51 protein-coding genes and 1 pseudogene (2 of these 52 only partly in view) are annotated in these 55,142 nt (G+C 71.7%); 28 read left to right on the top strand and 24 right to left on the bottom strand.

The annotated features are described in order from the left end of the window. The 3 genes in view from ACIBCU_RS28390 to ACIBCU_RS28380 are tightly spaced (at most 20 nt apart) and all read right to left on the bottom strand, a layout consistent with a single transcriptional unit that may run on beyond the window. Positions 1–782, bottom strand: the 5' portion of a protein-coding gene (locus tag ACIBCU_RS28390) for a polysaccharide deacetylase family protein (protein ID WP_362941246.1). 7 nt of this gene lie to the left of the window's left edge; 782 of the gene's 789 nt are visible here — the first part of the coding sequence; it begins with the start codon at positions 780–782; the stop codon falls past the left edge of the window. 20 nt (positions 783–802) lie between these two features. Continuing rightward, entirely contained in the window at positions 803–1,807 is a 1,005-nt protein-coding gene (locus ACIBCU_RS28385; protein ID WP_399234876.1) for a glycosyltransferase family 2 protein, read from the bottom strand. Further along, positions 1,804–2,574, bottom strand: a complete 771-nt coding sequence (locus tag ACIBCU_RS28380; RefSeq protein WP_362941249.1) for a glycosyltransferase family 2 protein — start codon at positions 2,572–2,574, stop codon at positions 1,804–1,806. Before ACIBCU_RS28380 ends, ACIBCU_RS28385 begins: the two co-directional genes overlap by 4 nt. A 798-nt stretch (positions 2,575–3,372) precedes the next feature. Here ACIBCU_RS28380 and ACIBCU_RS28375 point away from each other — a divergent pair. Next, a complete protein-coding gene (locus ACIBCU_RS28375; protein WP_399234874.1) occupies positions 3,373–4,191 on the top strand; it encodes an SGNH/GDSL hydrolase family protein in 819 nt (272 codons plus the stop codon). 28 nt (positions 4,192–4,219) lie between these two features. On the opposite strand, the gene ACIBCU_RS28370 is transcribed toward ACIBCU_RS28375, so the two are convergent. Continuing rightward, complete coding sequence (locus tag ACIBCU_RS28370) at positions 4,220–5,404, bottom strand: serine/threonine-protein kinase (RefSeq protein ID WP_399234872.1); 1,185 nt, start codon at positions 5,402–5,404, stop codon at positions 4,220–4,222. A gap of 208 nt (positions 5,405–5,612) precedes the next feature. Between ACIBCU_RS28370 and ACIBCU_RS28365 the strand changes: the two genes are divergently transcribed. Further along, positions 5,613–5,876 carry a hypothetical protein gene (locus tag ACIBCU_RS28365; RefSeq protein ID WP_104790182.1) on the top strand — a complete coding sequence of 88 codons (264 nt, stop codon included), beginning with the start codon at positions 5,613–5,615 and terminating at the stop codon, positions 5,874–5,876. A 235-nt stretch (positions 5,877–6,111) separates the two neighbouring features. Here ACIBCU_RS28365 and ACIBCU_RS28360 read toward each other — a convergent pair whose 3' ends face one another. The 3 genes from ACIBCU_RS28360 to hmgA form a co-directional block, all read right to left on the bottom strand. Then, positions 6,112–7,335, bottom strand: coding sequence for a type ISP restriction/modification enzyme (locus ACIBCU_RS28360; protein ID WP_399234869.1), 1,224 nt, complete (start codon positions 7,333–7,335; stop codon positions 6,112–6,114). Between the two features lie 85 nt (positions 7,336–7,420). Continuing rightward, entirely contained in the window at positions 7,421–8,194 is a 774-nt protein-coding gene (locus tag ACIBCU_RS28355) for a GntR family transcriptional regulator (protein ID WP_362941195.1), read from the bottom strand. A 31-nt stretch (positions 8,195–8,225) separates the two neighbouring features. Then, positions 8,226–9,545: a homogentisate 1,2-dioxygenase gene (gene hmgA / locus ACIBCU_RS28350; protein ID WP_362941198.1), complete on the bottom strand. Its 1,320-nt coding sequence runs from the start codon at positions 9,543–9,545 to the stop codon at positions 8,226–8,228. Positions 9,546–9,656: 111 nt separating this feature from the next. Here hmgA and ACIBCU_RS28345 point away from each other — a divergent pair, with 111 nt between their 5' ends. The 6 genes from ACIBCU_RS28345 to ACIBCU_RS28320 all read left to right on the top strand — a co-directional run bounded on the left by ACIBCU_RS28345 (position 9,657) and on the right by ACIBCU_RS28320 (position 18,187). Further along, a complete protein-coding gene (locus tag ACIBCU_RS28345) occupies positions 9,657–10,286 on the top strand; it encodes a TetR family transcriptional regulator (RefSeq protein WP_399234866.1) in 630 nt (209 codons plus the stop codon). Between the two features lie 205 nt (positions 10,287–10,491). After that, positions 10,492–12,672, top strand: coding sequence for a molybdopterin oxidoreductase family protein (locus tag ACIBCU_RS28340; RefSeq protein ID WP_399234863.1), 2,181 nt, complete (start codon positions 10,492–10,494; stop codon positions 12,670–12,672). Positions 12,673–12,793: 121 nt separating this feature from the next. Beyond that, on the top strand, positions 12,794–14,203 hold the full coding sequence (locus ACIBCU_RS28335) for a citrate:proton symporter (RefSeq protein ID WP_362941207.1): 1,410 nt from the start codon (positions 12,794–12,796) through the stop codon (positions 14,201–14,203). After that, positions 14,203–15,474 (top strand): MFS transporter, encoded by a 1,272-nt coding sequence (locus ACIBCU_RS28330; protein ID WP_399234860.1) that lies wholly within the window; start codon positions 14,203–14,205, stop codon positions 15,472–15,474. The genes ACIBCU_RS28335 and ACIBCU_RS28330 overlap by 1 nt, the downstream gene beginning before the upstream one ends. Positions 15,475–15,681: 207 nt before the next feature. Further along, entirely contained in the window at positions 15,682–17,076 is a 1,395-nt protein-coding gene (locus tag ACIBCU_RS28325; RefSeq protein ID WP_399234858.1) for an aldehyde dehydrogenase family protein, read from the top strand. A 31-nt stretch (positions 17,077–17,107) separates the two neighbouring features. Continuing rightward, positions 17,108–18,187, top strand: coding sequence for a Zn-dependent alcohol dehydrogenase (locus ACIBCU_RS28320; protein WP_399234856.1), 1,080 nt, complete (start codon positions 17,108–17,110; stop codon positions 18,185–18,187). Between the two features lie 286 nt (positions 18,188–18,473). Here ACIBCU_RS28320 and ACIBCU_RS28315 read toward each other — a convergent pair whose 3' ends face one another. From ACIBCU_RS28315 to ACIBCU_RS28305, 3 genes are read right to left on the bottom strand one after another with little or no spacing between them, the layout of a single operon-like run. Next, the gene (locus ACIBCU_RS28315) at positions 18,474–19,427 is read right to left on the bottom strand and encodes a DMT family transporter (protein WP_362941219.1); all 954 of its coding nucleotides are present in this window, start codon (positions 19,425–19,427) and stop codon (positions 18,474–18,476) included. A 44-nt stretch (positions 19,428–19,471) separates the two neighbouring features. Further along, a complete protein-coding gene (locus tag ACIBCU_RS28310) occupies positions 19,472–20,197 on the bottom strand; it encodes a winged helix-turn-helix domain-containing protein (protein ID WP_362941222.1) in 726 nt (241 codons plus the stop codon). 14 nt (positions 20,198–20,211) lie between these two features. Continuing rightward, positions 20,212–20,886: a TetR/AcrR family transcriptional regulator gene (locus ACIBCU_RS28305; protein ID WP_362941225.1), complete on the bottom strand. Its 675-nt coding sequence runs from the start codon at positions 20,884–20,886 to the stop codon at positions 20,212–20,214. A gap of 65 nt (positions 20,887–20,951) precedes the next feature. Between ACIBCU_RS28305 and ACIBCU_RS28300 the strand changes: the two genes are divergently transcribed. The 4 genes and pseudogenes from ACIBCU_RS28300 (at position 20,952) to ACIBCU_RS28285 (ending at position 23,708) form a co-directional block, all read left to right on the top strand. Continuing rightward, the gene (locus ACIBCU_RS28300; protein WP_399234853.1) at positions 20,952–22,109 is read left to right on the top strand and encodes an acyl-CoA dehydrogenase family protein; all 1,158 of its coding nucleotides are present in this window, start codon (positions 20,952–20,954) and stop codon (positions 22,107–22,109) included. A gap of 75 nt (positions 22,110–22,184) precedes the next feature. After that, a pseudogene (locus ACIBCU_RS28295) lies at positions 22,185–22,569 on the top strand (VOC family protein). 139 nt (positions 22,570–22,708) lie between these two features. Next, a complete protein-coding gene (locus ACIBCU_RS28290; RefSeq protein ID WP_031099588.1) occupies positions 22,709–22,999 on the top strand; it encodes a YiaA/YiaB family inner membrane protein in 291 nt (96 codons plus the stop codon). Positions 23,000–23,084: 85 nt separating this feature from the next. Beyond that, on the top strand, positions 23,085–23,708 hold the full coding sequence (locus ACIBCU_RS28285) for a TetR/AcrR family transcriptional regulator (RefSeq protein ID WP_399234851.1): 624 nt from the start codon (positions 23,085–23,087) through the stop codon (positions 23,706–23,708). An 82-nt stretch (positions 23,709–23,790) separates the two neighbouring features. On the opposite strand, the gene ACIBCU_RS28280 is transcribed toward ACIBCU_RS28285, so the two are convergent. Further along, positions 23,791–24,252: a MaoC family dehydratase gene (locus ACIBCU_RS28280; RefSeq protein ID WP_399234849.1), complete on the bottom strand. Its 462-nt coding sequence runs from the start codon at positions 24,250–24,252 to the stop codon at positions 23,791–23,793. 155 nt (positions 24,253–24,407) lie between these two features. Here ACIBCU_RS28280 and soxR point away from each other — a divergent pair, with 155 nt between their 5' ends. After that, complete coding sequence (gene soxR, locus ACIBCU_RS28275; RefSeq protein WP_362941234.1) at positions 24,408–24,881, top strand: redox-sensitive transcriptional activator SoxR; 474 nt, start codon at positions 24,408–24,410, stop codon at positions 24,879–24,881. A 57-nt stretch (positions 24,882–24,938) separates the two neighbouring features. Here soxR and ACIBCU_RS28270 read toward each other — a convergent pair whose 3' ends face one another. Next, a complete protein-coding gene (locus ACIBCU_RS28270) occupies positions 24,939–25,550 on the bottom strand; it encodes a hypothetical protein (RefSeq protein WP_399234846.1) in 612 nt (203 codons plus the stop codon). Between the two features lie 221 nt (positions 25,551–25,771). On the opposite strand from ACIBCU_RS28270, the gene ACIBCU_RS28265 reads away from it, so the two are divergent. Together ACIBCU_RS28265 and ACIBCU_RS28260 are read left to right on the top strand one after the other, a co-directional pair. Continuing rightward, a complete protein-coding gene (locus tag ACIBCU_RS28265; RefSeq protein ID WP_399234843.1) occupies positions 25,772–28,600 on the top strand; it encodes a penicillin acylase family protein in 2,829 nt (942 codons plus the stop codon). A gap of 211 nt (positions 28,601–28,811) precedes the next feature. Then, positions 28,812–31,433 carry a peptidoglycan recognition protein gene (locus ACIBCU_RS28260; protein ID WP_399234841.1) on the top strand — a complete coding sequence of 874 codons (2,622 nt, stop codon included), beginning with the start codon at positions 28,812–28,814 and terminating at the stop codon, positions 31,431–31,433. A 64-nt stretch (positions 31,434–31,497) separates the two neighbouring features. Here the strand turns inward: ACIBCU_RS28260 and ACIBCU_RS28255 are convergent, their stop codons facing one another. Then, positions 31,498–32,766, bottom strand: coding sequence for an exo-beta-N-acetylmuramidase NamZ domain-containing protein (locus ACIBCU_RS28255; RefSeq protein ID WP_399234838.1), 1,269 nt, complete (start codon positions 32,764–32,766; stop codon positions 31,498–31,500). Between the two features lie 171 nt (positions 32,767–32,937). Here ACIBCU_RS28255 and ACIBCU_RS28250 point away from each other — a divergent pair, with 171 nt between their 5' ends. Genes ACIBCU_RS28250 through ACIBCU_RS28240 form a run of 3 tightly spaced genes read left to right on the top strand, consistent with a single transcriptional unit; the run spans position 32,938 to position 35,998 of the window. Continuing rightward, positions 32,938–33,702 (top strand): SDR family oxidoreductase, encoded by a 765-nt coding sequence (locus tag ACIBCU_RS28250; protein ID WP_362937632.1) that lies wholly within the window; start codon positions 32,938–32,940, stop codon positions 33,700–33,702. Continuing rightward, positions 33,699–35,366, top strand: coding sequence for an AMP-binding protein (locus ACIBCU_RS28245; protein ID WP_399234835.1), 1,668 nt, complete (start codon positions 33,699–33,701; stop codon positions 35,364–35,366). The genes ACIBCU_RS28250 and ACIBCU_RS28245 overlap by 4 nt, the downstream gene beginning before the upstream one ends. Before the next feature lie 38 nt (positions 35,367–35,404). Further along, positions 35,405–35,998 carry a TetR/AcrR family transcriptional regulator gene (locus ACIBCU_RS28240; protein ID WP_362937638.1) on the top strand — a complete coding sequence of 198 codons (594 nt, stop codon included), beginning with the start codon at positions 35,405–35,407 and terminating at the stop codon, positions 35,996–35,998. Positions 35,999–36,023: 25 nt separating this feature from the next. Here the strand turns inward: ACIBCU_RS28240 and ACIBCU_RS28235 are convergent, their stop codons facing one another. Then, complete coding sequence (locus ACIBCU_RS28235) at positions 36,024–36,497, bottom strand: hypothetical protein (protein WP_399234832.1); 474 nt, start codon at positions 36,495–36,497, stop codon at positions 36,024–36,026. 217 nt (positions 36,498–36,714) lie between these two features. Between ACIBCU_RS28235 and ACIBCU_RS28230 the strand changes: the two genes are divergently transcribed. Continuing rightward, positions 36,715–38,022, top strand: a complete 1,308-nt coding sequence (locus ACIBCU_RS28230; RefSeq protein WP_362937644.1) for a M28 family metallopeptidase — start codon at positions 36,715–36,717, stop codon at positions 38,020–38,022. Positions 38,023–38,066: 44 nt separating this feature from the next. On the opposite strand, the gene ACIBCU_RS28225 is transcribed toward ACIBCU_RS28230, so the two are convergent. Next, positions 38,067–39,281 (bottom strand): acyl-CoA dehydrogenase family protein, encoded by a 1,215-nt coding sequence (locus ACIBCU_RS28225; protein WP_362937647.1) that lies wholly within the window; start codon positions 39,279–39,281, stop codon positions 38,067–38,069. A 7-nt stretch (positions 39,282–39,288) separates the two neighbouring features. Continuing rightward, positions 39,289–40,311, bottom strand: coding sequence for a phosphotransferase family protein (locus ACIBCU_RS28220; RefSeq protein ID WP_362937650.1), 1,023 nt, complete (start codon positions 40,309–40,311; stop codon positions 39,289–39,291). Positions 40,312–40,741: 430 nt separating this feature from the next. On the opposite strand from ACIBCU_RS28220, the gene ACIBCU_RS28215 reads away from it, so the two are divergent. Next, a complete protein-coding gene (locus tag ACIBCU_RS28215; protein WP_399234829.1) occupies positions 40,742–41,677 on the top strand; it encodes an NADP-dependent oxidoreductase in 936 nt (311 codons plus the stop codon). Positions 41,678–41,690: 13 nt separating this feature from the next. On the opposite strand, the gene ACIBCU_RS28210 is transcribed toward ACIBCU_RS28215, so the two are convergent. Genes ACIBCU_RS28210 through ACIBCU_RS28195 form a run of 4 tightly spaced genes read right to left on the bottom strand, consistent with a single transcriptional unit; the run spans position 41,691 to position 43,831 of the window. After that, positions 41,691–42,005, bottom strand: a complete 315-nt coding sequence (locus tag ACIBCU_RS28210) for a DUF202 domain-containing protein (RefSeq protein WP_362937655.1) — start codon at positions 42,003–42,005, stop codon at positions 41,691–41,693. Further along, the gene (locus ACIBCU_RS28205) at positions 42,002–42,397 is read right to left on the bottom strand and encodes a DUF202 domain-containing protein (RefSeq protein ID WP_362937658.1); all 396 of its coding nucleotides are present in this window, start codon (positions 42,395–42,397) and stop codon (positions 42,002–42,004) included. The genes ACIBCU_RS28210 and ACIBCU_RS28205 overlap by 4 nt, the downstream gene beginning before the upstream one ends. After that, positions 42,394–42,927, bottom strand: coding sequence for an NUDIX domain-containing protein (locus tag ACIBCU_RS28200; RefSeq protein ID WP_362937661.1), 534 nt, complete (start codon positions 42,925–42,927; stop codon positions 42,394–42,396). Before ACIBCU_RS28200 ends, ACIBCU_RS28205 begins: the two co-directional genes overlap by 4 nt. After that, entirely contained in the window at positions 42,914–43,831 is a 918-nt protein-coding gene (locus ACIBCU_RS28195) for a DMT family transporter (RefSeq protein ID WP_399234826.1), read from the bottom strand. The genes ACIBCU_RS28200 and ACIBCU_RS28195 overlap by 14 nt, the downstream gene beginning before the upstream one ends. A gap of 154 nt (positions 43,832–43,985) precedes the next feature. On the opposite strand from ACIBCU_RS28195, the gene ACIBCU_RS28190 reads away from it, so the two are divergent. Continuing rightward, a complete protein-coding gene (locus ACIBCU_RS28190) occupies positions 43,986–45,641 on the top strand; it encodes an FAD-binding dehydrogenase (protein WP_399234824.1) in 1,656 nt (551 codons plus the stop codon). 80 nt (positions 45,642–45,721) lie between these two features. On the opposite strand, the gene ACIBCU_RS28185 is transcribed toward ACIBCU_RS28190, so the two are convergent. After that, the gene (locus ACIBCU_RS28185; RefSeq protein WP_362937671.1) at positions 45,722–46,147 is read right to left on the bottom strand and encodes an ASCH domain-containing protein; all 426 of its coding nucleotides are present in this window, start codon (positions 46,145–46,147) and stop codon (positions 45,722–45,724) included. A 241-nt stretch (positions 46,148–46,388) separates the two neighbouring features. Between ACIBCU_RS28185 and ACIBCU_RS28180 the strand changes: the two genes are divergently transcribed. The 4 genes from ACIBCU_RS28180 to ACIBCU_RS28165 all read left to right on the top strand — a co-directional run bounded on the left by ACIBCU_RS28180 (position 46,389) and on the right by ACIBCU_RS28165 (position 50,366). Beyond that, positions 46,389–47,351, top strand: coding sequence for a hypothetical protein (locus tag ACIBCU_RS28180; RefSeq protein ID WP_362937674.1), 963 nt, complete (start codon positions 46,389–46,391; stop codon positions 47,349–47,351). A gap of 36 nt (positions 47,352–47,387) precedes the next feature. Further along, on the top strand, positions 47,388–48,956 hold the full coding sequence (locus ACIBCU_RS28175) for an APC family permease (protein ID WP_362937677.1): 1,569 nt from the start codon (positions 47,388–47,390) through the stop codon (positions 48,954–48,956). A 137-nt stretch (positions 48,957–49,093) separates the two neighbouring features. Further along, the gene (locus tag ACIBCU_RS28170; protein WP_362937773.1) at positions 49,094–49,759 is read left to right on the top strand and encodes a molybdopterin-dependent oxidoreductase; all 666 of its coding nucleotides are present in this window, start codon (positions 49,094–49,096) and stop codon (positions 49,757–49,759) included. Then, positions 49,701–50,366: a cytochrome b/b6 domain-containing protein gene (locus ACIBCU_RS28165; RefSeq protein ID WP_362937680.1), complete on the top strand. Its 666-nt coding sequence runs from the start codon at positions 49,701–49,703 to the stop codon at positions 50,364–50,366. The genes ACIBCU_RS28170 and ACIBCU_RS28165 overlap by 59 nt, the downstream gene beginning before the upstream one ends. Before the next feature lie 6 nt (positions 50,367–50,372). On the opposite strand, the gene ACIBCU_RS28160 is transcribed toward ACIBCU_RS28165, so the two are convergent. Beyond that, a complete protein-coding gene (locus ACIBCU_RS28160) occupies positions 50,373–51,770 on the bottom strand; it encodes a gluconate:H+ symporter (RefSeq protein ID WP_362937683.1) in 1,398 nt (465 codons plus the stop codon). Between the two features lie 11 nt (positions 51,771–51,781). Further along, a complete protein-coding gene (locus ACIBCU_RS28155) occupies positions 51,782–52,291 on the bottom strand; it encodes a gluconokinase (protein WP_362937686.1) in 510 nt (169 codons plus the stop codon). A 144-nt stretch (positions 52,292–52,435) separates the two neighbouring features. Here ACIBCU_RS28155 and ACIBCU_RS28150 point away from each other — a divergent pair, with 144 nt between their 5' ends. The 3 genes from ACIBCU_RS28150 to ACIBCU_RS28140 all read left to right on the top strand — a co-directional run bounded on the left by ACIBCU_RS28150 (position 52,436) and on the right by ACIBCU_RS28140 (position 54,927). Continuing rightward, positions 52,436–53,137, top strand: coding sequence for an FCD domain-containing protein (locus tag ACIBCU_RS28150; protein WP_362937689.1), 702 nt, complete (start codon positions 52,436–52,438; stop codon positions 53,135–53,137). Between the two features lie 75 nt (positions 53,138–53,212). Then, on the top strand, positions 53,213–54,298 hold the full coding sequence (locus ACIBCU_RS28145) for an S-(hydroxymethyl)mycothiol dehydrogenase (RefSeq protein ID WP_362937692.1): 1,086 nt from the start codon (positions 53,213–53,215) through the stop codon (positions 54,296–54,298). Next, a complete protein-coding gene (locus tag ACIBCU_RS28140) occupies positions 54,298–54,927 on the top strand; it encodes an MBL fold metallo-hydrolase (RefSeq protein WP_399234819.1) in 630 nt (209 codons plus the stop codon). The genes ACIBCU_RS28145 and ACIBCU_RS28140 overlap by 1 nt, the downstream gene beginning before the upstream one ends. Positions 54,928–54,939: 12 nt before the next feature. Here the strand turns inward: ACIBCU_RS28140 and ACIBCU_RS28135 are convergent, their stop codons facing one another. Continuing rightward, a protein-coding gene (locus tag ACIBCU_RS28135; RefSeq protein WP_399234817.1) for an RluA family pseudouridine synthase crosses the window boundary here: on the bottom strand, positions 54,940–55,142 show its 3' portion. It continues 736 nt past the right edge of the window; 203 of the gene's 939 nt are visible here — the last part of the coding sequence; its start codon lies off the right edge, out of view — the gene reads right to left on this strand; the stop codon is at positions 54,940–54,942.

Raw genomic sequence — 55,142 nt, 5'->3', positions numbered from 1 at the left:
GGTGCGCCGGCCGGCCCGGAGGCCCGGAACCCGCGGCCCGCCCGGCGCGCGCCGCGCACCACGGCGAACCCCTTGGTGAGCGCCCGGTCCAGAACGAACGCCCGTGCGACGGCCCGGCCCTCGACCAGCCGGGCGAACCCGGCGGCACCCGTACCGCGGCGGACCGTCACCCGCTCCAGGGCGTACGGCCCCTGGCGGCGGCGCGCCAGGGCGTTGCCCACGGCGAGGGCCTGTGCGAAGCCCGCCGCGCGCACCGACCGCCGCACCCGGCGGGTGGAGTAGCCGTAGGGATAGGCGAAGGAGGCCGGAGGAGCGCCCAGTTCGGTGGCGACGATCTCCCGGCACCGCACGGTCTCCGCCCGCAGGGCCGTCTCGCCGAGCTGGTCCAGCTGCGGATGGGTGTGGCTGTGGCCGCCGATCTCCACACCCGTATCGGCGAGTTCGCGCACCTGGTCCCAGTCGAGCATGGTGTCCAGGGCGCCGCCCTCGTCGTACGCCCCCCGCAGCCAGCCGGTGGTGACGAAGACGGTGGCCGCGAAGCCGTGCTCGGCGAGCACCGGCAGGGCGTGCCGGTGCACCCCTTCGTAACCGTCGTCGAACGTGATCAGCACCGGCCTGGGCGGCAGGGGCCGCCCCGTGCGCCAGTGCTCGCCCAGCGCGGCTGTCGTGAGCGGGGTGAAGTCGCGCCGGGCCAGGATCTCCATCTGCGTACGGAAGGCGCCGGGCGACACAGAGAGGCCGTACACGCCGTCGGCCGGGCGGTCGCCGACGGCGTGGTACATCAGGATCGGCACGGCCCCGCTCACCGCACCTCCTCCACGGGTGCGCCTGCCCTTGCGATCGCCGGTACGTCGAAGGACGCGCCGTCGCGCCGGACGCGCACGCTCCCCACCGCGTAGCCGGCCGCCGCCGTCAGCACTCCCGCGACGACCGCGCCGGCGCGGCCCGCTCCGCCGGGGCGGCCGAGCAGGAAGTCCCGTACGCCCCGCAGCACCCCGGCCGGGAGCACCCGGGTGGTGTAGCGGCGTTCGGACTCCAGCCCCCTGTCCGCACCGACGCTCCTGGCGACGAGCGCCTTGGAGAGCCCCTCGGCGTACGTACGGGTACGGAAGTAGCCGAAGCGCTCCCTCACCCGGGGGACCTTGTGGCGGATCACGGCGCGGTCGTCGATGAGCAGGACGGCGTGGGGGAGCGCGCGGCTCAGCCGGATGCACAGCTCGGTCTCCTCCCCGCCCAGCGGCCGCTTGTCCCCGTCCCGGCCGATGCCGGTGGCGAAACCGCCCGCCGCGTCGAAGGCCGTACGACGGAACGACGCGTTGCCACCGAGGACGTTGCGGACCCGGACCGTGCCGCGCGGCAGACCCAGGTAGGTGCACCCGACGACCCAGTCGAACTCCTCGGGGAACCAGAGCGGCCTGCGGCCCGAGGCCCACGAGGGCAGGGTCCGGCCGCCGACGGCCATCACCTCCGGATCGTCGTAGCCCTTGTCGAAGTGGCGCAGCCAGTCCGGCTCGGCCACCGCGTCGTCGTCGAGGAAGGCGAGGATCGCACCACGGGCCGCGGCGATGCCCGTGTTCCGGCCCGCCGAGAGACCGCGCGGGCCCGCGTTCGCGAGCACCCGCACCTCCGGGCGTTCCCCGTACTCCCCGGCAAGACGGCGCAGCAGCGCCGGGTTGTGGTCCACCACCAGGAGGATCTCCCGCGCGGGCAGTGACTGCGCGCGGACGGATGCGACGGCCTCGAGGATGTCCTCCCAGCGCTCCTCGGTGTAGACGCAGACGACGACGGAGAAGTCGCGCGGGCTCACAGCACCTGTCCCCGGCCGATCACGGCGGGCACGGCCGCCGTCCGGCGCCCGCCGCGGCGCACGCCCTTCTCCCTGAGGATCACCCTGAGCACCCGGAGCCCGTCCCGTACGGCGCTGAGGTTGCTGACGCCGTGGATGCGGTTGTACTCGTGGCTGGGCACCTCCTGGACCCTGAGGCCGGCCTTGACCACCCGGATGTTCATCAGGGTCTCTATCTCGAAGCCGGTGCAGTCCAGGGTGATCCTGTCCAGGCAGTGCTTCCAGAAGGCGTTGTAGCCGTAGCAGAGGTCGGTGTAGCGAGCCCCGAACTTGCGGTTGACCATCGTGCACAGCGCCCGGTTGCCGAGCTTGCGGACGGGCGTCATGTCGTCCGTGCCGCCGCCGTTGGCGAAGCGGGAGCCCTTGGCGAAGTCGGCGCCGCCGACCAGGGCGGAGACGTAGCTGACGATCTCCTCCCCGTCCGCCGAGCCGTCCGCGTCGACCATCACGATGATCTCGCCGGTGCAGGCGGCGAAGCCGCTGATCAGGGCGTCGCCCTTGCCCTTGCCGACCTGCTTGACGACGACGACGTCGGGCCGGAGTTCACGGGCGACCCGGACGGTGTCGTCGGTCGAATTCCCGTCCACGAGCACGACTTCATGAATCCAGGCGGGCAGCGTCTTGAACACATGGGGAAGATTCTCCGCCTCATTCATGGCGGGGATCACGACACTCACCGGCGGCGCTATCGCGAGATGCGAAGAGATCGGACGGTATTCGCTCTTCATTCGAGCGGCTTCGGTCTCTTCGACGGCAGGTCTGATCGAGGAAGGCAGAACTGAACTCATGATTCTTTTCCCTCTCGTCCGGTGGACGGCCCACCCCCGGGCTGTCCGGATAAAGGTCCGGTTCGAAAGGGGGGTTCTCACCCCGGCCATGACGGTATGGCGCTCCGAGCTGGCGTGATGAGGTGGCACAACTGGCCGCGCGGCGACCGACTCGTTCGAGTACGGCCGCTGGCACGGCACCCCCCTACCGTGCCCCGCTCCGGTATCCATCGCGGCTTCCTGAGCCCTCCCCTGGAGCCGCCTGTGTGATGGACCGTTACGGGTTGATCTACGACGGTATTAACGATTGGAACTGTATGGCAAGAGATGCAAGGACGTCTCGCTCTTTTCAGACTTCGACGGAACGGTCACATTCCGCTGCGGAGTTGACGCTTCCTATTTCCCGGCGGCCGGGAGTGAAGTGCGCGGCCGGGGTCGCGAAGAGGTGAAAGGGTGCGCAGGAGGCGCGCAGTGGTGAATTGATGCCGACGAGTGCGTGCGGGGCGCCCGCCCCGGCCACCGCTGCCCCGCCACCCGTCGGAACGGGCGCCCCGACTGCCCCGACTGTCCCCGTCTCATGGCTGATGATCCGCATTGGCGACTTTGCCCCCCAGCGCGCCGGATGCCGGATTTCAATGTGACGTACCGCCAGGGGGGCGTCAAGGAGACCTTGTCGAAGCTTCTTGGCATGGACACTTCCGGAATTCGGGGCGGTACTGCTACCACGGAGTAGGCAGAGATCCTGCCCAAGGAGGTTCCATGAAAATGTCCAGACTCGTGGCGTTCTCGTCCTCTCTCCTGCTCGGCACCGTTCTCGCTCTGACCGGTGCGAGCGTCGCCCAGGCCCAGGAATCCGCCCGGTCCGTCGAGGCCATCGACTACGTAGCCCTGGGTGACTCGTACTCGTCAGGTGTCGGAGCCGGCGCCTACGACAGCGCGAGCGGCGACTGCAAGCGCAGCACCCGCGCGTACCCCGTCCTCTGGAAGGCGGCCAACAACCCCGCCTCGTTCGCCTTCACCGCGTGCTCAGGGGCCAGGACGGGCGACGTGACAGCCGGTCAGCTCGGCCCGCTGACCTCCGCGACCGACCTCGTCTCGATCTCCATCGGCGGCAACGACGCCGGCTTCGCCGACGTCATGACCACCTGCGTCCTGCAGTCCGAGGCCACCTGCCTGAGCAGGATCGCCACCGCCCGCGCCTACGTCGACTCGACCCTCCCCGGCAAACTGGACTCCGTGTACGCGGCGATCAGCGCCAAAGCGCCCGCCGCCCACGTGGTCGTCCTCGGCTACCCCCGCTTCTACCAGCTCGGCGGCAGCTGCATCGCCGGCCTGAGCGAGAAGGAACGCTCCGCCATCAACGGCGCCGCCGACTACCTCAACGCCGCGACCGCCAAGCGCGCGGCGGACCACGGGTTCACCTTCGGCGACGTCACCTCGACCTTCACCGGGCACGAGATCTGCTCGGGCAGCGCCTGGCTGCACAGCGTGAACTGGCTCAACATCGGTGAGTCCTACCACCCCACGGCCGCCGGGCAGTCGGGCGGCTACCTGCCCGTCCTCAACTCGAAGGCCTGACCGCACCTCCGCAGCGCAGCGCGCCGGCTCAGCCGGCCGCCGAGGAGGGGACTCCGCCCCGCGGGGTCTCCTTCCCGCTCGCCACGACGAGCTCCACGGCCTTCATGGGCGTGCGTCCCGAGGACTCCGCCGAAGCCGCCCAGGTACGCGTCGCGGTCTTCCCGCCGCCCCTCTCGTCCGAGTCGTCGTCGCCCGCCAGCGCCCAGACGAGGCCTCCGGCGACGAGCAGCGCCACAACAGCCCCCACGGCCACCAGAACGCCCGTCCGCCTCGTCAGGCCGACGGGCTCCGGGGTGCCCGTGGCGGACCCCGATTCCCCGGCCGCCACGGCCGTTTCACCCGTCGGCGGCGTGAGCGGCGGGCCGGCCGCTCCGCCGCCCGGCGATCCGGTGCCGCCCGCGGCCAGGATCCGCAGCCGGCGCTCCGCGTCCCCGGCCGTGAGCCGCTCGGCCGGATCCTTGCGCAGCAGCCCCTCGATGACAGGTGCGAGCGCGCCCGCCCGCCGGAGCGGCGGCGGCTCCTCCTCGCCGACCGCGCGCAAGGTGTCCCGGGGGGCGTCCCGGCCGAACGGTGACCGCCCCTCGGTGGCGGCGTACAGAAGCACTCCCAGCGACCAGAGGTCGGATTCGGGCCCCGGCGTGCGCCCCTGCGTGCGCTCGGGCGCGAGGTATTCCGGGGAGCCGATGGGCTCACCGGTGAGGCCGGACGAGCCGTCGGCCGGGGTGATGCCGAAGTCCTTCAGCATCACCCGCCCGTCGTTGGCCAGCAGCACGTTGCCCGGCTTCACGTCACGGTGCAGCACGCCGGCCTCATGGGCGCCGCGCAGCGCCGCGAGCACCTCCGCGCCGACCCGGGCGGCCCGCCGGGGGGACAGCGGGCCGTCGGCCTCCAGTACGTCGGAGAGGGCGAGCCCCCGGACCAGCTCCATCACGATCCAGGGCCGGGAGTCCTGGGTGACGACGTCGTGCACGGCGACGGCGTTGCGATGCGTGACACGGGCCGCCTCCCGGGCCTCCCGCTCCAGGCGGGCATGCAGGAGCTCGATGCCGTCGGCGGACAGCTCCGCCGGGGCCCGCACCTCCTTCACGGCCACCTCGCGCCCCAGCAACTCGTCGCGGGCGCGCCACACGATGCCCGCCCCGCCCTCGCCCAGCGGGTCCAGGAGACGGTAACGATCCGCGATCACGCGTCCGGTGCCCGGGACTTCGCTCATCGGTGACCCTCCATCAGCAGCTGTGCGCAGTACGGACGAATCCCCTCCAAGCTAACGCAACCCGTCCCGGAACCGACAGGATCCGGTAACGGGCCGTCAACCCCCGTGTACGGGTGTGCAATCCTGCGGCCGGGATACACGAGTGTCACCGCGGGACGATAGGGTTAACCTGCCCGGGCCGGGTGCCCTCGTACGGGTGGGGAGTGACATGGAACAGATAACGGTGCGCAGCAGGCCGCGTGTGCCTGCCATTACATGTGGGAGCGGTGCGACCAGTTCGCGCCTCGACCGCCATCTCGCAGTGCTGGGCGGCCCCGCCGTTCCGCAGCGGGAGTCGGCGGAGGCGACGCTGCTGATGCTCGAGCTCACCTCGCGCGACGCCGCGCACACCCGCAGGAGCAGGAGCGCGCGTGTCTCGCTCTTCGCCCCGCTGCGGCGGCTGCGGCGCTCGCTCTTCGGCAGCCGCCGCTGACCGACGGCTCCACGACCGGTGCGGCCCTCCGCTCAGGGCCGCGTCCACGATCACTCCGTCCCGGCGCAGTGCTGCTCTCCGCCCGTCCGTCATCCCCAGGGCCGGCAGCGTTGCGTCGGTGTGCTCCATCAGCGCCGGTACGGCACCCCATCGGCGCCGGCGCCCGGCCCGGCAGCGTGGCGCCGGAGCAGCAGCGTTCGCGACCCGCCGACAGCGGTGACCACTTCCCGCTCTCTCACAACAGCGCGAACTGCCCCTCCGGGCCCTCCTCCTGGTGATCCAGCACGGACGCGGGGAGCCGGGCCGGTGCCGGGACGGGAAGCACCCCGGCCGTGTGCAGCCCGTCCCTGGTGAGGAGCTCCGCCTCCTCCAGCCGCTCCCGCAGCGCCTGTTGCCGGGGCCGCAGCCCGGCGAGCAGCGCCAGGACGGTGATCAGCTCCAGCAGCTCCGAGGTCCGCTCCTGCGGCCAGCCGCGCGGCCCCACCGCTGCGAGCCCCTCACCCGCCGCCGTGCGGCGTTCGAACCACAGCTCCAGCATCCGTACCCCGCTGACCCGGAACTCCCAGGCACCGGCGGGAACGGGTGAGACGCGCCCCTCGCCGACGACGAGCGTCTCCTCCTCGGCGTCGTAGTGCAGCCCGTCGGGCCGGGGCGGGATCGCGGCCCGCACGTACGGGCGCCGGCCGCCCGGCAGCCGCGGGCGTTCACCGCCGCGTGCCCCGCGCAGCTGGAGCCGCAGCAGCTCCTGGCCGAGCTCCACGCCCCGCTCCCACAGCGCGCCGTCGGCGGGCAGCGGGACGAGCGGCCCGGCGGGGGAGGGGCGGGCGGCTGCAAGGGCCCAGGCGAGGACGGATCCGGCGGTGACCGGCACCCCGTAGCGTGCGGTCAGCTCGGCGGTCAGGCCCGGTGCGAGATTGGGCTCCAGGCCGCCCGGCCGCCGGTAGAGCGGCCGTATCCGGCCGGGCCGCCCGGCGGGGGAGTGCCCGTCGGGCAGCAGCGTGGTCGCGGAGAGGGCGGGGCCGCCGTCCTGGGGCACGTATCCGTGCTCGACGGCGAAGAGCTGGTGCCCGTCGGCGACCCGCCACAGCTCGGGGCGGGCCGCGTCGAGCAGCCGGTGGTCGGGAATCAGCCACTGTTCGTCGAAGGGTCCGTGCGCGATCCGTACCGGTTCGGGATACGGTCCGGGGTCCCGGGCGAACGCACTCGTGCCGGTGGACCTGCCCGGCAGCGCCGCGGCCGGGGTCAGCGGCGTACGGGAGCGGCTGGGGCGGAACAGCCGCTCCTGTTCGGCGCCCTCCGCCCGTGCCAGCAGGTCCCAGCGGGCCCGGAGCGAGGAGGCGTCGGGGGCCGTCACCCAGGGGCGTCCCGGTCTCAGGGACCGCACCGACCAGGGCATGAGGTCGTCCAGCAGCGGGAGCGCGTCGCTCCCGCCGGCTCCGGCCGCCACCCGTGCTGCCACCGTGTCGTCCTCCCCCTCGCCACGTCCGCCGCCCCCGGCATCGTAACGGCCTCCCTCATGACGACCGCCCGTCGCGGGCCCGCCGTCAGTGCGCCTCGACGGTCACGGAGAAGGAGAAGCGGTCGCCCCGGTAGCGGATGCGCGCCACGTCCACCACCGTGCCGTCCTCGTCGTACGTCACGCCCGTGTAGTGCAGGATCGGGCTGAGCAGCGGGACCCCGAGCAGCTCGGCCGTGACGGGGTCGGCGAGGCGCGCCTCGACGGTGTCCGTGATCCGGGCGATGCGTACGCCGAGGGAGTCACGCAGCACCTTCGTCATCGGCCACCGCTCCAGATCGGCCACGTCGAGCCGGTCGGCGATCTCCGGGCGCACCGCGTTCTCCGCCCAGTTGGTGGGCTCGTCCGTCGCGTCGTCGCAGCGGAGCCGCCGGTAGCTGACCACCTCGGGGCAGTCCGGGAAGAACTCGGCGAGATCGCCGGGAACGGGTGCCCGGCCGTGGCCGAGCACGGTCGTGCGCTCGCCCGACTGCTGGGCGACGATCGCGTCGATCGAACCCAGCAGCCGGACCGGCGACACCCGCCGGGCGCGCGGCTCGATGAAGGTGCCGCGCCGCCGGTGCCTGCTGATCAGACCCTCGGTCTCCAGCTCCTTGAGGGCCTGGCGCATGGTGAGGACGCTGACGCCGTAGTGCAGTGCGAGCTGCTCCTCGGTGGGCAGCCGCGTCGAGGCGTCCTGGGGGCGGCCCAGTATGGAGGCCCGCAGCGACTGCGAGACCTGGTACCAGAGGGGCAGCTTCCGGTTCAGCACCAGGGAGTCGGGGGCGAAGCCGGGCGGGCTCGCCTCGTTCACCTGATCCATCTGGTTCACCCGAACTCTCTGCGGTGCGGTCTCACGGCCGGAAGTTGCGGCTCAGACCCTGCCACACGTCGTCGTACCCGCGCTGGAGACGGTCCGTCCCCGCGGCCTGAGCGGTCGCCGTGACCGGCCAGCGGGTCTCGAACATGAACGCCAGGCCGTCGTCGATCTTCTGCGGCTTCAGCTCCGCCGCGCTCGCCCGGTCGAAGGTCTCACGGTCCGGGCCGTGCGCGGACATCATGTTGTGCAGCGAGCCGCCCCCCGGCACGAAGCCGCCCGCCTTGGCGTCGTACGCGCCCTCGATCAGGCCCATGTACTCGCTCATCACGTTGCGGTGGAAGTACGGCGGGCGGAAGGTGTCCTCGCCGACCAGCCAGCGCGGGGCGAAGACGACGAAGTCGACGCCGGCCAGCCCCGGGGTGTCGGACGGCGAGGTCAGCACGGTGAAGATCGACGGGTCCGGGTGGTCGTAGCTGATCGTGCCCATCACATTGAAGCGGCGCAGGTCGTAGACGTACGGCGTGTGGTTGCCGTGCCAGGCGACGACGTCGAGCGGCGAGTGGGTGTACGTCGCCGACCAGAGGTTTCCGCAGAACTTGTTGATCACCTCGACCGGGCCCTCGCGGTCCTCGAACGCGGCGACGGGCGCGAGGAAGTCCCGGGCGTTCGCCAGGCCGTTGGCGCCGATGGGCCCCAGGTCGGGCAGGACGAAGGGCTGCCCGTAGTTCTCGCAGACGTAGCCGCGGGCGGTCGTGTCCAGCAGCTCGACACGGAAGCGGACACCACGCGGGATCAGCGCCACATGGCCGGGCTCGGCCCGCAGCAGGCCCAGTTCGGTGCGGAGCAGCAGGCCGCCGCGCTCGGGGACGATCAGGAGTTCACCGTCGGAGTCGCTGAACACCCGGTCCGTCATGGAGGAGTCCGCGCTGTAGAGGTGTACGGCCATGCCGGTGCGCTGCGTGGCGTCGCCGTTGCCGCCCAGTGTCCACAGGCCGGTCAGGAAGTCCGTGCCGGGCGAGGGTTCGGGGAGCGGGTCCCAGCGGAGCCGGTTCGGGTCGGGGACCGTCTCGGTGAAGGGAGCGGTGCGCAGGGTGCCGTTGTCGATGCGGACGAAGGCGGGATGGGCGGCCGACGGGCGGATCCGGTAGAGCCAGGAACGGCGGTTACGGGCGCGGGGTTCGGTGAAGGCCGAGCCGCTCAGCTGTTCCGCGTACAGCCCGAGCGGTGCGCGCTGGGGCGAGTTGCGGCCGTGGGGCAGGGCGCCCGGGACGGCCTCCGAACTGTGCTCGTTGCCGAAGCCCGACATGTGGCCGAGATTCTCCGCCGTTTTCCTCGCCTGCTCGATGCCGCTCATCATGCGCTCCCGTTGGATGAGGAATCCCGTGGATCCCCTGACGAAGAATCCTATGGATCACCGTAGGAATCGAAACGTGGCCCGTCAACGGCATACAGGCATCATGGAGCCGTGTCCCACGCTCATACGAACCTCCGACGCGTCCCCGTGCAGCAGCGCAGTGCCGACCGTCTCGCCCGCATCCTCGACGCCGGCGCCGCGCTGCTCGACGAGACCGGCTACGAGCAGCTCTCCACCCGGGCGGTCGCCGACCGGGCCGGCGTGCCCATCGGCTCCGTCTACCGCTTCTTCCCCAACAAGAGGGCGCTGGTCGACGCCCTGGCCGAGCGCAACCTGGAGGTCTACGCCGGCCGGGTCGTCGCCAGGCTGGAGGCGATACCGGAGCGGGAGTGGCGCGCGGCCATCGACGCCGTGCTCGACGAGTACCTGGCGATGAAGCGCTCCGTCGCCGGCTTCGCCCTCGTCGACTTCGGCCCTCCCGTGCCCGTCCCGGGGCCGCTCGACGCGGAGGTGAACCGGCGCGTCGCGGGGCGCCTGACGGAGCTGCTCTCCGGGCATCTCGGCCGGGGGCGTGACGGGGCCGCCTCCGACGCCCGCCTGCTCCGCACCGTCCTGGTCTGCGTGCAGGCCGCCGACGCCCTGCTCCAACTCGCCTTCCGCACCGACCCCGAGGGGGACCCGGACCTGATAGCGGAGACCCGGGTCCTGCTCCGGGCCTATCTCGCGGGCGTCCTCGAATAGCGGAGCGGGGGCGGCGGGACCAGCGGGCCGGGGGCGGGGGGACGGCCGGCTCGGGGGGCGGCGGGACAACGGGTCGCTCCAGAGCCTCGCCAGCATCCGTACCGGTCGGTATGCTCGATTCGCCGGGAGCCCGCGCCCGCCGAGCGCGCCGCGGGACGCCGGATCACGCTCGCGCGCCACCGCTGCCGCCGCCCGGGGAGGGCCCATGTCCCAAGAATCCCGTACCGCTCTGCGTGTCTGCCCGCTCTGCGAGGCCACCTGCGGACTCACCCTCACGATCGAGGGGGCCGAGGTCACCGGTGCCCGCGGTGACCGCGAGGACGTGTTCAGCAAGGGGTTCATCTGCCCCAAGGGCGCCTCCTTCGGGGGGCTCGACGGCGACCCGGACCGGCTGCGCACCCCGCTCGTCCGCACGGACGGCGTTCTGCGCGAGGCGACCTGGAGCGAGGCCTTCGACGCGATCGCCGCGAAGATCCCGGCGCTGATCGGGGAACACGGCAAGCAGGCCGTCGGAGTCTTCCTCGGCAACCCCAATGTGCACACGATGGCGGGCGGGCTCTACCCGCCGCTGCTGCTGTCCACGCTCGGCACCCGCAACGTCTTCACCGCCAGCACCCTGGACCAGATGCCCAAGCACGTCTCCAGCGGACTGCTCTTCGGCGACGCCAACGCCATCCCCGTACCGGACCTGGACCGCACCGCCCATCTGCTGCTGATCGGCGCCAACCCGCTGGAGTCCAACGGCAGTCTGTGCACGGCGCCCGACTTCCCGGGCAAGCTCAAGGCGCTCCGCAAGCGCGGCGGCACCCTCACGGTCATCGATCCGCGCCGCACCCGCACCGCCCGCCTCGCCGACCGGCACGCCGCGATCAGGCCCGGCACCGACGCCCTGCTGCTCGCCGCGCTCACCCAGGTCGTCGTCGAGGAGAAGCTCGCCGACCCCGGAGCGCTCGCCGAGCACCTCGACGGTTACGACGAACTGACCGAAGCCGTCGCCGACTTCACCCCAGAGGCGGTGGCCGGGGCCTGTGACCTGGACGCGGACACCATCCGGGAGATCGCCCGCGAGCTGGCCGCCGCACCCTCCGCGGCCGTCTACGGGCGCATCGGCAGCTGCACCGTCGAGCACGGGACCCTGGCCAGCTGGCTCGTCGACGTACTGAACATCCTCACCGGCAACCTCGACCGCCCCGGCGGCGCCCTCTTCCCGCTCTCCGCCACCGGCCGCGCCCCGCGCGCCGCCGGGCCGGGGAAGGGCTTCTCCCTCGGCCGCTGGAGCAGCCGGGTCTCCGGACACCCCGAGGCCAAGGGGGAACTGCCCGTGGCCGCACTCGCCGAGGAGATCGAGACGCCGGGGGAGGGCCGGATCCGGGCGCTGATCGTCATCGCGGGCAACCCGGTGCTCTCCGCGCCCGACGGGGACCGCCTGGACCGGGCGCTCGCCGACGGCCTCGACTTCATGATCAGCGTCGATCCGTACCTCAACGAGACCGCGCGCCACGCGGACGTCGTGCTGCCCCCGCCGCCGCCCTCGCAGAGCGCCCACTTCGACTTCGCGTTCAACTCCCTGGCCGTCCGCAACCAGGTCCGCTACAGCGGCCCCGTCGTGCCCCTGGAGGAGGGGCGGATGGACGAGAGCGAGATCCTCGCCCGGCTCGTCCTCGCCGTCGGCGGCAACCACGGCGCGCCGCCCGAGGCCGTCGACGACCTGGTGATCACCACCACGATCGCCAAGGCGGGGCTCCCCGAGTCCCTCGCGGCCGACCTGACCGGCAGCACGGGGGCCGAACGGCGCCTCGACCTGATGCTGCGCCTCGGTCCGTACGGGCTCACGCTGGAGCAGCTGCTCGCGCGGCCCCACGGCATCGATCTCGGCCCGCTGGAGCCGCGCGTTCCGCAGGTGCTGAGGACCCGCAGCGGCCGCATCGAGCTGTTCCCGGCGCCGATCGCCGCCGATCTTCCCCGGCTCCGCGCGTCGCTGGGCGCGCGGCCCGCCGGCCTCGTCCTCGTCGGCCGCCGCCATCTGCGGTCCAACAACAGCTGGATGCACAACGTCGCCGCGCTGCGTGGCGGCTCGAACGTCTGCACCCTGCAGATCCACCCCGACGACGCGGCCCGGATCGGTCTCGCGGACGGCGACACCGCCCGGATCACGGCCGCGGGCGGCGAGGTCGAGGCGCCCGCCGAGATCACCGACTCGGTGCGGGCCGGGGTCGTGAGCCTCCCGCACGGCTGGGGCCACAGCCGGCCGGGCACCCGCATGTCGGTCGCCGGGGCGGACCCGGGCGTCAACGTGAACCAGCTCCTGGACGGCAGCCTCCTGGACCCGCTGTCCGGCACCGCGGTGCTCAACGCCGTCCCCGTCTCCGTAACACCAACTCGTTGACCTGGGGTTTTGCTCGTATTGCTCACACGTCAACATCTTGTTAACGCTGCTTCAGGGCCCTTAACGTCATCCGCACCGCCGGCACCGGTGAGAGTTCAAAGGTGAACGTTAGGTATCCCATATGTTGACAATCCTCGGCTTTGCCATGATCGCGACCTTCCTGGTCCTGATCATGATGAAGAAGATGTCGCCGATCGCGGCGCTGGTCCTGATCCCCGCCCTGTTCTGCGTGGCCGTCGGACAGGGCGCGAAGCTCGGCGACTACGTCATCGAAGGGGTCGGCACCCTCGCTCCGACCGCGGCGATGCTGATGTTCGCCATCGTCTACTTCGGCGTGATGATCGACGTCGGTCTCTTCGACCCGATCGTCCGGGCCATCCTGCGCTTCTGCAAGGCCGACCCGATGCGGATCGTCATCGGGACGGCCCTGCTCGCCGCGGTCGTCTCGCTGGACGGCGACGGCTCCACCACCTTCATGATCACGGTCTCGGCGATGTACCCGCTCTACAAGCGGCTGAAGATGAGCCTGGTCGTGATGACCGGTGTCGCCGCCACCGCGAACGGGGTCATGAACACCCTGCCCTGGGGCGGCCCCACCGCCCGCGCGGCCACCGCGCTCAAGGTGGACGCGGCCGACATCTTCGTCCCGATGATCCCGGCTCTCGCGGTCGGCCTGCTCGCCGTCATCCTCCTGGCCTGTGTCCTGGGCCGCCGCGAGCGCAAGCGGCTCGGCATGCTGACCCTCGACGAGGCGCTGGTGACCGAGCCCGAGACCGTCCTCGTCGGCGCGGGCGGAGGCGGCGACCCCCTCACGAAGGCCCCGAAGAGCACCGGCGGTGCGGGCGGCGGCGAAGGGGCCGGGGCCGAAGCGACCGAGGAGGACGAGGAGTTCAAGGGGCTCGACCCGGACCGGTCCACGCTCCGCCCGAAGCTCTACTGGTTCAACGCCGGCCTCACCGTCGCCCTGCTGGCCGCGATGATCCTGGAACTCATGCCGATCCCGGTGCTCTTCCTGCTCGGTGCGGCCCTCGCCCTCACCGTCAACTTCCCCCACATGCCCGACCAGCGGGCCCGGATCGCGGCCCACGCCGACAACGTGCTCAACGTCGCCGGCATGGTCTTCGCCGCGGCCGTCTTCACCGGTGTGCTGACCGGCACCGGTATGGTCGAACACATGGCGGACTGGCTCGTCGGGGCGATCCCCGACGGCATGGGCCCGCACATGGCCATCGTCACCGGTGTCCTGAGCCTCCCCCTCACGTACTTCATGTCCAACGACGGCTTCTACTTCGGAGTTCTGCCCGTGCTTGCCGAGGCCGGCGCCGCCCACGGCGTCTCCCCCCTGGAGGTCGCCCGCGCCTCCATCGTGGGACAGCCGCTGCACATGTCGTCCCCGCTCGTGCCCGCCGTCTACGTCCTGGTCGGCATGGCCAAGGTCGAGTTCGGCGACCACACCCGCTTCACCGTCAAGTGGGCCGTGCTCACCTCGCTGGTGGTCCTCGGAGCCGGAATCCTCTTCGGAATCATCTGATGCCTCCGGAACAACAGCCCGGCAGGGGCTGGCTGCTGCGCCTCGTCATCGCCTTCGCCTTCGCGCAGGGGGCGGTGTCGATGGCGCGGCCCGCCGTCTCCTACCGGGCTCTCTCGCTGGGTGCCGACGAGCGCGCGATCGGCGTGATCGCCGGTGTGTACGCGCTCCTGCCGCTCTTCGCCGCCGTACCGCTCGGCCGGCGGACCGACCACGGCCGCTGCGCTCCGCTGCTGCCCGTCGGGGTCGTCCTGATCGGCGGGGGCTGCGCGCTCAGCGGCACCGCGGGCTCACTCCCGGCGCTCGCCGCCTGGAGCGGGGTCATGGGCCTCGGCCACCTCTGCTTCGTGATCGGCGCCCAGTCGCTCGTCGCCCGGCAGTCCGCTCCCGCCGAACAGGACCGCAATTTCGGCCACTTCACCATCGGCGCCTCGCTCGGCCAGCTCGTCGGACCGATCGCCGCGGGCTACCTCATCTCCGAGCGGGACGGCGCGATGGCCCGTACGAGCGCCCTCGCCCTGCTCGTCTCGGCGGCCGTCGCCGCGGTCTCCTTCACGTCCCTCTGGCGCATCGAGCACCGCAGGTCCGCCGGCCCGCCCCGGCAGGCGGCCCGCAAGGTCCCGGTGGGCAGCATCCTGCGCACCAAGGGGGTCCCGGCCGGCATCTTCATCAGCCTCGCCGTGCTCTGCGCCACCGACATCCTCACGGCGTATCTGCCGGTGGTCGGCGAGCACCGGGGCATCGCGCCCGCCACCGTCGGCCTGCTGCTCAGCCTGCGGGCCGCCGCCACCATCGCCTGCCGGCTCGTCATGGCACCGATGCTGCGCACGCTCGGCAGGGCGGCCCTGCTCTCCACGACCTGCCTGCTCGGCGGTCTCCTCTGCGCCGCCATCGCCCTGCCCGTCCCGGTGTGGGGCCTCGCCGTGATGCTCGCCGTGCTGGGCTTCTGCCTGGGGGCCGGCCAGCCCCTCTCGATGACCACCGTCGTCCAGGCGGCCCCCGCGGCGGCCCGCTCCACCGCGCTCGCCCTCAGGCTCACCGGCAACCGGCTCGGCCAGGTCGCGGCCCCCGCCTCGGCCGGACTGATCGCCGGGGTCGCGGGCACCGCCGCGCCGTTCGTGATGCTGGGCGCCCTGCTCGTCGGGGCGGCCGGCCTCGGGCTGCGGGGCGGCGGGGGAGCCGGGGCGGCGGGCGCGGCTCCGGATCCCGGTCCGGCCCCCGAGGCCCCGGCTCCCCGTACCGAGCGCCCCCGCGCCGAGCGGGATCCGGCCTGACGCGGCCCCGGGCCCAGGCGCTCTCCTCCCACCCCGGGACATCCCCGGGCCCGGCGTGCGAGTGTGACCGTCGGCCGTGCGTGATCTGTGTCTCCGGCGGTTCCCTGGCGCCAAAAAACTAACAGCGCTAGTTTGGGGCCGGGACGGCATCCGTCCGTACGACGCACGGCTTCGGCGGCAGGCACAGCGAGCCCGGGAGGAACAGCCATGAAGGCGCATGACGGGATGTACATCGGCGGGGAGTGGCGGCCCGCCTCGGGCCAGGACACGATCCCGGTCGTGAACCCGGCGGACGAGCAGGTCATCGGACACGTCCCGGCGGGTACCGCCGAGGACGTCGACGCCGCGGTACGCGCCGCGCGCGCCGCGTTCCCCGGCTGGGCGGCCACCCCGCCCGCCGACCGTGCCGCGCGGATCGCCGCGCTGCGCGACGTGCTCGCCGCCCGCAAGGACGAGATCGCCGAGACCGTCACCGCCGAGCTCGGCTCGCCGCTGCCGATGTCCCAGGCCGTGCACGCGGGCGTACCGGTGCTGGTCGCCGGTTCGTACGCCGAACTCGCCGCCTCGTACTCCTTCGAGGAGAAGCTCGGCAACTCCACCGTCCTGCTGGAGCCCGTCGGCGTCGTCGGCGCGATCACGCCCTGGAACTACCCGCTCCACCAGATCGTCGCCAAGGTCGCCCCGGCGCTCGCCGCCGGCTGCACCGTCGTCCTCAAGCCCGCCGAGGACACCCCGCTCACCGCGCAGCTCTTCGCCGAGGCCGTCCAGGAGGCGGGCCTGCCGGCCGGCGTCTTCAACCTGGTCACCGGCATCGGGGCGGTCGCCGGACAGGCCCTGGCCGAGCACGACGACGTCGACCTGGTCTCGTTCACCGGATCCACGGCCGTCGGCAAGCAGATCGGCGCCACCGCGGGCGCGGCCGTCAAGCGTGTCGCGCTGGAGCTCGGCGGCAAGTCCGCCAACGTGATCCTGCCCGGGGCCGACCTCGCGAAGGCCGTCAACGTCGGCGTGGCCAACGTGATGTCCAACTCCGGTCAGACGTGCAGCGCCTGGACCCGGATGCTCGTCGACTCCGAGCGGTACGAGGAGGCCGTGAGCCTGGCCGCCGCGGCCGTCGCCAAGTACGTGCCCGGCGAGCGGGTCGGCCCTGTCGTCAACGCCAGGCAGCAGGCCCGGGTGCGGGGTTACATCGAGAAGGGCATCGAGGAGGGCGCCCGCCTCGTCGCGGGAGGCCCCGAGGCGCCCAAGGACCAGGGCTACTACGTCAGCCCCACGGTGTTCGCCGACGTCACGCCCGGCATGACCATCGCGCAGGAGGAGATCTTCGGCCCGGTCCTCTCGATCCTGCGGTACGAGGACGTGGAGGACGCCCTGCGGATCGCCAACGACACCGTGTACGGGCTGGCCGGCGCCGTCTGGGGCGCGGACGACGAGGAGGCCGTGGCCTTCGCCCGCCGCATGGACACCGGGCAGGTCGACATCAACGGCGGACGCTTCAATCCCCTCGCGCCCTTCGGTGGTTACAAGCAGTCGGGGGTGGGCCGCGAGCTCGGCCCGCACGGCCTCTCCGAGTACCTCCAGACCAAGTCCCTGCAGTTCTGATCCCCACGCCGATCCACCGAGGAGTCTGTTCGTGGTCCGCGCCGCCGTACTGCCCGCCGTCGGAGCTCCCCTGGAGATCACCGACATCGAACTCCCGGAGCCCGGCCCCGGCCAGGTGAGCATCTCTCTCGCCGCCGCCGGTGTCTGCCACTCCGACCTGTCCCTGTCCAACGGCACCATGCGACTGCCCGTCCCCGCCGTCCTCGGCCACGAGGGCGCCGGAACGGTGCTCTCCGTCGGCGAGGGCGTCACCCACGTCGCCGCGGGCGACCCGGTGGTCCTCAACTGGGCGCCGTCCTGCGGGAGGTGCTTCCACTGCGGGATCGGCGAGGTATGGCTCTGCGCCGACGCCCTCAAGGGCGCGGCCAATGTCCACGCCCGTACGGCCGACGGCACCGAACTCCACCCCGGCCTGAACGTCGCGGCCTTCGCCCAGGAGACCGTCGTCGCCGCCAACTGCGTGCTGCCCGCCCCGGCCGGCATCCCGCTCGACGACGCGGCCCTGCTCGGCTGCGCGGTCCTCACCGGCTACGGGGCGGTCCACCACTCCGCCCGGGTGCGCGAGGGCGAGAGCGTCGTCGTCTTCGGGATCGGCGGGGTCGGCCTCGCCGTCCTCCAGGCCGCCCGTATCGCCGGAGCCTCGAAGATCATCGCCGTGGACGTGTCACCGGAGAAGGAGGAACTCGCCCGCCGGGCGGGTGCCACCGACTACGTCGTCGCGTCCGACACCACGCCGCGCGCCGTCCGCAAGCTCACCGGCGGCCAGGGCGCCGACGTCGCCGTGGAGTGCGTGGGCCGGCCCGCCACCATCCGCGGAGCCTGGGAGTCGACCCGGCGCGGCGGCCGCACCACGGTCGTCGGCATCGGCGGCAAGGACCAGCAGGTGACCTTCAACGCCCTGGAGATCTTCCACTGGGGCCGCTCCCTCACCGGCTGCGTCTACGGCAACAGCGACCCGGCGCGCGATCTGCCGGTGCTCGCCGAACACATCCGCGCCGGACGGTTCGACCTCTCCATGCTGGTGACGGAGCGGATCTCGCTGGACGGCATCCCGGCGGCCTTCGACAACATGATCGCCGGCAAGGGCGGCCGCGCGCTGGTCGTCTTCTAGACACCGGCCGCACGGGTGCGGGGCCGTGGAACGCACGGCTCCGCCCTCCGCCCCCACCGCGGTGCCGGGTGTCAGCCCTCCGCGCGGCGGAGCGCCTCGCTCAGCGGCCGGCGGGGAGCGGGGAGCGCGTCCGGGGACAGCGGGAGGTCGAGGGCGGAGCGGAGCAAGGACTGCATGAGGCGTGCCTCCTGCGGTGGTGGCCGGTCATCCAGGTCTCCTCAAGTGTCCGGCCTCACCCCGGCCGGTGTCAGGGACCTGAGCTCCCCCCACGCAGGACTTCCGGCCCCTAGGAATCCGCAGGCGCCACAGGGTCCGCCGCTCCCGCGCGGGCGGCCCGCCCACGGGTCCGCGAGACCGCGACCCCGGCCAGGCAGAGCAGCCCGCCCGCGACGGTGAGCAGCGCGGGTACCTCGTCGAGCAGCAGCCAGGACATCAGCACCACCAGTGCGGGCACCGCGTACGTCGTCGCGCCCATTCGGCCCGCGGTGGTCCGGGCCAGTGCGTAGGCCCAGGTCGTGAAGGCCAGCGCCGTCGGGAACACCCCGAGATAGACCATGTTCAGCGTGGCGGACAGGGGAGCGTCGGCCGCCTCGGAGACCAGCACGCCGGTGAACGGCAGGCAGGCGACCGTCCCGATGAGGCAGCCGAACGTGGTGATCTGCAGCGGGGATCCGTGGCGCAGCGCGGGCTTCTGGATGACCACCCCTCCCGCGTACGACAGCGCGGCCAGCAGGCACAGGAGCACGCCGAGCACGGAGGAACTCCCGTGGCCGGACATGGAGAGGCCGACGACGACGGCCCCCGCGAACGAGACCGCCATGCCCGTCAGGAGCCGGCGCGGCAGCTCCTCCCCGAGCAGCCTGGCGCCGAGGAGGGCCATCAGGATCGGCCCGACGTTCACGATCATGGCGGCCGTGCCCGCGTCGACCTGCTGCTCACCCCAGTTGAGCACCACCATGTACAGGCCGAACCAGAGCAGCCCGGACCCGATGACGCCCGGCCACGCGGCCCGGGACGGCAGCCCCTCGCGGCGTACCAGCAGGATCGCGCCGAGCGTCAGCGTGCCCGCGAGGAGCCGGCCCAGTGCCAGCGCCCCCGGCGAGTACGCCTCGCCCGCGCTGCGGATGGAGACGAACGCGGAGGCCCAGAGGATGACCGTGGTGCACGCGGCGGCCGGTGCGCGCCAGTCGCGTCCGGAGGCGGCGGGTGCGGCGGGGCGCGCTGTCGGTGTCGTCGTCATGGCCACGACGGTAAGCCGGGAACGCTTCGGGGCCCACCGAATTGTCAGCTCACGTCAATCGTCGTCGGCTCGACGGACAGGTGTGCCGCCAGGGCGCGGAGCCCCGCCGGGGTGGCCCGGACAGCGCGTCCCGTCCCGACCCGCTCACACCATCCGGCGTCCAGCACATGGCGGCACAGTGCGGCACCCGCGGCCCCCGCCAGGTGCTGCCGACGCTCGGTCCAGTCCAGACAGCCCCGTGCCAGGGGCCTCCGCGAAGCGGTGGCCAGGGGGATGCCGAGCGCGCCGAACCATTCCAGGCCGTCCTCGGTCAGCGCGAAACCGGTGTCCTGCCTCAGGAGTCCGCGCGCGGTCATCGCGTCGGTGATGCGGATGCCGAGCCGGCCGGCGAGATGGTCGTAACACGTGCGCCCCCGGGCCAGCGCGTGCTGGAGGCTCGCCTCGCGCAAGGTGCGCGGGGGAGTCGCGGGACCGGGAGCGGCATGAGCGGCCAGCTCCTCGACCAGCTGCGCGATCCGCCCGTCGGCGAGCCGCAGATAGCGGTGGCGGCCTTGACGCTCCTCGGCCAGCAGCCCGCCCGCGACCAGCTTGGACAGATGTTCACTCGCCGTCGAGGCGGCCACGCCCGCGCCACGGGCCAGCTCGCCCGCGGTCCAGGCCCGGCCGTCCAGCAGCGCCAGGCAGAAGGCGGCGCGGGTCTCGTCGGCGAGCAGGGCCGCCAGCGCGGCGAGCCGTGGCGCGGCCGGATCGTGCGGTGTCGTACGGGCCATGGGTCCAGGATGCGTCAGGCACCGTTCGGCGCGGGCCGAACCGTGCGGCCGGGGGCCGTCTGCTCGTACTGCAGCGCGAGGCCGTCCAGCAGGGCGCGCAGCCCGGTCTCGAACGCGCCCTCGTCGACCTGCTGCCGGCGGTCGGCCAGCAGATGGGCCTGGCCGAGGTGCGGATAGTCGGCGGGGTCGTACGCCGTCTCGTCGTCGACGAAACCGCGGGCGAAGGAGCCGAGCGCCGACCCGGTGATGAAGTAGCGCATCAGCGCGCCGATGTAGGTGGCCTGGGCGGGCGGCCAGCCGGCCCGCACCATGGCTCCGAAGACCGCGTCCGCGACCCGCAGACCGGCCGGGCGGCGGCCGGGCCCCTGGGCGAGCACCGGGACGATGTGCGGGTGCGCGGCGAGCGCCGCGCGGTAGGAGACGGCCCAGTCGTGCAGGGCCGCGGGCCAGTCGCGCGGGTCGTCCTCCTCGAACATCGACAGGTCCACCTGCGCGGACACGGCGTCGGCGACCGCGTCGAGGATCTCGTCCTTGTTCCGGAAGTGGTTGTAGAGGGAGGGCCCGCTCACGCCCAGCTCCGCGGCGAGCCGGCGGGTCGAGACGGCGTCCAGCCCTTCCGCGTCGACGAGCGCGCTCGCCGCCTCGACGATGCGGTCTCTGCTGAGGAGGGGCTTGCGCGGTCGGGCCATGCGGCACATAGTAGGGCCTGCAAGCAGAAAACTAGCAGTGCTAATTAAAAGTGGGGTGTCGCAGGATGAACCTGGAGCTGAGCGAGGAGCAGGATGCCGTCCGGCAGCTCGCCGAGGACTTCGTCGCGCGGGAGATCACCCCGCATGTCGTCGAGTGGGACCGCGCCGAGAGTGTCGACAAGTCGATCGTGAAGAAGCTGGGTGCCCTCGGCTTCCTCGGGCTGACGATCCCGGAGGAGCACGGCGGCTCGGGAGGCGACCACCTGGCGTACTGCCTGGTGACCGAGGAGCTCGGCCGAGGTGACTCCTCGGTGCGCGGCATCGTCTCCGTATCGCTCGGCCTGGTCGCCAAGACGATCGCGTCGTGGGGCAGCGAGGAGCAGAAGCAGCGGTGGCTGCCGGAACTCACCGCGGGCGAGGCCGTCGGCTGCTTCGGCCTCACCGAGCCGGGCACCGGTTCGGACGCCGGGAACCTGACGACCAGGGCCGTGCGGGACGGCGACGACTACGTCATCAACGGCTCCAAGATGTTCATCACCAACGGCACCTGGGCCGACGTCGTCCTGCTGTTCGCCCGCACCGACGACACCCCCGGCCACCGGGGCGTCTCCGCCTTCCTGGTGCCGGCGGACGCCCCCGGCCTGACCCGGCGCACCGTCCACGGCAAGCTCGGCCTGCGCGGCCAGGCCACGGCCGAACTGGTGCTGGAGGACGTCCGCGTCCCCGCCTCCACGCTCCTGGGCCCCGAAGGCAAGGGCTTCTCCATCGCCATGTCCGCCCTGACCAAGGGCCGGATGTCGGTCGCGGCCGGCTGTGTCGGCATCGCGCAGGCCGCCCTGGACGCCGCCGTGCGCTACGCGGGCGAGCGTGAGCAGTTCGGCAAGTCCATCGCGAGCTACCAGCTCGTCCAGGAGCTCATCAGCGACATCTCCGTGGACGTCGACGCCGCCCGCATGCTGACCTGGCGGGTCGCCGATCTCGTCGACCGCGGCCAGGAGTTTGCCACCGCCGCGTCCACGGCGAAGCTCTTCGCCTCCGAGGCCGCGGTCCGTGCGGCGAACAACGCCCTGCAGGTGTTCGGCGGGTACGGCTACATCGACGAGTACCCCGTCGGCAAGCTGGTCAGGGACGCCCGCGTGATGACGCTGTACGAGGGCACCAGCCAGATCCAGAAGCTGATCATCGGCCGGGCGCTGACCGGGGTGTCGGCCTTCCAGGGGTGATCCGGAAGCCGGAGTGCCGGGGGTCCGCGAGCAAGTGGCCGGCGGACCGGGTGGCGCTCAGGCAGGCCTCCGCGCATGGTCTCAGTACTGCAGAACGTGGCGATCGACTGTGCGGATGCCTATGGACTGGCCCGGTTCTGGAGCGAGGTGACCGGGTGCCCGCCGCACCCGGAGGACGGGCCGGGTGATCACGAGACCCAGGTGACGCTGCCGGAGGGTCCCGGTGCTGTACTTCAATCAGGTGCCGGAACCGAAGACGGTCAAGAACCGGATCCATCTGTGCCTGCGCCCCGAGAGCTCGCGCGAGGAAGAGGTCGAGCGCCTGCTGGGCCTCGGTGCCACCCTGGTCGCCGATCGCCGGGAGCCCGGCGGTGCGGGCTGGGCCGTCCTCGCGGACCCCGAGGGCAACGAATTCTGTGTACTGCGCAGCGAGTCCGACCGGGTCGCGACGCCTTCCTGAGGTCCGGAACCACCTGGGCCCGGCCCGGGCGGTTCCGTCGCCCGGCCGGACCGCCCGCGGCCGCGAGACGCCGTCCATGAGTACCGGCTGAGTACACCGACGGATACCGGAGCACACCCCGGCACCGGATGCTGTGCACATGAGTGAGACAACATCGGTCAAGCAGCAGAGCACCGCCGCCTTCTACGGACAGGCCGTCCTCTCCTTCGGCGTGGCCATGGGAGCCGTGGCCCTCGGCATCTTCTTCCTCGACGCCGACGCCTGGGTACGGGCCTTCCTCGCCATCGGCGTCCTCTATCTGGTCACCTCGTGCTTCACCCTCGCCAAGGTCATCAGGGACCGGCAGGAGGCGGGGCAGATCGTCAGCCGGGTCGACCAGGCCAGGCTGGAGAAGATCCTCGCCGAGCACGACCCCTTCCAGAAGCTCTGACCGGTCTCACCCCATGAGCGCTCTAAGCGCTTGCTCAGGTTCGCGGTATGGTGTTCGTCCTGCCAGCGGAAAGGGGCATGTGGCGATGAGCACGGCGGACGAGACCGACGGCGAGGACACGCCGTGGAGCGAGGTGACGCCCGAAGCGGCCCGGCGACTGCTCGTCGCCGCCGTCGAGGCCTTCGCGGAGCGTGGCTACCACGCCACCACGACCCGTGACATCGCCGGCCGGGCCGGTATGAGCCCGGCCGCGCTCTACATCCACTACAAGACCAAGGAAGAGCTGCTCCACCGGATCAGCAGGATCGGCCACGACCGGGCCCTGCTCCTCCTGGAGACGGCGGCCGGCAAGGACGGCACGGCGGCCGAGCGGCTCGCCGAGGCGGTCCGGTCCTTCGTCAGCTGGCACGCGGAGCGGCACACCACGGCCCGGGTCGTGCAGTACGAGCTGGAGGCCCTCGGCGAGGAACACCGCACCGAGATCGTGGCCCTGCGCAGGCAGACCGACGCCGTGGTGCGCCGGATCATCGGCGACGGTGTCCGGGCGGGCGAGTTCGATGTACCGGACGTCCCCGGCACCACGCTCGCCGTGCTGTCCCTCTGCATCGACGTCGCGCGCTGGTTCAACGCGCAGGGCAGCCGGACGCCCGAGGAGGTCGGCACCCTCTACGCGGACCTCGTCCTGCGCATGGTGGGCGCCCAGAAGTGACGCCGGGCTCCCCCGCGGGCCCGGCGCACTCCGTACGGATCAGCAACCGCGGCGCGCTCCGGAGGGCGGCCGCGCCCCGGGATCAGAAGTAGTAGCGCGAGACCGATTCCGCGACGCAGGCCGGCTTGTCGCCGCCCTCGCGCTCGACGGTGACGAGGGCGGTCACCTGCACGCCGCCGCCCGCCTCCTCGATGTTCTTGAGCACGGCCGTGGCACGCAGCCGCGAGCCCACCGGGACGGTCGAGGGGAAGCGGACCTTGTTGGTCCCGTAGTTGATGCCCATCTTCGCGCCCTCGACCCGCAGGATCTGCGGGACGAGCACCGGCAGCAGCGACAGCGTCAGATAGCCGTGCGCGATCGTCGTGCCGAAGGGCCCGGCCGCGGCGCGTTCCGGGTCCACGTGGATCCACTGGTGGTCGCCCGTGGCCTCGGCGAACTGATCGATCCTCTTCTGCTCGATCTCCAGCCAATCGCTGTGACCGAGCTCCTGGCCCACCCCGTCCCGCAGCTCCTGTGCGGACGTGAAGATCTTCGGCTCTGCCATGTTCCTGGTCCCTGCCTTCCGGCTGTCGGTCGCCCTCCAGGGCGGTGTCTAAGCGCTTGCTCAGCATGGTTGGGCCGCGCGGTCCTGTCAACGACGGACCGGCGGGTTTTCCGAGCGGCCGCACAGGCCGGAGGGCGGCCATTAGGGTGGGGGGAGTGCCACAGATCCCGCAGTCATTCCATGAGCTCACCGTCGGCCAGCTCTCCGCACGCAGCGGCGCCGCGGTGTCCGCCCTGCACTTCTACGAGTCCAAGGGCCTGATCAGCAGCAGCCGCACCAGCGGTAACCAGCGCCGCTACACCAGGGACGCGCTGCGCCGGGTGGCGTTCGTCCGGGCGGCGCAGCGGGTGGGCATCCCGCTCGCCACCATCAGGGAGGCGCTGGCCGAGCTGCCGGAGGAGCGCACACCGAACCATGACGACTGGGCCCGGCTCTCCCGTGCCTGGCGCTCGGAGCTGGACGAGCGCATCAAGCAGCTGGGCCGGCTGCGCGACCACCTCACCGACTGCATCGGCTGCGGCTGCCTCTCGCTGGAGAGCTGTGTGCTGTCCAACCCGGACGACGTCTTCGGTGACCGGATGGCCGGGTCGCGTCTGATGCCCGAGCGGGGCGCGGCCGACCGCTCCTGAGCGCGCCCCGGTCGCTCCGTGACCGCGGTGCTCAGGCGTGCTCCGTGACCGCGGTGCTCAGGCCGCCGATGCCAGGGCCCTGGTCCGTGCCCTTCTGGCCTCGGCCAGTGCCTTCGCCGTCAGGACGGGCCGGGGGACGACGATGCCGCAGCCGGTGCAGACCGGCCCGGCCCACGGTTCGCGGTCCAGGTCCTGCCGCCAGATGATGCCGGTTCCCGTGCAGACCGGGCACGCGGCGCCGGGCTTCGCGCCCAGGGCGGCGATCAGCCGTCCCAGGACCTCGGCCAGGGGCGCGCCGGGGTGGATGCCCGGATCCTCGCAGTGCGCGATCCCGTTACCGCCCCAGGTCCGCCGGTGCCAGTCGTCGAATGTGCCGGGCCGCCGCAGCCCGTCGTGCTTCTCACGGCGCCGCCGCTCGGCGAAGCCCGCCTCGTACGCGAGCCAGACGGCCCGCGCCTCCTCCAGTTCCTCCAGTGCGCGGATCAGGCGCACCGGGTCGGGGGCCCGGTCCTCGGGCTCGATCCCGTGCCGGGCGCACAGATGATCCCAGGTCGCCCGATGACCGTACGGGGCGAATCGCTCCAGGCATTTGCGCAGCGAGTACCGCCGCAAAGCCAGATCGCCCCGCGGATCGCGGACCTGTCTCGCAAGACTCCGGAAACCGGCCATGGCACTGCCACCTCCGTCGCTCGTACTTCGGCGTCAAGGGATGGACGTACGACTGCCCGATTCGGCTCCATCCAAAGGTGAAACGTGTCCACGGGCTGAGACGGCCCATCTGAGGCCGGGCGCGGGCGTGTGGTGATTCAGAAAAAGTGACTGATGTTCATCTTACCGGCGGGGCGTACCGCCAGTAACCTCCGGCGCATCGGCCACCCGGAGGAGCACGCATGCCCCCACGCACCCGCACGCTCAGAGCCGCCACAGTCGCGGCCGTCCTCGCTCTCGGTACGTCCCTGCTCGCCTCGGCGCCCAGCGCCGGAGCGGCGGAGCCGGAGCCCCTCGCCGTCACCGACCACTGCGGCAGCCGGTGCGCCGACATCCTGCCGCCCGGCGAGAACGGCAACGCCACGCTCGTCGAGATCCTCGGCAACAAGGCGTTCGGCACCCACCCCGCGCACAGCGACGACCAACTCGACCGCTACAACGGCCTGGTCGAGGGGCATACGGGCCTCACCGACCAGAGGCTGACCGACTTCTTCAACGACGCCTCCTTCGGGGTCGCCGCCGACCAGGTCGAGTCCGTGACCAGGCCGCGCGAGGACGTCACGATCACGCGCGACAAGAAGAGCGGCGTGCCCCACATCAAGGGCACCACCCGCTACGGCACCGAGTTCGGCGCCGGGTTCGCCGCCGGACAGGACCGGCTGTGGCTGATGGACCTGTTCCGGCACATCGGGCGCGGCCAGCTGACCTCCTTCGCCGGCGGAGCACTGGCCAACCAGGGGCTTGAGCAGCAGTTCTGGCCACAGGCTCCGTACACCGAGACGGACCTCGAAGCGCAGGTCGAACGGATCCGGACCACCGAGGGCGCGCGCGGCGAGCAGGCGATGGCCGACGCGCAGGCCTACGTCGACGGGATCAACTCCTACCGCGAGAAGTCCAAGAAGGGCCGCTACTTCCCGGGCGAGTACGTCCTCACCGGGAAGATCGACTCCATCACGAACATCGGCGAGATCCAGCCGTTCAAGCTGACCGACCTGATCTCGATCGCCTCGGTCGTCGGCGGACAGTTCGGCGGCGGAGGCGGCGGTGAGGTCCAGGCCGCGCTCTCGCTGCTCGCCGCCCAGCAGAAGTACGGCGTCGAGGAGGGCACCCGCGTCTGGGAGTCCTTCCGCCAGCGCAACGACCCCGAGGCCGTCCTCACCGTCCACGACGGCACCTCGTTCCCGTACGCCGGCAAGCCCGACAAGGCCCGGGGCACGGCTCTTCCCGACGCGGGCTCCGTCATCCCGGAACCGCTGATACACGACCGGACCGGCTCGGCGGGCACCGACAGGAAGGACCCCGTCGACGCGCCCGCCCGCCTCGCACCGGCCCAGGGGATGTACGACGACGGCGTCATCCCGGAGGGTTCGCTGCCCGGATCCGGCGACGCCGCCCAGAAGCGGGGCATGTCCAACGCCCTCCTGGTGTCCGGCAGGCACACCGCGAGCGGCAACCCGATCGCCGTCATGGGTCCCCAGACCGGCTACTTCGCCCCGCAGCTGATGATGCTCCAGGAGCTCCAGGGTCCCGGTATCAGCGCCCGCGGCGTCTCCTTCGCCGGAGTCGGCATGTACATCCAGATGGGCCGCGGCCAGGACTACGCCTGGAGCGCCACCTCGGCGGCGCAGGACATCACCGACACGTACGCCGTCGAGCTCTGCGAACCCGACGGCTCCGCTCCCACGAAGGACTCCACGCACTACCGGAACGACGGCGCCTGCACGGCCATGGAGAAGCTGGAGCGCACCAACTCCTGGAAGCCCACCGTCGCCGACTCCACCGCCAAGGGCTCCTACCGCATGCAGGTGTGGCGCACGGACTACGGCATCGTCACCCACCGTGCCACGGTGGAGGGCAAGCCCGTCGCGTACACCTCGCTGCGCACCACCTACCGCCACGAGGCCGACTCGATCGTCGGCTTCCAGCTGCTCAACGACCCGGCGTACGTGACGGACGCCGCCTCCTTCCAGCAGGCGGCGAGCCATATCGACTACGCCTTCAACTGGTTCTACGCGGACTCCCGCACCACGGCCTACTACAACAGCGGCATGAACCCCGTGCGCGCGGCAGGTGTGGACGCCGCGCTGCCGGTCAAGGCCGAGAAGGCGTACGAGTGGCAGGGCTACGACCCGGCGGCCAACACCACCGACTACACGCCGTTCGCCGAGCACCCGCACTCCAGCGGCCAGGACTACTACATCTCCTGGAACAACCGTCAGGCCGAGGACTACTCCACCGCCGCGTTCGGCTTCGGCGCCGTGCACCGCGGTGACCTGCTCGACGACCGGGTGTCCGCACTGGTCGAGGAGGGCGGGGTGACCCGTGCCGCCCTCACCCGCGCCATGGAGGAAGCGGCGCTCACCGATCTGCGCGGCGAGCAGCTGCTGCCCGAGCTCCTGAAGGTGCTCCGCTCCCGGCCGGTCACCGACCCGGAACTCAACGCGGTGGTCCAGCAGCTGGATTCGTGGCGGGCGGCCGGGTCGCAGCGCAAGGAGACCAGCCCGGGCTCCCACACGTACACGCACGCGGACGCGGTACGGATCATGGACGCGTGGTGGCCGAAACTGGTCGAGGCGGAGTTCCGCTCCGGGCTGGGCGACGGCCTCTACACCGCCCTGACCGCGAACCTGGCCACGGACGAGTCCCCGGCTGCCAGCCACGGGCCGAGCGGGGCGCACAGCGGCTCCGCCTTCCAGTACGGCTGGTGGGGCTTCGCCGACAAGGACCTGCGTCAGGTCCTCGGACAGCCCGTCAAGGGGCCGTTGGCCAAGACGTACTGCGGCAACGGCGACCTGAGCGCCTGCCGGTCCGCCCTCCTCAGCACCCTGAAGGAGGCGGCCGCCGTACCCGCGACCACGGTCTACCCGGGTGACGACAGCTGCGAGGCCGGTGAGCAGTGGTGCACCGACGCGATCGTCCACCGCCCGCTGGGCGGGATCTCGCAGAAGTCGATCCACTGGCAGAACCGGCCGACCTACCAGCAGGTCGTGGAGTTCCCCTCGCACCGCTGAGCCGGCGCCCGGCGTGAACCGTCCGTATCTGACGAAGCGACAGAAAGCGGCCCCCGTAACGCTGTTCCTGGCGGTGCGGGGGCCCTCGTCGTTCGCGGGCGGGATTCGTTTCGGCGGTACAGGCAGCCGGTTGTCAGCGGCACCCAGTAGCATTTCGCCGTTCAACATTGACATGTTCACAAGGGGTGGGGACAACTTGAGAGTGAATCGTGTGCGCGGTACGGCTGTGGCCGCCGCCCTCGGGGTCGTCGCCGTTCTGGGGTTCCAGAACGTCGCGAGCGGCGCCGGTGCGGGAGACGCGCGGAACGAGGGCCGGACGGCCGCGGGGGCGGGCGTCTACAGCGCCGCGGCGGACCAGGACGGTCCGGTCAGGAGCGAGGTGCACAAGCTCGCCCTGAAGCAGGAGGGACGGGGTGAGGCCACCCTCTCCCGGCGTACCACCGAGCCGTTCGGCATGCTGGGCGTGTCCTGGCCCGACGCCGACGCCGAGATCAAGGGCACGATCGAGGTCCGGACCCGCGGCGCCGAGACCGGCGAGTGGACCGGCTGGGTCGCTCTGGAGCCGTATCTGCCCGGCCTCGACGGCGCACGCCCCACGGAACGCGGCTCCACGGAGCCCGTCTGGGTCGGACGTTCGGACGGCGCCGAGGTGCGGGTGAGCGACGGAGCGGCCTCCGGCACCCTGCCGGCCGGCCTCCGCCTCGACATGGTCGACCCGGTCGCCGGGGCCGGCACGGCACAGAGCGGCGGCACGGACGCCGAGCCCGCCGCCTTCGCGTCCGCCGAGGTCGAACCGGGCCCGCCGTCGACGGCCCCGCAGCCCCCGGTCGTCACCCGCGCCGAGTGGGGTGCCGACGAATCCATCAACGACGAGGGCCCGATCTACCTGGAAGGCGGCGTCATCAAGGCCGTCTTCGTGCACCACACCACCAACGGCACCTACGACTGCGCCGAGGCCGCGGCGCTCGTGCGGGCCCTGCACGTCTACCACGTGAAGACGAACGGCTGGCGCGACCTCGGCTACAACTTCCTCGTGGACAAGTGCGGGACCATCTTCGAGGGCCGTCAGGGCGGCATCGACCAGCCCGTCATGGGCGCGCACACGTACGGCTTCAACGCCGAGTCGACCAGTGTCGCGATCATCGGCGACTACACGGACGCCGGCGCGCCGAACGTCGCTCTCGAGGCGACCGCCCGGGTGGCCGCGTACAAGCTCGGGCAGTACGGCGGTGACCCGGCCGGCAGCACCACGCTGGTCGCCGGCGCCACGCAGAAGAACTATTCCGGCAGGGAGTTCGTCGCCGGCCAGTCCTACTCGTTCGACCAGATCTCGGGTCACCGGGACGGCTTCAACACCGAGTGCCCCGGCATGAAGCTCTACCCGCAGCTTCCCACCATCCGCACACTGGCCGCGGGCCCCGTGCAGGGCCTCAAGGTCACCTCGGTCGCCGGCGGGGCGTTCGCCGTGGACTCCGGCTACGAGACGCCGGGCCCGGTCTCGGTGAACTGGTCGACGACCACCCCGTCCTCGCTGATCAGCGGGTTCGAGCTCCTCGTCGACGGCGCGAGCGTGACCACGGTCGCGGGCAAGGCTCGCACCGCCTCCACGACGCTCGTCCCGGGCAGCCACAAGGTCGCGGTGAAGGCCGTCCACCAGTCGGGCAAGGCCACGACCACCGCCGCGGTGAACGTGAGCGTGCCGAGCCCGAAGAAGTTCGTGCCCGTCACCCCGCAGCGTCTGATGGACACGCGTACGGGACTGGGAGCGCCGAAGGCGCCCGTCGGTGCGGACAGTGTGGTCACCCTCCAGGTGACCGGCACGAACGGAGTCCCGGCCACCGGTGTGGGTGCCGTCGTGCTGAACGTGACGGCGACGAACGTGACGGGGGAGACGAGCTATGTGTCCGTCTATCCGAACGGGACGACGCGGACGGCCGCGACGAACCTGAACCTGGTGAAGGGGCAGACGGCTCCGAACCTGGTGATCGTGCCCGTGGTGAACGGCAAGGTGGATTTCTACAACCGTGCCGGGACCCTGGACCTGATCGCGGACATCACCGGCTACTTCACCTCCACCGGCGAGGGGTCCACGCACGTCAACCTCGGGCCGAAGCGTGTGATGGACACGCGTGAGGGTCTGGGTGTGGCGAAGGCGCCGGTCGGCGCGGACAGTGTCGTGACGCTGCAGGTGGCGGGCGTCAACGGTGTGCCGGCCGAGGGTGTCACGGCGGTCGTGCTGAACGTGACGGCGACGAACGTGACCGCGCCGACGAGCTATGTGTCGGTCTATCCGGACGGGACGACGCGGACGGCCGCGTCGAACCTGAACCTGGTGAAGGGGCAGACGGCTCCGAACCTGGTGATCGTGCCCGTGGTGAACGGCAAGGTGAACTTCTACAACCGCGCGGGCACGCTCGACCTGATCGCGGACATCACCGGCTACTTCACCTCCGGCGAAGAAGGCGCGTCCCACATCAACCTCGGGCCGAAGCGTGTGATGGACACGCGTGAGGGTCTGGGTGTGGCGAAGGCGCCGGTCGGCGCGGACAGTGTCGTGACGCTGCAGGTGGCGGGCGTCAACGGTGTGCCGGCCGAGGGCGTCACGGCGGTCGTGCTGAACGTGACGGCGACGAACGTGACCGCGCCGACGAGCTATGTGTCGGTCTATCCGGACGGGACGACACGGACGGCCGCGTCGAACCTGAACCTGGTGCAGGGCCAGACGGCTCCGAACCTGGTGGTCGTGCCCGTGGTGAACGGCAAGGTGAACTTCTACAACCGCGCGGGCAGCCTCGACCTGATCGCGGACATCACCGGCTACTTCCGCAAGTAAGGTGAGACGGAGGCGGGGGGGGGGGGGGGGGGGCCCCCCCCCCCCCCCCCCCCCGCCTCCGTGTTCACCGGTACAGCAGGTGTTCCCGCCGCACCCTCCGGAACGCGGCCAGGTCCGCCGCCCAGGCGCCCACCACCTCGTCGGTGTCCGCCCCCGCGTCGATCATCGTGCGGACCCGGGTGTTGCCCGTGAGCTTGTCGATCCAGTTGTCCGCCCGCCACGCGAACCCGCTCCAGGTCCGCTTCGCCGTGACCAGCAGGGCGATTCCCGTGCGTACGGGGTCGAAGGCGTCCCGGTCCTGGACGTGCACCTGGACCCCGCCCACCGTCTTCCCCTGGAACTTGGAGAACGTCGGCGCGAAGTACGCCTCACGGAAGGCGACCCCGGGCAGCTCCAGGCCGTTCGCGGCAGCCGCCCACCGGTGGTCGATGCCCTCGGCGCCGAGCAGCTCGAACGGCCGCGTCGTTCCCCGGCCCTCGGAGAGGTTCGTCCCCTCGAACAGGCACGTCCCGGAGTAGACCACCGCGGTCTCCGGCGTCGGCATGTTGGGGCTCGGAGGCACCCACGGCAGGCCCGTCACGTCGAAGAAGTCCTTGCGGCGCCATCCGGACATCTTCACCACGTCCAGTTCCACCGGACGGTCCGCCAGGAACTCCGCGTTGAAGAGCAGCGCGAGCTCCGCCACCGTCATCCCGTGCGCCTGGGAGATCTCCCGGCGCCCCACGAAGGTGGCGAAGGCCGGGTCGAGCACGGGCCCCAGAGCCGACCGGCCGGTCACCGGATTCGGCCGGTCCAGGACGACGAACCGCTTGCCCGCGAGCGCCGCCGCCTCCATGCAGTCGTACAGGGTCCAGATGTACGTGTAGAAGCGGGCGCCCGCGTCCTGGATGTCGAAGACCACCGTGTCGACACCCGACGCGGTGAAGATGTCGGCCAGCGCCTGCCCGCTCTTCAGATACGTGTCGTAGACCGGCAGCCCGGTCGCCGGGTCGTCGTACCGCCCCTCCGAGCCGCCCGCCTGCGCCGTCCCCCGGAAGCCGTGCTCGGGGCCGAAGACCGCGGTCAGGTTCACCCGGTCGTCGGGGTGCATCACGTCGACGATGTGGTGTACGTCTGCGGTGATCCCGGTCGGATTGGTGACGACACCCACCTTCTGCCCGGCCAGCAGCCGGTAACCGTCGCCGGCCAGCCGCTCGAAGCCGGTACGGACCCCGCCACCCCCGGCGCCGCGCTCCCGGCCTGCCGCGACGGCCGTCCCCGGCCCCGCGGCGGTCGTCGCGACGGCTCCCATCGCACCGCCGACAGCCAGCAAACCACGTCTGGACAGGGTCATTCCGCTACCTCCATGATCGCGTCGACTGTCATGGTCACGCACGCTAGCGCGGGTGCGGGCCGCACGGAACGCCCGTGACCGGGCAGATTCCCAGTCCTGCCCCGAACCCCTTCCCCGATCACATACCGACTGGTTAGTCTGCCGGGAAGACGGCTGAGAGAGGCGGGACCGATGAGTACGGTGCAGGGCGCTGGCGTAGTGGTGACGGGAGCCGGAGGCGGCATCGGGGCCGCCCTCGCCCGCAGATTCGCCGCGGAGGGGGCGCGGGTCGTCGTCAACGACCTCGACGGCGACCGGGTCAAGGCGCTCGCCGAGGAGATCGGCGGCACGGTCGTGGCCGGCGACGCCTCCGGCATCGTGGACGCCGCGCGCGAGGCGCTCGGCGGCACCGTGGACGTCTACTGCGCCAACGCCGGCCTCGCCTCGGGCGGCGACGCCTTCGCCGAGGAGGACGTCTGGGCCCGGGCCTGGGACGTCAACGTGATGGCGCACGTCCGCGCGGCCAAGGCACTGCTGCCGGAGTGGCTGGAGCGTGGCAGTGGCCGCTTCGTCTCCACCGCGTCGGCGGCCGGCCTGCTGACCATGATCGGCGCCGCCCCGTACAGCGTGACGAAGCACGGCGCCGTCGCCTTCGCCGAGTGGCTCTCACTGACCTACCGGCACCGCGGGATCAAGGTCCACACGATCTGCCCCCAGGGTGTGCGTACGGACATGCTCACGGCCGCCGGCTCCGCGGGCGACCTCGTGCTCGCGCCCACCGCGATCGAGCCGGAGGCCGTCGCCGACGCCCTGTTCGACGCCATGGAACAGGACCGCTTCCTCGTCCTGCCGCACCCCGAGGTGGCCGGTTACTACCGCGCCCGCGCCAAGGACCCCGACCACTGGATCGGCAACATGAACCACCTGCAGCAGAAGTGGGAGGAGGCCGGCGCATGACCGAGTCGATCTACGCGGCGAAGCCCTGGACGGCCCTGCTCAGCGAGGCCCAGCTCGCCCCCGTCCACCCCGCCGAGACCATGGTGCACGCCTTCCGCGCGGCCGTCGGGCGGGCCCCGGACCACACCGCGCTCGCCTACTTCGACGGGCGGCTCAGCTACCGCGAGACGGACGAGCTGTCCGACTCCGTGGCGGGACACCTCGCGGCCGAGGGGCTGCGGCGGGGCGACCGGGTCGCGATCATGCTCCAGAACACCCCGCACTTCGTGCTCGCGCTGCTCGGGGCCTGGAAGGCCGGCGCGACCGTCGTCCCGCTCAACCCGATGTACAAGTCCGGCGAGGTCGGGCATGTGCTGAAGGACGCGGAGGTGACCGCGCTCATCTGCTCCGACCGGGCCTGGGCGTCCTATCTGCGGGCCACCGCGGAGGCCGCACCGAACGTGACGATCGCCCTCACGGCCTGCGAGCTCGACCTCCAGTCGGCCGACGACCCGCGCGTGCTCGGCTTCGAGCGGCTCCCCGCCCCCGGCCCCGAGGACCGTGCCTCCGATCTGGTGGAGGTGGCCCGCCGCGGTCTCGCGGCCCCCGAGGGCCGGGATCTCACCGCTTCGGACACCGCCCTGATCAGCTACACGTCCGGGACGAGCGGCACCCCCAAGGGGGCCATGAACTCCCAGGGCAACATCATGATCAACGCGGAGCGTCAGAGGGCCGGCCACCCCATCGAGGAGGGCTCGTCCTACTTCGCGCTCGCCCCGCTCTTCCACATCACCGGCATGGTCTGCCAGCTCGCCGCCTGTATCGCCAACGCGGGCACCCTGGTCCTCGCGTACCGCTTCGAGGCGAGCGTCGTCCTGGAGGCCTTCGCCGAGCACCGGCCCGCCTACACGGTGGGCCCGTCGACCGCCTTCATGGCGCTCGCCGCGCACCCGGACGTCACCCGGGAGCACTTCGCCTCCTTCAAGGTGATCTCCTCGGGCGGCGCGCCGCTGCCTCCCGCCCTGGTCGAGAAGTTCCGCGAGGGGTTCGGCCCGTACATCCGCAACGGCTACGGACTCACCGAGTGCACCGCGCCCTGCGCCTCCGTACCGCCGGAGCACGAGGCGCCCGTCGACCCCGTCTCCGGGGCCCTGTCCGTCGGTGTCCCCGGGCCCGACACCGTGGTCAGGATCATCGACGAGAAGGGCGACGACGTCCCCTTCGGCGAACAGGGCGAGATCGCCGTCCGCGGACCGCAGGTCGTCTCCGGCTACTGGAACCTGCCTGAGGCCACCGAGGCCGCCTTCCCGGACGGGGAGCTGCGCACCGGGGACATCGGCTTCATGGACACGGCGGGCTGGCTCTACGTCGTGGACCGCAAGAAGGACATGATCAACGCCTCCGGCTTCAAGGTCTGGCCCCGGGAGGTGGAGGACGTCCTCTACACCCACCCGGCGGTCCGCGAGGCGGCCGTCGTGGGAGTCCCCGACGCCTACCGCGGGGAGACCGTCCGGGCCTACGTCAGCCTGCGGCCGGGCGCCGCGACGGAGCCCGGCGAGCTGAGCGCGTACTGCAAGGAACGCCTGGCCGCCTACAAGTACCCGCGCGAAGTGGAGATCCTGACCGAGCTCCCGAAGACGGCGAGTGGGAAGATCCTCAGGCGGGAACTGCGTTCCCCCCGTTAGAACAGTTCACGCACGGTACGAGAGGACAGGTGGCGGTAATGGCCAAGGCGACGGACGGGAACGGTACGCCCGTCCCCCAGAGGCTGCTGGCCGCCGCCACCCGGCTCTTCGCGGAACAGGGGTACGACCGCACCTCCGTCCAGGAGATCGTCGAGGCGGCGGGCGTCACCAAAGGGGCGCTCTACCACTACTTCGGCTCCAAGGAGGACCTCCTCCAGGAGGTCTACGCCCGGGTGCTGCGGCTCCAGCAGGAGCGGCTCGACGCCTACGCGAACGCCGAGGCGCCGATCGAGCAGCGGCTGCGTGACGCGGCGGCGGACGTGGTGGTCACCACCATCGACAACCTCGACGACGCCTCGATCTTCTTCCGCTCGATGCACCATCTGAGCCCGGAGAAGAACAAGCAGGTCCGGATGGAGCGGCGGCGCTACCACGAGCGCTTCCGCGCCCTGATCGAAGAGGGCCAGAAGGCCGGAGTGTTCTCCGCCGCGACCCCGGCCGACCTGGTCGTCGACTACCACTTCGGCTCGGTCCACCACCTGTCCACGTGGTACAGCCCGGACGGCCCGCTCAGCCAGCAGGAGGTCGCGGACCACCTGGCCGACCTGCTGCTGAGGGCGCTCCGCCCCTGACGGCGTCGCGGCCCGCCCGGTGGGTTCAGCTCGGGTCCGGCAGGCCCAGGGCGACGAGCAGCAGCGACGAGAGCTCCTCCGCGAAGGCCGCCGATCCGGTGAGCGCCTGACGGAGGAGATCCTCGTCGGGCGTCAGGCCGGCGGCGGCCGCCCAGGCCAGGGCCTCTTTCACGGCGGGCTCCACCGGGAACCGGTCCAGCGGTATGCCGTAGTCGTCCGCGACGGCGCGGTTGAGCAGGGCTTCCCACGTCCCGCCCCCGGGTGTGACCGCTTCGACGAAGCCGACGTCGCTGTCCAGGAAGGACACCAGAACCGCCGGGGCGCCGGTTCCGCGTACGAGGTCCACCATGCTGCGCGGCCCGGATTCCGCGAAGTCCGACACCTGCCGGCCCTCCGCCGGTGACTCCGCGTCCTCGACCTCGGTGAAGCCCGCCGCTTCCACGAGGCCGCGGAGGCCGGCCGTGGACCGGACCGTCAGTGATCCACCAGAATTTCCCATGGTCCAGAAGCTGATGGACGCCACTGACAACGACCTTGGCGCGCCGATGTGCCCGATATGCGGACGCGGCTGTCCGAATTCCACTCTTGACGGTGCTCGGTCATCTGTCCGAGCATCGGGGGCGCGCTTCCAGCCCCACCGCTCCAGGCCCCGGTCGTGCACGCCCGGGGACCCCCGCACGTTCCGTCAGTCCCCGAACGGAATCCGGAGCCCCCCGATGAGACCTGCCCGACGCAGATCCCTCTCCGCCGCCGCGCTCGCGGTCGCCGCCCTGCTGGCGACCGCCTCCCCGGCCGCCCAGGCCGCGCCCCGAGCCGTCGCCGCGGCCCCCGACATCCCGCTCGCCAACGTCAAGGCGCACCTCACCCAGCTCCAGTCCATCGCCACCGCCAACGGCGGCAACCGGGCCCACGGGAGGGCCGGTTACAAGGCGTCCGTCGACTACGTGAAGGCCAAGCTGGACGCCGCCGGATACACCACGGCGCTCCAGCAGTTCACCTCCGGCGGGGCCACCGGGTACAACCTGATCGCCGACTGGCCGGGCGGCGACCCGAACCAGGTCCTCATGGCCGGCTCCCACCTCGACTCGGTGACCTCCGGCGCCGGCATCAACGACAACGGATCGGGCTCGGCCGCCGTGCTGGAGACCGCCCTCGCGGTCTCCCGGGCTCAGCTCGCGCCGGACAAGCACCTGCGCTTCGCCTGGTGGGGCGCCGAGGAGCTGGGACTCGTCGGCTCGAAGTACTACGTCAACAACCTGGCCACGGCCGAGCGTTCCAAGCTCGCCGGGTACCTCAACTTCGACATGATCGGCTCGCCCAACCCCGGCTACTTCGTCTACGACGACGACCCGGTCATCGAGCAGACCTTCAAGGACTACTACGCGGGTCTGTCGATACCCACCGAGATAGAGACCGAGGGCGACGGCCGCTCCGACCACGCCCCGTTCAAGAACGCGGGCGTCCCCGTGGGCGGGCTCTTCTCCGGCGCGGACTACACGAAGACGAGCGCCCAGGCCCAGAAGTGGGGCGGCACGGCGGGCCAGTCCTTCGACCGCTGCTACCACTCCTCGTGCGACACGACGGCCAACATCGACGACACGGCCCTGGACCGCAACAGCGACGCGGTCGCCCACGCCGTCTGGACCCTGTCGGCGGGCACGGTCACCCCGCCGACCGGCACGGTGTTCAGCAACGCCGCCGATGTCGCCGTCCCCGACAACGGGGCCGCCGTGACCTCGCCGGTCTCCGTCACCGGCCGTACGGGCAACGCCCCTTCGGCCCTCAAGGTGGCCGTCGACATCAAGCACACCTACCGCGGTGACCTCGTCGTCGACCTGCTCGCGCCCGACGGGACCGCCTACCGGCTGAAGAACTCCAGCGGCAGCGACTCGGCCGACAACGTGATCGCGACGTACACGGTGAACGCGTCCGCCGAGGCGGCCAACGGGGCCTGGAAGCTCCAGGTCCGGGACGTCGCCGCTCAGGACACCGGCTACATCGACAGCTGGGGTCTCACCTTCTGACCGGCCGGGGAGGCGGTCACTCGGGCGCCTCCCCGTGTCAGGGATCAGAGGTACTTCTTGATCTCCCGCCGCGCCAGCGACCGCTGGTGCACCTCGTCCGGCCCGTCCGCCAGCCGCAGCGTCCGTGCCGACGACCAGAGTTCGGCCAGCGGGAAGTCCTGGCTGACGCCGCCGGCGCCGTACAGCTGCACCGCCTGGTCGAGGATGTCGCAGACGGCGCGCGGGGTGGCGATCTTGATCGCCTGGATCTCGGTGTGGGCGCCGCGGTTGCCCACCGTGTCCATCAGCCAGGCCGTCTTCAGCACCAGCAGCCGCAGCTGCTCCACCGTCACCCGGGCGTCCGCGATCCAGTTCTGGACGACGCCCTGCTGTGCCAGCGGCTTGCCGAAGGCCGTACGGGCCACGGACCGCCGGCACATCAGCTCGATCGCGCGCTCGGCCATCCCGATCAGCCGCATGCAGTGGTGGATCCGGCCCGGGCCCAGCCGCGCCTGGGCGATGGCGAAGCCGCCGCCCTCCTCGCCGATCAGATTGGCGGCGGGTACGCGTACGTCGGTGAAGACGACCTCGGCGTGGCCGCCGTGGGAGTGGTCCTCGTAGCCGTACACCTGCATCGCGCGGCGCACCTCCAGGCCCGGGGTGTCACGCGGGACCAGGATCATCGACTGCTGGCGGCGGATGTCCTCGTTGTCCGGGTCGGTCTTCCCCATCACGATGAAGACCGCGCAGTCGGGGTTCATCGCCCCGGAGATGTACCACTTGCGCCCGTTGATGACGTAGGAGTCGCCGTCCTTCGCGATCCGGGTCTCGATGTTCGTCGCGTCCGACGACGCCACCTCGGGCTCCGTCATCGCGAACGCCGAACGGATCTCCCCGGCGAGCAGTGGCTCCAGCCACTGCTTCTTCTGCGCCTCCGAGCCGAACTGGAAGAGCACCTCCATGTTCCCGGTGTCCGGCGCCGCGCAGTTCAGCGCGGTCGGTGCCAGGTGCGGGCTTCGGCCGGTGATCTCGGCCAGCGGGGCGTACTGGAGGTTCGTCAGCCCGGCGCCGTACTCCGCGTCGGGGAGGAAGAGGTTCCACAGGCCCTGCCTGCGCGCCTCCGCCTTCAGGTCCTCCACGACCTGCGGGGTGTCCCAGGGCGACGCCAGCCGCGCGCGCTGCTCCTCGGCGACCTCCTCGGCGGGGTGGACGTGCTCGTCCATGAACGTGAGCAGCTTGGTGCGCAGCTCTTCGGTACGGGCGTCGAATGCGAAGTCCACGGGATGATCAGCCTTCCTGGAGGGTGGTGAGGCCGTGCGAGATGAAGACCGGGACCAGGTCGCCGATGCGGTCGAAGCCGGCGCCGACGGTCTGGCCCAGGGTGTAGCGGTAGTGGATGCCCTCGAGGATCACGGCGAGCTTGAACCACGCGAAGGCCGTGTACCAGGAGATGGCCGAGGTGTCACGGCCGGACCGGGCGGCGTAGCGCTCGATCAGCTCGGCGGGGCCGGGATGGCCGGGGGCGCCGCTGGTGGTGGAGACGGGCGACTCGGGCAGGCCCAGGTCGGAGCTGTACATCACGAGCAGGCCGAGGTCCGTGAGCGGGTCGCCGAGCGTGGACATCTCCCAGTCCAGGACCGCCTTGATCCGGTCGTCCTGACCGATGAGGACGTTGTCCAGGCGGTAGTCACCGTGCACGACGGTGGGCGCGGGGGAGACGGGCAGCTCCCGGCCGAGTGCGGCGTGCAGCTCGTCGATGCCGGCGAGCTCACGGTTGCGGGACGCGTCCAGCTGCTTGCCCCAGCGCCGCAGCTGCCGGTCCAGGAAGCCGTCCGGGCGCCCGAAGTCACTGAGGCCGACGGCTGCCGGATCCACGGCGTGCAGATCCACCAGGGTGTCCACGAGCCCCAGGACGACGGCCCTGGTGCGCTCGGCGCCCAGCGGGGACAGCTGCTCGGCGGTGCGGTAGGGGGTCCCCTCGACGTACTCCATGACGTAGAACGGCGAGCCGATCACCGCGTCGTCCTCGCAGAGCAGGAGAGTTTCCGGCACCGGGACCGCCGTGGAGTGCAGGGCGCTGATCACCCGGTGCTCGCGCTTCATGTCGTGCGCGGTGGCCAGCACATGGCCCAGGGGAGGTCTGCGCACGACCCACTGCCCGGTGCCGTCAGTGACGATGTAGGTGAGGTTCGAGCGGCCGCCCTCGACGACCCGGGCGTCGAGCGGTCCGTTCACCAGCCCCGGCCGCTCACGGTCGAGATGGCCGCGCAGCAGGTCGAGATCGAGACCTGGCGGGTGGACTGGGCTCATGGGGCGCACCTCCGGGACGTTGAACGGTCGGAACCATGATGCCGACCAGTCGGTATGTCGTCCAGTGTCCTCCCGGAATCCGAGAAGTGATCTCCGGCTCCCGGTCCGGGTCAGTCGTCCCAGCCCTGCGCCTCCACGAAGGCGTCCCCGTACGTCGCGGACCAGCGGCCCAGCGCCTCGATCGGCTCCAGCGTCTCCGTACGGAGCTCACGGGGACGGCGCGCTGGAGACGGCCGGGACCCTGGTCCGGGACCTCGGCTGCGTCCCCCTGCCGGTGGGCGGGCTCGACCGGGCCGCGTATCTGGAGACGACCACGGTGTTCCTCATCGGGCTCCGGCACTCGGGACACGGCCCCCGGACGCCGCTGCCGCCCTTCGAGGCGGTCACGGCCTGAGTTGCGGGGACCCCGGGGCGCGCCGATCGTCGGAGCATGAAGGCGATCAGCTACAGCAGGTACGGCTCGGCCGACGTACTGGAGTACGGCGAGCGGCCCGACCCGAAGGTCGGGCCCGACTCGGTCCTGGTGAAGGTGCGGGCCGCGGCCGTCAACCCCGTCGACTGGAAGGCCCGCGAGGGCTACCTCCAGGCGGGGCTGGAGGCCGTGTTCCCCGTCATCCCCGGCTGGGACGTCTCCGGTGTCGTGGTCCAGCCCGGCGCCGCCGTGGACGAGTTCGCGGTGGGGGACGAGGTCATCGGCTACGTGCGCGAGGACTTCCTCTCGCGCGGCACCTTCGCCGAGTACGTCGCCGCACCCGTGCGCACCCTCGCCCGCAAGCCCCTGAGTGTCGGCTTCGAGGAGGCGGCGGGCCTGCCGCTGTGCGGCCTCACCGCACACCAGGTGCTGCACCGCACCCTCAAGGTCCGGGAGGGCGAGACCGTCCTCGTCCACGCGGCCGCCGGAGGGGTCGGTTCGCTCGCCGTCCAGCTCGCCCGGCACGCGGGCTGCCGGGTCGTCGGCACGGCCGGGCCCCACAACCACGACTACGTACGGAGGCTGGGCGGCGAACCCGTGGAACACGGCGACGGGCTGGCCGCCCGCCTCCGCGACCTGGTCCCCGACGGCTTCGACGCGGCGTTCGACACGGTCGGCGGGGAAGCCCTGCGGATCTCCGCCGAGAGCCTCGCGCCCGAGGGCCGGCTCGCGTCCATCGCCGACGGCGAGGTCTTCTCCTACGGCGGGCGCTACGCCTTCGTACGGCCCGACGCCGCCGACCTCGCCCACCTCGCCGGGCTCGCCGAGCAGGGCATCGTCTCCGTCCACGTCGACCGGGTCTTCCCCCTGGAGCAGGCCGCCGAGGCCTACCGGCTCAACCAGGAGGGGCGCACCCGGGGCAAGATCGTCGTCGCCGTGGCCTGGGAGGACTGAGGCCGCACGGCCCTCAGAACAGCGTCGCGGCGGCGAACACCGCGAGGGCGACCGTGCAGGCCGCCGCCGTCAGCACCTGGCGCGGCGACAGCGCGGCGGGCGGCCCGGCGGACCCCATGCCCGTCACCCGGCGGTGCGCCACCACGAGGAACCCCAGCCAGGCCAGCAGGCTCAGGGCCACCGCGAGCACCCCGGCCCCGGTCGCCCCGTGGTGCAGCGCCTGCCGGAACGCGAGCAGGGCCACCACCGTGCACGCCAGGGTGGTGCGGCGCCAGGCCAGCCGCGTCCGCTCGGGCTGGAGGCCGGGATCGCGCCCGGCAGTGGTCACCGGCCCTCCCAGCCGAAGAGGACCACCACCACCATCGCGACCGCCACCACGGCGACCACGAGGCTGAGCATCGCGGGGAAGCGCGACACCGGCAGATCCTCCCCGCGCCGCATCGCACGCTCGCACCGCACCCAGTGGTTGACGGCGCGCAGCGCGCAGAGCACCCCGGCCGCCAGCAGCCCGAGGGCCAGGCCGGCACGGACACCCCACGCCAGTTCCGGGAGGAACTGGTCGACCGCGAAACCGCCGCCGATGAGTGCGAGAGCGGTCCGGATCCAGGCGAGAAAGGTGCGCTCGTTGGCGAGCGAGAAGCGGTAGTCCGGTGTGTCGCCCTCCTCGCGGATGCGCTCGGGGGCGAACCACAGCCGCAGTCCCCGCACGAAATCGCTCACGCGGAGGCCCCGGCCCGGCCGCCCGCCGCCCGGAAATCCCGCAGCCGGTGGTAGGTCTCCAGCCCGTCCGGCACCCATGTCCAGTCGCCGAGACGCCCCTCCAGCTCCGCGTCGGTCAGGAAGGTGTGCCAGTCGACCTCCTCCGCCTGGGGCCGGACGGGCAGCTCGCAGCGCACCTCGTACACGTACGACCACCAGCTGTGCCGAGGACTCTCGTAGAGGTACGTGAAGAGCGGGGTGGGCCGGGCGAGACCCGAGACCCCCAGCTCCTCCTCGGCCTCCCGGAGCGCCGCCTCGTCGTACGACTCGCCCGCGCCCACGACCCCGCCGACGAACATGTCGTAGTGCGAGGGGAAGACCAGCTTCGTGGCCGTCCTGCGGTGCACGAACAGCCGGCCCGCCGGATCCCGTGCCTCGATGAAGACGCAGCGGTGGCGCAGGCCGCGCGCGGTGGCCTCGCCGCGTGGCGCCTGTCCGACGACCTCGTCGTTCTCGTCGACGATGTCCAGGATTTCGTCAGCCGGTGTCATGGGGTCCATCCAACATCAACCGGTCGGCGGCCGTGGCACCGTGTTTCTCCTTGCCCTCCGGCATCGCCGGGTGCAGCCCCAGCAGCACGATCCCGGCCACGATCGCGGCAAGCCCCGAGGCCTGCCAGGCCAGGGCGCCGGTGTCCGTGCGCACCTGGTCGCCGAGGAAGCCGATCCCGCAGACGATCCCCGCCAGCGGCTGCGCGGCGGTCAGCCCCGGCAGGGACATCCGCAGCGGCCCCGCCTCGAACGCGCTCTGGACGATGATCAGGCTGGTCACGCCCATGACGACGAGCGCGTACGGCTGCCAGCCCGTGAACAGCGCCCCCCACCCGCCCTCGGCCAGCCGCAGTCCGCTGACCCGGGTGAGGGCGTCCTGCAGTCCGTTCAGCAGGCCCCCCGCCACCCCCAGCAGCGTGGGGGTCCACGGGGCACGCGGATGTCTGGCGAAGGCGGTCAGGGCCAGTGCGAGTCCCGCCACCAGGCCGATCACCAGCCAGTGACGCAACGGCTCCGTCACCGCCTCGCCGCCGCGCGGTTGGCCGCCCAGCAGGAACGCGGTGACGCCTCCGGCCAGCAGACAGAGGCCACCCCACCCCTGGCGGCCGAGACGCTGCCCGGTGAAGTAGCGCGACAGGGCCAGCGCGAAGAGCAGGTTGGTGGCGAGCAGCGGTTCGACGACCGACACCTCACCCTGCCCGAGCGCCAGCGCCCCGAGGGCCATGCCGCAGATCATCAGGCCGATGCCGGCCAGCCAGCTCGGCACCCTCATCAGGTCGAGCAGGAGCCGGGGCGACAGGAAGTCCCTCGGCGGTGCGCGGCGAGCCGCGTCCTGCTGCAGGACGAAACCGAAGCCCGTACAGCACGCGGCGCCCACGGAGAGCAGGAGTACCAGCAAGGACACGGTCCGACGATAGCCCCGCGGATGTTCCGGAGACGTGAGGCGGCCGCCGCCGGACGGTTGACGTGGGAGCGGCCCGTACCGAAGATCTGACCCACAAGTAACTTCGCCCGCCCCCGCCCGCCCCCGCCCCGCACCGCCCCGAAGGATGGAACCCATGGCGTACGACGCTGATGTGATCGTGATCGGGGCAGGACTCGCGGGGCTGGCGGCCACCGCCGAGCTCGTCGACGCGGGCCGCACCGTGATCCTGCTCGACCAGGAACCCGAGCAGTCCGTCGGCGGCCAGGCGCACTGGTCCTTCGGCGGGCTCTTCCTCGTCGACTCGCCCGAGCAGCGCCGGATGCGGATCAAGGACAGCCACGACCTGGCCCTCCAGGACTGGTACGGCACCGCCGGCTTCGACCGCGACGAGGACCACTGGCCGCAGAAGTGGGCGGAGGCGTACGTCGACTTCGCGGCCGGGGAGAAGCGGTCCTGGCTGCACGCCCAGGGGGTGCGGTTCTTCCCCGTCGTCGGCTGGGCCGAACGCGGCGGCTACGACGCGAACGGCCACGGCAACTCCGTCCCCCGCTTCCACATCACCTGGGGCACCGGCCCCGGCGTCGTCGCCCCCTTCGAGCGCCGCGTCCGCGAGGGCGTCGCGAAGGGCCTCGTCCAGATGCGCTTCCGCCACCGGGTGACCGGCCTCGGGCGCTCGGCCGGAGCCGTCGACACGGTCACCGGCGAGATCCTGGAGGAGAGCGCCGCCGAGCGCGGCACCGCGAGCAGCCGCGAGGCCACGGGCGCCTTCGAGCTCAGGGCCCAAGCCGTGATCGTCACCTCCGGCGGCATCGGGGGCAACCACGACCTGGTGCGCGCCCAGTGGCCCGAGCGGCTGGGCACCCCGCCGGAGAAGATGCTCTCCGGCGTCCCCGCCCATGTCGACGGACTGATGCTCGGCATCGCCGAGAAGGCGGGCGCCCACCACATCAACCGCGACCGGATGTGGCACTACACCGAGGGCATCGAGAACTGGAACCCGATCTGGGACAAGCACGGCATCCGGATCCTGCCCGGCCCGTCCTCCCTCTGGCTGGACGCCCGCGGCAAGCGGCTGCCGGTGCCGCTCTTCCCCGGCTTCGACACCCTGGGCACCCTCGAACACATCATGCGGTCCGGCTACGGCTACACCTGGTTCGTCCTCGACCAGAAGATCATCGGCAAGGAGTTCGCGCTCTCCGGCTCCGAGCAGAACCCGGACCTGACCGGGAAGTCCGTGCGCGACGTGATCGGCAGGGCGCGCGCCGACGTCCCCGGGCCCGTGAAGGCGTTCATGGACAAGGGCGTGGACTTCGTCGTCGAGAAGGACCTCGGCGCGCTCGTACGCGGGATGAACGCGCTCACCGGCGAAGCCCTCATCGACGAGGACGCCCTGCGCCGCGAGATCACCGCCCGGGACCGTGAGATCGCCAACCCCTTCACCAAGGACCTCCAGATCACGGCGATCAACGGCGCCCGCTCCTACCTGGGCGACAAACTGATCCGCACGGCGAAGCCGCACCGCATCCTCGACCCCGCGGCGGGCCCGCTCATCGCCGTACGGCTGAACATCCTGACCCGCAAGTCCCTCGGGGGGCTGGAGACGGACCTGTCGTCCCGCGTCCTGACCGAGGACGGCACCCCGCTGCCCGGGGTGTACGCGGCAGGGGAGGCGGCGGGCTTCGGCGGCGGCGGGGTCCACGGCTACCGCTCCCTGGAGGGCACCTTCCTCGGCGGCTGCATCTTCTCGGGCCGGACGGCGGGCCGTGCGGCGGCGGAGGCGACCGGCTGAGGCCCCCTGCCCGCCCCTCCGGAGGAGCCCGGGGGCGGCCGGCCGGTCACTCCAGCCGGAGCCCCAGGGGTGCCGGCCGGTCACTCCAGCAGCTCCACCACCCGGAAGCGCTCCGCCACGATCATCGTGTCGTCGTCCACGGTGAACTCCGGGTCCCCGAGCGCCTCCCGCATCTCCTCGCTGTGCCAGAACGCCTCGTGCCCCGCCCGCCACCCGGCGACCGAGGTGTACCCCTCGCCCTCGTCCAGCGCGTGCCGCAGCCCGACCGATCCCAGCGGCAGCACCTCCACCGCCGTCAGCTCGACCACGGCGACCTCCCGCCCCGCGGAGTCGATGAGCGCGGACCGCTCGCCCACCGGCGGCAGCTCCTCCCGCTCCGCCTGGTACTCCGCGAGCAGCCCGGAGGTGGAGACCTTCCCGCCCGAGAGCACGGCCGCGACCAGCTGGTCGCGCAGAGGCCCGGGGAATGCGAGAAGGAAGGGCTTGAGCGGTTCACGGTTCTCCATGGCGGCAGTGTGGCACGCGTCACCTCTGTCCCACCCGTCAGCGCCGTACGTGCTCGCGAACTGCGTGAATGGTTCAGTCCACCACTGCTGCACGGTCAACTGTGTGCGAAATGCGCACAGTTGGGGCAGGGCTGGCCTTGACTCGGAGCATTGCCTACCGCTTTGCTGTCCGCGATCGTTTGCTCGCACACAGCATCGATATGTGCTCGTGTCATGTCGAAGTGGAAAAGGAAGCCTGCGGATGTCTCCGCCTCCGCCGCCCCTGGGCCGCTCCCGCCGCAAGGGCGGACGCCCGGACCACGCCTTCGACCTGGCGCTCGACGACGGCGAACTCATCGACGTAAGAGTGCAGTTCGCCCAGGGCCGCTGGACCCGGGCCCGCTCGCTGCTCGTCGCGACCGGCACCGACTGGGACCGCCGCGGCCACCGGCTCCTCGCCCTCGCCGCCGTCCCGTCCGCCGCCGGATGGGCGCGCGACTGGCTGCTCGCCGAGCCGGACAGCCGCGACGCCACGACTCTCCTCGCCTGTGCCACCGTCGCCCGTGCCCGGCGTCCCAAGGCCGGCGCCGGTGAGGGGGCCCGGGCGCGCGAGGCGTGCCTGGCCGCGGCCGCGCTGGACCCCGCCGACCCCACCCCCTGGCTCGGCCTGATGACGCTGGAGCGCACACACGGCACCCACGAGGCGGCCGCCAGGCACTTCGAGGAGATCCGCGCCCGGCATCCCGAACACCACCACGCCCACCACCTCATGACGGCAGGCCTCGCCGAGGCGCACCCGGAGAGCGACCCGCTCCACGAGGTGTACGACTTCGCCGCCTGGGCCGCCGAACAGGCCCCTGCCGACTCGCCGCTCGCCGTACTCCCCGTCGTCGCACACGCCGAGCGCTACCGCGTCCTGGCCGCGGCCGGCGCCGTGTCCGACGACCCGGCGGCCTCGGGCCACTGGTCGGGGCGCCGGGCCAGACAGGTGATGAAGGCCGCCTTCGACTGGTGGCTCGAGTGGGAACGCGAGGACCACCCCCGACACACCGCCGACCTCAACTTCCTCGCCCACGCGAAGATCTGCGAGGGCCGCCCCGCCGAGGCCGCCGCGATCTTCCACCGCATCGGCCTCCATGCGACCGAGGGCCCGTGGTCGTACGCGGGCCGCGATCCGTACCCCGAATTCATCGCCGCGCGCACCCTCGCGCTCGGTGCCCCCTGACGCACGTACGTCATCGAGGAAGGGACCACCCCCGCCATGTCGACGGGCAGAACAGATACGAGCGAGACCGGCACGACCGGGAGCGCCGGAACCGGCGGGATCAACACCTACAAGGGTGAGGAACGCGCCCTGCGCGCCGACCGGCTCGGCACCCCCGGGCTGCTCCTCTCCGTCCTCGCCGCCAGCGCTCCCCTGATGGTCGTCGCCGGGGTGATGCCCACCGTCTTCGGGGTGATGGGCATCGTCGGACAGCCCCTGCTCTACGTCATCCTCGGCATCGTCCTGATGCTGTTCGGCGTGGGTTACGCGGAGATGAGCCGGCACGTCCACAACGCCGGCGCCTTCTACGCGTACATCGCCCGCGGCCTGGGCCCCACGGCAGGCGCGGGCGCCTCGCTCGTCGCGCTGGTCGCCTACAGCGCCATGCAGGTCGGCATCTACGGCATCCTCGGCTTCGAGGTCTCGGGCCTCTTCGCCACGTACCTCGAGATCGACCTCCGGTGGTGGATCCCCGCCCTGGTCGCCGTGGTCGTCGTCGGCGTACTGGGCTGGCTGAAGATCGACCTCAACGCCAAGGTGCTCGGAGTGCTGCTCGTCATCGAGTGCGCCCTCGTCGTGATCTTCGACATCGCCGCCGTCGCCGAGCCCGGCCCCGAGGGCCTGTCGCTGCACGCGTTCAACCCCGAGACGCTGACCGGAGCCGGCCTGGGCACCGCGCTCTGCTTCTGCATCGCCGCGTTCGTCGGCTTCGAGCAGGCGCCGGTGTACGCCGAGGAGACCAGCCGCCCGCAGATCGTCGTGTCCCGCGTGATGTTCCTGGCCGTGGGCTACGCCGCCCTGTTCCTCGCCGTCAGCTCCTGGGCCCTGACCGTCGCCGCAGGCCCCTCGTCCATCGCGGGCATGTCCGTCGAGCAGGGTCCGGGGATGCTCTTCGGCCTCACCGAGGAGCGGCTCGGCGCCACCTTCACCGACGTCCTGCACGTCCTGTTCGTCACCGGCATGTTCGCCGCGCTGCTCAGCTTCCACAACGTGGTGGCCCGCTACGCGTTCGCCATGGGCCGTGAGGGGCTGCTGCCGGCGGGCTTCGGCCGCACCAACAAGGCGAGCGGAGCGCCCGCCACCGGCTCCATGCTCCAGTCCGCGCTCTCCGTCGTGATCGTGCTCGCCTTCGCCCTCACCGACGACAACCCGGTCGGCGACCCGACCGCGCCCGTCCTGCACCTGTTCACCTGGATGGGGAATGTCGGGGCGCTCGGCGTCATCGTGCTGATGGCCGCGGCCTCCTTCGCCGTCATCGCGTTCTTCGTACGGCGCGGCGCCGGCCGGGCCCAGGCGCCCCGGCTCGTCGCCTCCGGGCTCGCGGGCCTCGCCCTGCTGGCCATCGCCGTCTTCACCGTCCGGGACTTCGACGTCCTGGTCGGCTCCGGCCCCGGCTCGGTGCTGAACTGGCTGCTGCCCGGCGTCATCGTCCTGGCCCTCGCCGGAGGCCTGGCCTACGGGGCGGTGCTGCGCCGCACCAGGCCCGAGGTGCACGCCAGGATCGGTCTCGGCAACGAGGCGTTCCAGCTGGAGAAGGCGGCGGAGGTCGGCACGGGCCCGCGCTGATCCCGCACTGCTTACGGAAGAGTGACGCACACCCGCGGCCCCTGGTGACAGGCGGCCGCGGGTGTTCGAATGGGCGGGTGAACAGTCCCCCTCCCGACGACGGCGGCACGCCCGTCGGCCGCCGTCTCGTCCTGACGATGCTCGGCCTAGGCGCCGCCGGCGTGGCGGCCGCCCCCGTTCTGCAGCGCGCGCTGGAGAACGGGCTGGGCGCCGTCGCCGACAAGGACCCCACGGGCCTCACCGGCCTGCTGCCCAACGGCGGCGGCTTCCGCTACTACTCGGTCGCCACCTCCGTGCCCGAGAAGACCGCCGCCGACTACCGCCTCACCGTGGACGGCATGGTCGACCGCCCGGCGACGTACACGCTCGACACCCTGAAGGAGCTGCCGCAGACCCGCATGGTGCGCGACGTCCAGTGCGTCACCGGCTGGCGCGTGCCCGAGACCCCGTTCGAGGGCGTCAGGCTCTCGGCGCTGCTGGATGCGGCAGGGGTACGGCCCGGTGCGAAGGCGATCCGCTTCACCTGCTTCGACGGCGCCTACAGCGAGAGCCTCACGCTCGAACAGGCCCGTCGCCCGGACGTCCTGGTCGCCACGCGCATGCAGGACAAGCCGCTGGCCCACTCCCACGGCGGCCCGGTCCGGCTCTACGTGGCCCCGATGTACTTCTACAAGTCGGCGAAATGGCTCTCCGGGATCACCGTCACCGACTCCGTGCGCCCCGGATACTGGGAGGAGCTGGGTTATGACGTCGACGCCTGGGTGGGCCGTTCCAACGGACGGGACGACGCCCCTACTGTCTGAACACGGGCCGAAGGTGCGTCGTTTCACCAGCGCCGAGCGCTGGGTGCACCGCACCACGGCCTGGCTGACACTGCTCTGCGTCGCCACGGCCGCCTGTCTGTACGTCCCCCAGCTCGCCGAACTCGTCGGCCGCCGGCACCTCGTGGTCACCGTGCACGAGTGGTCCGGGCTGCTCGTCCCCGCACCGCTGCTGGCCGGGCTCGTCTCCCGGGCCCTGCGAGCCGACCTCTCCCGGCTCAACCGGTTCGGTCCGCACGACCGGCGGTGGCTGCGGGCCGCCCTGCGCCGCGACCGTACGCCCGGTTCCCGGCCTGCGGGGAAGTTCAACGCGGGCCAGAAGCTCTACGCCTCCTGGATCGCGGGCGCCGTGCTCGTCATGCTCGGCACGGGACTGCTGATGTGGTTCACCGGCCTCGCCCCGCTGGTGTGGCGCACGGGAGCGACCTTCGTCCACGACTGGCTGGCCCTCGCGATCGGCATCGTCCTCGCCGGACACATGGCGAAGGCGCTCGCCGACCCGGAGGCACGCCGTGGCATGCGCACCGGGTCGGTCGAGCGCCTCTGGGCCCGTTCCGAGCACCCGCTGTGGCGGGAGCCGGAGGAGTAGCGCCGGCTACAACACCAGCGACAGCAGCATGATGAAGCCCAGTGCGACGACGGAGATGATCGTCTCCATCACCGACCAGGTCTTGATCGTCTGCGGGACGTCCATGCCGAAGTACTCCTTCACCAGCCAGAACCCCGCGTCGTTGACGTGGCTGAAGAAGAGCGAACCCGCACCGACCGCGAGGACGAGCAGCGCGACGTGCGAGGTGGACAGGTCGGCGGCGAGGGGGGCGACCAGACCGGCGGCCGAAATGGTGGCCACGGTCGCCGAACCCGTCGCCAGCCGGATCGCCACGGCGATCAGCCAGCCGAGGAGCAGGGCGGGGATCGACCAGTTCTCGGAGAACTCCAGGATCATCTGGCCCACACCGGCGTCGATGAGGGTCTGCTTGAACCCACCGCCGGCACCCACGATCAGCAGGATGCCCGCGATCGGGGCGAGCGACTTCTCGACGGTGCTGGAGAGGCGGCCCTTGGTGAATCCGGCCGCACGGCCCAGGGTGAACATGCCGACGATCACGGCGGCGAGCAGCGCGATCAGCGGCGAGCCGATCACATCGGTGACCCGCTGGACGTGGTTCTCCGGGTCGTCCACCACGATGTCGACGAGTGCCTTGACCAGCATCAGCACGACGGGCAGCAGGATCGTCGCCAGGGTCGCGCCGAAGCTGGGGCGGCGCTCCAGGTCCTCGGACGGACGCTGCGGGATCATCTTCTCCGGCGGGTGGATGTCCACCCACCGGGCGGCGTAGCGGGAGAAGACCGGGCCGGCGATGATCACGGTGGGGATGGCCACCAGCACACCGAGGGCCAGCGTGACACCCAGGTTGGCGCCCAGCGCGTCGATCGCGACCAGCGGGCCGGGGTGCGGGGGGATCAACCCGTGCATCACGGAGAGACCGGCGAGCGCGGGGATGCCGATCCGCATCAGCGAGTAGTTGCCGCGCTTGGCGACCAGCAGCACCACCGGAATCATCAGCACGATTCCGACCTCGAAGAAGAGCGGAAGCCCGATGATCGAGGCGATCAGCACCATCGCCCACGGCATCGCACGCCCGCTCGCCTTCGCGAGGATCGTGTCGACGATCTGGTCGGCGCCGCCGGAATCGGCGAGCAGCTTGCCGAGGATGGCGCCCAGGGCGATCAGGACACCGACACCCGCGACGGTCGAACCGAGGCCCGCGGTGAAGCTGGCGATGGTCTTCGCCGGGTTGGCCCCCGCGAAGGATCCGAGCGCGAGTGAGCCGATGGTCAACGCGAGGAACGCGTGCATCTTGAACTTGGTGATGAGCAGGACGATGACGGCGATGCCCGCCAGTACGGCGATGCCCAGCTGTGCGTTACCGGCCGAAGTTATCGGTTCGACGGCATCCGCTGCCAGCATCTCGACACTGAGACTGGTCACGGTGGTGATCCTTAGTTCGCGAGCCGGCGCAGCGCGGCGACGGCCCGGTCGGTGATTTCCTGGGGGGTGCCGGACACGTCGACAGCGACGCCCGCCTCGTCCTCCTGCAGCGGCTGCAGGGTGGCGAACTGGGAGTCGAGCAGCGCGGTCGGCATGAAGTGGCCCTTGCGGTCCGCCATGCGGTGTTCGATGAGAGACCGGTCGCCGGTCAGATGCAGGAAGACGGCACCGGGAGCCTCGGCCCGCAGCCGGTCGCGGTAGGAGCGCTTGAGCGCGGAGCTGCTGACGACGCCACCGAGCTCCGCCCGGCCGTGCGCCCACTGCCCGATCGCGTCCAGCCAGGGCCAGCGGTCGTTGTCGTCCAGGGGCGTACCGGCGGACATCTTGGCGATGTTGGCCGGCGGGTGGAAATCGTCGCCCTCGGCATAGGGGACGCCCAGTGCGTCGGCGAGCAGGGGGCCGATCGTGGTCTTGCCGGTCCCTGCTACGCCCATCACCACGACGACGTGGGGGGTGCTCATTGGTGCCTCGCTGTCTTCTTCGACATCGGTCCGCGACATCGGTCCGTCGCGCTACTGAAACCCATTACATACGACTTATTCAAGTGGCTGTGACATAAACGTCGTACTTTTTGTTCCCTCGGGCCGCCCCGTAGGGTTGTGGGCATGACCACACCTGCTCAGGGGCTCCATACGCATGTGCTGGACACCCTGGGCCTGGAGATCGCGGCGGGGGACTGTCCGCCCGGCCAGGTACTGCGCACCGACGAGCTCGCCCAGCGCTTCGACGTGTCACGCACCGTCGTACGCGAAGTGGTCCGCGTCCTGGAATCCATGCACCTGGTCGAGTCCCGGCGCCGGGTCGGGGTGACCGTGCGGCCCACCGAGGAGTGGAACGTCTACGACCCCCAGGTCATCCGCTGGCGGCTCGCCGGCTCCGACCGGCCCCGGCAGCTGCGCTCCCTCACCGTGCTGCGGTCCGCCGTCGAACCCGTCGCCGCGGGCCTGGCGGCCCGTAACGCCACCGCCGAGCAGTGCGCCGCGCTCACGGAGTGCGCCCTCGGCATGGTCGCGACCTCGCGGGGCCATCAGCTGGAGGGCTACCTCCGGCACGACACGGCCTTCCACCGCATCGTCCTCGACGCCTCCGGCAACGAGATGTTCGCGCGGCTCGGCGACGTCGTCGCCGAGGTCCTGGCCGGCCGGACCCACCACCAGGTCATGTTCGAGGACCCGGATCCGGCCGCCGTCACGCTCCACGTCCGGCTCGCCGAAGCCGTACGCGAGGGCGACGCCGAGGGGGCCGAACGGCTGACCAAGGAGATCGCGGTCGGCGCGCTCCACGAACTGGACGTACTGGCCCCATGAGCGGCCCCCCGCCCGGGTACGGTGGGCGGGTTCGATCTTCGGAATGACGGGGCAGTCGGGATGGGAGACCACGGCATGGCGCAGCAGGTACAAGGGGTCATCGCACCGGGGAAGAACGAGCCGGTGCGCGTCGAGACGATCCTGGTGCCGGACCCCGGCCCCGGCGAGGCCGTGGTCAAGATCCAGGCGTGCGGCGTCTGCCACACCGACCTGCACTACAAGCAGGGCGGTATCAACGACGACTTCCCCTTCCTGCTCGGCCACGAGGCCGCGGGTGTCGTGGAGTCCGTCGGTGACGGCGTCACCGACGTCGAGCCGGGCGACTTCGTCGTCCTCAACTGGCGTGCGGTGTGCGGCCAGTGCCGCGCCTGTCTGCGCGGCCGCCCCTGGTACTGCTTCGACACCCACAACGCCAAGCAGAAGATGACCCTCCTGGACGGCACCGAGCTCTCCCCGGCGCTCGGCATCGGCGCATTCGCGGAGAAGACCCTCGTCGCCGCCGGCCAGTGCACCAAGGTCGACCCCGAGGTCTCCCCGGCGGTCGCCGGACTGCTGGGCTGCGGAGTCATGGCGGGCATCGGCGCCGCCATCAACACCGGCCAGGTCGGCCGCGGCGACTCCGTCGCCGTCATCGGCTGCGGCGGCGTCGGCGACGCCGCGATCGCCGGTGCCCGCCTCGCGGGAGCGGCCAGGATCATCGCGGTCGACATCGACGACCGCAAGCTGGAGACGGCGAAGAAGATGGGCGCCACCCATACCGTCAACTCCCGCTCCGACGACCCCGTCGAGGCCATCCGCGCACTGACCGGCGGCAACGGCGCCGACGTCGTCATCGAGGCGGTCGGCCGCCCGGAGACGTACAAGCAGGCCTTCTACGCCCGCGACCTCGCCGGCACCGTCGTCCTCGTCGGAGTGCCCACGCCCGAGATGCAGCTCGAACTCCCGCTCCTCGACGTGTTCGGGCGCGGCGGTTCGCTCAAGTCCTCCTGGTACGGCGACTGCCTGCCCTCGCGTGACTTCCCGATGCTCATCGACCTGCACCAGCAGGGACGCCTGGACCTGGGCGCCTTCGTGACCGAGACCATCCAGCTCGGCGAGATCGAGCAGGCCTTCGCCCGGATGCACGACGGTGACGTCCTGCGCTCGGTGGTGGTGTTCTGATGGCCGCCCGCATCGACCACCTGGTCACCTCCGGCACCTTCGCCCTCGACGGCGGCGAGTGGGACGTCGACAACAACGTCTGGATCGTCGGCGACGACACCGAGGCCGTCGTCATCGACGCGGCGCACGACGCCGCGGCGATCGAGGCGGCACTCGGCGGCCGCACGCTGCGCGCGATCATCTGCACCCACGCGCACAACGACCACATCGACGCGGCCCCCGCCCTCGCCGACGCGACCGGCGCGCCGGTCCTGCTGCACCCCGACGACCTGCCGCTCTGGAAGCAGACCCACCCCCACCGGGCCCCCGACGCCGAACTGGCCGACGGTCAGGAGCTGGAGATCGCCGGAACGCGGCTGACGGTCCTGCACACCCCGGGCCACGCCCCGGGAGCGGTCTGCCTGTACGCCCCGGAGCTGGGCACCGTCTTCACCGGCGACACCCTCTTCCAGGGCGGGCCCGGCGCCACGGGACGGTCCTTCTCGCACTTCCCGACGATCATCGACTCGATCAGGGACCGGCTTCTCGCCCTCCCCCCGGAGACCGAGGTCCGCACCGGACACGGGGACTCCACGACCATCGGCGCGGAGGCCCCGCAGCTGGAGGACTGGATCAACCGCGGCCACTGAGCGTGGCGGGGCTCACCGGTCCGGCCACGCGGAGAGCCGCAGCCCGCTCTCGAAGCGGTGCGGCTCACCCGTGACCGGGTCGGTGAACTCCAGGACCTTCGCGAGCAGTTGCAACGGCCGCCCGTAGTCCACGTGCTCCGGCTCGGGCTCCACCACCGGATAGACCGGATCGTTCACCAACGGCAGCCCCAGCGCGTTCATATGGACCCGCAGCT

This window comes from Streptomyces sp. NPDC051064 (assembly GCF_044455985.1).
GTDB lineage: Bacteria > Actinomycetota > Actinomycetes > Streptomycetales > Streptomycetaceae > Streptomyces.
This window is presented reverse-complemented; position numbering and strand designations above follow the sequence as displayed.

Excerpts from the sequence above, each read along its gene's own strand:
- ACIBCU_RS28380 (WP_362941249.1), bottom strand. The coding sequence starts at position 2,574 with ATGAAGAGCGAATACCGTCCGATCTCTTCGCATCTCGCGATAGCGCCG.
- ACIBCU_RS28375 (WP_399234874.1), top strand. The coding sequence starts at position 3,373 with ATGAAAATGTCCAGACTCGTGGCGTTCTCGTCCTCTCTCCTGCTCGGC.
- ACIBCU_RS28370 (WP_399234872.1), bottom strand. The coding sequence starts at position 5,404 with ATGAGCGAAGTCCCGGGCACCGGACGCGTGATCGCGGATCGTTACCGT.
- ACIBCU_RS28365 (WP_104790182.1), top strand. The coding sequence starts at position 5,613 with ATGGAACAGATAACGGTGCGCAGCAGGCCGCGTGTGCCTGCCATTACA.
- ACIBCU_RS28355 (WP_362941195.1), bottom strand. The coding sequence starts at position 8,194 with ATGGATCAGGTGAACGAGGCGAGCCCGCCCGGCTTCGCCCCCGACTCC.
- hmgA (WP_362941198.1), bottom strand. The coding sequence starts at position 9,545 with ATGAGCGGCATCGAGCAGGCGAGGAAAACGGCGGAGAATCTCGGCCAC.
- ACIBCU_RS28340 (WP_399234863.1), top strand. The coding sequence starts at position 10,492 with ATGTCCCAAGAATCCCGTACCGCTCTGCGTGTCTGCCCGCTCTGCGAG.
- ACIBCU_RS28335 (WP_362941207.1), top strand. The coding sequence starts at position 12,794 with ATGTTGACAATCCTCGGCTTTGCCATGATCGCGACCTTCCTGGTCCTG.
- ACIBCU_RS28330 (WP_399234860.1), top strand. The coding sequence starts at position 14,203 with ATGCCTCCGGAACAACAGCCCGGCAGGGGCTGGCTGCTGCGCCTCGTC.
- ACIBCU_RS28325 (WP_399234858.1), top strand. The coding sequence starts at position 15,682 with ATGAAGGCGCATGACGGGATGTACATCGGCGGGGAGTGGCGGCCCGCC.
- ACIBCU_RS28315 (WP_362941219.1), bottom strand. The coding sequence starts at position 19,427 with ATGACGACGACACCGACAGCGCGCCCCGCCGCACCCGCCGCCTCCGGA.
- ACIBCU_RS28310 (WP_362941222.1), bottom strand. The coding sequence starts at position 20,197 with ATGGCCCGTACGACACCGCACGATCCGGCCGCGCCACGGCTCGCCGCG.
- ACIBCU_RS28305 (WP_362941225.1), bottom strand. The coding sequence starts at position 20,886 with ATGGCCCGACCGCGCAAGCCCCTCCTCAGCAGAGACCGCATCGTCGAG.
- ACIBCU_RS28300 (WP_399234853.1), top strand. The coding sequence starts at position 20,952 with ATGAACCTGGAGCTGAGCGAGGAGCAGGATGCCGTCCGGCAGCTCGCC.
- ACIBCU_RS28290 (WP_031099588.1), top strand. The coding sequence starts at position 22,709 with ATGAGTGAGACAACATCGGTCAAGCAGCAGAGCACCGCCGCCTTCTAC.
- ACIBCU_RS28285 (WP_399234851.1), top strand. The coding sequence starts at position 23,085 with ATGAGCACGGCGGACGAGACCGACGGCGAGGACACGCCGTGGAGCGAG.
- ACIBCU_RS28280 (WP_399234849.1), bottom strand. The coding sequence starts at position 24,252 with ATGGCAGAGCCGAAGATCTTCACGTCCGCACAGGAGCTGCGGGACGGG.
- ACIBCU_RS28270 (WP_399234846.1), bottom strand. The coding sequence starts at position 25,550 with ATGGCCGGTTTCCGGAGTCTTGCGAGACAGGTCCGCGATCCGCGGGGC.
- ACIBCU_RS28265 (WP_399234843.1), top strand. The coding sequence starts at position 25,772 with ATGCCCCCACGCACCCGCACGCTCAGAGCCGCCACAGTCGCGGCCGTC.
- ACIBCU_RS28255 (WP_399234838.1), bottom strand. The coding sequence starts at position 32,766 with ATGACCCTGTCCAGACGTGGTTTGCTGGCTGTCGGCGGTGCGATGGGA.
- ACIBCU_RS28250 (WP_362937632.1), top strand. The coding sequence starts at position 32,938 with ATGAGTACGGTGCAGGGCGCTGGCGTAGTGGTGACGGGAGCCGGAGGC.
- ACIBCU_RS28245 (WP_399234835.1), top strand. The coding sequence starts at position 33,699 with ATGACCGAGTCGATCTACGCGGCGAAGCCCTGGACGGCCCTGCTCAGC.
- ACIBCU_RS28240 (WP_362937638.1), top strand. The coding sequence starts at position 35,405 with ATGGCCAAGGCGACGGACGGGAACGGTACGCCCGTCCCCCAGAGGCTG.
- ACIBCU_RS28235 (WP_399234832.1), bottom strand. The coding sequence starts at position 36,497 with ATGGGAAATTCTGGTGGATCACTGACGGTCCGGTCCACGGCCGGCCTC.
- ACIBCU_RS28230 (WP_362937644.1), top strand. The coding sequence starts at position 36,715 with ATGAGACCTGCCCGACGCAGATCCCTCTCCGCCGCCGCGCTCGCGGTC.
- ACIBCU_RS28220 (WP_362937650.1), bottom strand. The coding sequence starts at position 40,311 with ATGAGCCCAGTCCACCCGCCAGGTCTCGATCTCGACCTGCTGCGCGGC.
- ACIBCU_RS28215 (WP_399234829.1), top strand. The coding sequence starts at position 40,742 with ATGAAGGCGATCAGCTACAGCAGGTACGGCTCGGCCGACGTACTGGAG.
- ACIBCU_RS28200 (WP_362937661.1), bottom strand. The coding sequence starts at position 42,927 with ATGACACCGGCTGACGAAATCCTGGACATCGTCGACGAGAACGACGAG.
- ACIBCU_RS28190 (WP_399234824.1), top strand. The coding sequence starts at position 43,986 with ATGGCGTACGACGCTGATGTGATCGTGATCGGGGCAGGACTCGCGGGG.
- ACIBCU_RS28185 (WP_362937671.1), bottom strand. The coding sequence starts at position 46,147 with ATGGAGAACCGTGAACCGCTCAAGCCCTTCCTTCTCGCATTCCCCGGG.
- ACIBCU_RS28180 (WP_362937674.1), top strand. The coding sequence starts at position 46,389 with ATGTCTCCGCCTCCGCCGCCCCTGGGCCGCTCCCGCCGCAAGGGCGGA.
- ACIBCU_RS28175 (WP_362937677.1), top strand. The coding sequence starts at position 47,388 with ATGTCGACGGGCAGAACAGATACGAGCGAGACCGGCACGACCGGGAGC.
- ACIBCU_RS28170 (WP_362937773.1), top strand. The coding sequence starts at position 49,094 with ATGCTCGGCCTAGGCGCCGCCGGCGTGGCGGCCGCCCCCGTTCTGCAG.
- ACIBCU_RS28165 (WP_362937680.1), top strand. The coding sequence starts at position 49,701 with ATGACGTCGACGCCTGGGTGGGCCGTTCCAACGGACGGGACGACGCCC.
- ACIBCU_RS28155 (WP_362937686.1), bottom strand. The coding sequence starts at position 52,291 with ATGAGCACCCCCCACGTCGTCGTGGTGATGGGCGTAGCAGGGACCGGC.
- ACIBCU_RS28150 (WP_362937689.1), top strand. The coding sequence starts at position 52,436 with ATGACCACACCTGCTCAGGGGCTCCATACGCATGTGCTGGACACCCTG.
- ACIBCU_RS28145 (WP_362937692.1), top strand. The coding sequence starts at position 53,213 with ATGGCGCAGCAGGTACAAGGGGTCATCGCACCGGGGAAGAACGAGCCG.
- ACIBCU_RS28140 (WP_399234819.1), top strand. The coding sequence starts at position 54,298 with ATGGCCGCCCGCATCGACCACCTGGTCACCTCCGGCACCTTCGCCCTC.